Raw genomic sequence first — 56,120 nt, forward strand, 5'->3', positions numbered from 1 at the left:
AGTTGCAGCGTGAGCCGGGTGTCCGTGCCGGTCCCCGCGGCGTGGAAGAGCGCGACGGGCCAGGCCGCGTAGGCCAGCCAGTGCACGGCCTTCCACCACCGCTGCCCCATGCGCAGCCGTACCGCGCTGGTGGCCGCGACCGCGAGCAGCAGGTCGAACGCGACCGTGCCCAGTCCCAGCCAGAGCGGCCGGTACGAGGCGGCGAACGGCACCACCGTCACCCACCACCCCAGGTGGACGAAGGTGTCGAGGATCGCGGTGACGATGTGCAGGGCCAGGAAGACCAGGGTCAGCACCGACAGGTTGCGGTGCAGTGCGCCCACCTCGAAGCGGGCGAGCCGCCGCGGTGTGTGGCGGCCGCCCACGGCGACACCGAGCGCGACGGTCGTGGTGAGCAGCACCAGGGCGACGGTGCCGCCGGCCCGGGTCGCGTACCACAGCGGGCTGGGGCCGGCGGCGAGAGGGACGAGTCCGGTCATCGGGCGTCTCCCGGGTTGTCTTCGGGCCAGCCGCAGACTCGCTCGACGGCCCCGTCCACTCGGACCAGCCGTGCGGGCAGCCCTGCCCGGCGCAGTCGGTCGAGGGCGCGTTCGCCGACGACGACGGCCTCGGTGGCGGCGGTGTTGGCGGCCACGCAGCTGATGGCGGCGACACTCACGGTGCGCCAGACCGGGGCGGGGATGTCGCCGGTGGCGGGGTCGACGATGTGGTGCAGTCGCCGTCCCCCGCGGCACCAGGTCCGCACGGTGGTGCCGGAGGTGGCCAGTCCGCCCCCGGTGATGCTCACCGTGGGCCGGGCCACGGTGTCGGGCGCCGCGTGGTCGTCGGCGATGGCGATCCGCCAGCCTCCCGGCGGCGCCTGGCCCGCGGCGGAGAGATCCCCGCCGAGATTGACCAGGACAGCGCAGCCCGTCACCTCGGCGGCGCGGTGGGCGGCCCGGTCGGCGGCGAGAGCCTTGGCGGTCGCGCCGAGGTCGAGCGCGGTGCCCGGGGGCAGCCGCAGCCGCCGGGCGGCCCGCTCCCACTCCACCGCCCGCCAGCCCGCGGACGGTCCCGCAAGGCGTACGGGACCCAGGTCCTGCGGTCGCAGCGCGGCGAACGTGACGTCGTAGCCGAGTGCGGCCACCGCGGTGCCGACGGTGGGGTCGACAACGCCGTCTGTCTCCTCCGCCGCGTGCAACGCCACGTCCAGGGCCTCGGCGAACAGGGCACTCACATGGAATGCGGCTCCCGCCGCGGCGTTGGCACGCGACAGTTCCGAGTCGGGCCGGAAGCGGCTGCACGCCGCGTCGACGGCGGCGAGCTCGGCGTCGAGGACCCGCCGTGCCGCCCCCAGTGCGCCCGCGTCGCCGACCAGCAGCGAGGCAGTGGTGCCCAGCGCGGGGAAGGAGACCGACGCCGGATGCGTGGCGGCGGCGGTCATGAGGCACCCGAGGTGGTGTGCGAGGGCTGTGGAGTCGGTGCCGGGGGCTTCGTGGCGGTGGGCGCGGAGGTGGACGGCTGTGCGGTGCGCGGCGCGACGGAGGTCGTCCGTTGCTTCCGCACGGTCGGGTGCGGGGACGGGGCCGCCGACCGCGACGGAGTCCTCGGGGCCGCGGGCGCGCTCGACCGGGGTGCGGGCGTGGGAGACGTGGGCGTCGGCGCGGGAGCCGACGGCCGGGAGGTGTCCCTGGGCGTGGTCGAGGACTTCCCGGGCAGGGCGTGGGCGTATCCGGTGGCGAGCACGACGGAGCCGGCCGCGGCCGCGGCGGCCACCCAGCGGGTGGTGCTTTTGACCCGGCGCAGACCGCGGTCACGGCGCCGGGCGGCGCCGGCCGACGTGGAGTGGTCGGGGTGGGACATGGTTCCTCCTCGGCCGTCGGTGTGCCGTCGAAGTGCTCGACACTGCGCGGCCGTACCTGTGGGTATCCGTCGACCAGCCTGCGCAGGCGACTGTCTGTATCCGGTTCAGGAATCCTTCAGAACCCGCAAAGATCAGCGAATGTGCTGGTCAGGAGGGTGAAGCCGATCACCTGCGCGGGCCCTTGGAGGGATTCAGGCGTCGCTCGGCCGGGGGCCGCCGGGGTCGGACCTGCCACCGCGGTCGCGTAGCCGCCGGGACGCGGGCAGCGACAGCGTCACGCTCAGGCCCCCACCGGGCGAGTCCAGCAGGGCCGCGGTGCCGCCGTTGGCGGTGACCAGCCGGTGGACGATGGCCAGGCCCAGCCCGCTACCGCTCGCCTCGGGGTTGCCGAACCTGCGGAACGCGCTCTCCCTTGCCGCCGGGGTCATCCCGGGGCCGTTGTCCACGACCCGCAGCTGGACCGTCTCGTGGGTCCGCTTACCGGTGATCAGCACCCGGCCGCCCTCCTGGACCGCGTCGAGGGCGTTGGCGATCAGGTTGTCGAGCACCTGCTCGAGGTCGCCCTCGCCGAGGAAGGCGGTCAGCCGGGGGCGGCAGTCGACGGCGAGCCGGACCCGGCCCGCGCCGGCGACGGGCTCCCAGGCGGCGACGCGTTCGGCCACGACGCGGTCCACCCGGACCGGCACCGGTCGCGGCACCGCGTGCTCGGCACGGGCCACCGCCAGCCTGCCGTCCACCAGCCGGGACAGGCGGGCGATCTCGCCCTGCGCGTCGGCCAGTTCGGCCGCGGTGTCCCCTTCGGCGTCGACGGCGAGCAGGTCGAGCCGCAGCCGGAGCGCGGCCAGTGGCGTGCGCAGCTGGTGGGACACATCGGCGACGACGGCACGGTGACCGTGCACCAGAGCCTCGGTGCGGGCGGCCATGGTGTTGAACGTCGCCGCGAGACGGCGCACCTCCTGCGGCCCTGCCTCGGCCGGCGCCCGCTCGTCCAGCGCCCCCTCGCCCAGCCGCTGTGCCGCCCGGTCCAGCACCCGCAGCGGACGGCCGACCCAGCGGGCCAGCAGCACCGACATCAGCACGGCGGCAGCGAGGCCGCCGACGCCGATCAGCGCGAGCCAGCCCCACAGGACCAGGATCCGGTCGTGCAGCGGATCGGCCGACCGGCTCAGGACGGCGACCCCGACCGGGTCCGAGGAGTCGCCGACCGGTACCGCGGTGGTCAGCCACTGCTCGTCCTGGCGCACCCGGGTTTCCGGGTGGGCGAGCACGGAGGAGACCAGCCGCGCGGGGTCGCCCCCGGCCACGTCGGAGCACACGGTCGACAGCACCACGCGGCGCGCGCTGTCGTAGACGGTCGCGCAGTCGCCTCTGCCGTGGGCCTCAGCGACAAGGCTCCGCGCCGCCGCGTCCGGCTTGTGGTCGGACAGGTGCTCCTCGACCGCGGAGGCGATCGACCTCGTCTTCGCGGCCGCATCGTCCCGGAACAAGGTCTGCTCGCGCTGCGTCATGATCAGCCCGAGCGGCACCACCGCCAGCACCAGTACCGCGGTGATCAGGGCGAGAACGCTGAGCGCGATGCGACGGGTCACGGCGCGTCAGCCGACTTCACCGAGGCGGAAGCCGCGCCCGTAGACCGTCTCGACCAGTCCGGGCACGCCCAGTTTGCGGCGCAACGCGGCCATATGGACGTCCAGCACCTTCGTGGGCCCGTACCAGTGGGCGTCCCAGGCTCGTTCCAGGATCTCCTGGCGCGTCACGACCCGGCCCGGATCGGCGACGAGGCACTGGAGGATGTCGAACTCCTTGGGGGTGAGCGCGACGTCCTCTCCGCCGACGGTCACCTTGCGGGTTCGCGGGTCGACCACGAGCGGGCCGTAGGCCAGCAGATCGGGCTCGGCGGGGCGGACGCGACGCAGAACGGCCCTGATCCGCGCCAGCAGCTCCGCCAGCCCGAAGGGCTTGACCAGGTAGTCGTCGGCACCCTCGTCGAGGGCGGCGACCCTGTCACCCTCCTCGCCGCGGGCGGTCACCACGATGATCACCACGTCCGACCTGCGGCGCAGCCTGCGGCAGACCTCGATACCGTCCATGTCGGGCAGGCCGAGGTCGAGCAGGACCACGTCGGGTGCCGGAGCGTGGGTGAGCGCCCCACGCGCGGTGCCGACACTGGCCGCCCGGTACCCGGCTCGGTCGAGGCCGCGCACCAGCGACCCGGCGAGGCCGGGGTCGTCCTCGACGACCAGCACCGCGAGCGCGTCCGGATCCGCCCGGGAGCCGGTTTCCTGTTCCACGGCACCAAGCCTAGGACGATGCGGACCGCTTCCCGGACCGGCCGCAGGACAGCGCACGCGCGGGAGCCGCTGCCGCAGTCACTCGGCTTTGCCACATCTGAAGCTTTCCCGAACGGCTTCCAGACGCGCCGCGACGCACGCTGATGACATGGCGTCCGCGAGCCGGACGATCGCCTTGCGGCACCGCCTTCGCCCGAAGGAGGCCGACCATGCCCGACCCCACGCACGACTCCGACCCGGTGCGCCGGCGCGAACGCGGACTCCGGCGGGTGAACACCACGACCCGCCGGACGGCCACCGCCGCGACAGCCGCAGCCCTGCTGCTCGGCGCCGGCTACGCCCACGTACTGCCGAGCGTCTCCCAACTGGCGTCCGGCGTTGTCGAGCACTCCTCCGGTCGCCACCCTCAGTCCCCGGCCAACGCCCCGGCCCCCACCACGCAGCCGGCGCAGACGACGACCGGAGCGTCCTGACCCCTGCATCTCACCGTCAGTGGTGTGCAACGCGGCCGGCCCCGGACGGCGCGATGAGGTCGCAGGTTCGAATCCTGCCGGGGGCACAGTGTCTGACCAGCGCGTTTACCTCTCCGGGGTAGGCGCGCTGTTCGTCGTAGCCATGGCATTGACCATGAACAGGTTCCAGAACCATGGCGAACACCAGGAGCAAGCGGCGTCAGCGCGGCAGCATCCGCCCCAACGGGGCCGGCTTCCAGGTCCGGGTCCACGCCGGGCGCGACCCGCTCACGAAGACGGACATCTACCTCCACGAGCAGGCCGAGACGGAGGCCGAGGCCGAGAAGGTCCGCACGAGGCTCCTCCACCAGGTCGACGAGAACCGCCACCCCAAGGCGCAGGTGACCATGGCGTTCCTGCTCGAGCGGTGGCTCGGGGTCGCGGAGCTCGACGAGACGTCGTACGAGCGGACTGAGGGCATCATCCGCAACTACACGGGAGCTGGGCGAGGCTGCCAGTGAGATCGGCCCCCGTGAAATGGGCTTCTGCTCGACGGAGGCTGGCGCGAGCGCAAGACGGCAGCTTGACTCGTCGCCGTTGCCGGCAGAACCGAATTCCGCGAACGCCCTGGCGAACTCCTGCTCGCCAGCGTCGCTCTATCGCACGCAGTAAATGTTTGATCAAGGAACACTGAGGTCGTCCGAGGCGGTGTTACCGTCCGGCTGCTCTGCGGTCCCGTACCGCAGCAGCGGGGGTGGAAGGCCGCGTGTGTGGGGAGACGCATGCCGCCCTGGCAATCGCCGTGCGCGCAACCGAGTTCCCGGGCGCTGCCCCCCGGCGAGAGTGCAGGCACTCGACACTGACGTACGGGCATGGCCCGGGAGGAAGACACCTGTGAATCGAACCGCGCACCAGCGCGGCTGGCTCGCGCTTCTGCTGGCCGGCGCGATCGTGGCAGCGCTTCCGGCGGCAGCGGCCGCCGACGAGACCCCGATCGACCCGGCACTGCCGGCGCCTGCGTTGCCGGCCGGAGCGGACTGCGGCAGCGACAGCAACCCGACCTGGCGGACGGTGCCCAGTCCGCCTCCCGCGGGGATGACCGTCTCCATCGGCGTACCGCGGTCCACGGTCAACGGGGTGACGTACCAGGGGGTCGTCCACGCATGGGACGTGGACGGTTCGCAGGCGGCCGACGGGTCCGTCTCCGGGCAGCCCGTGCTCGTCCAGTCCGTGTACGTCCCGCTGCCCCTGACGGACGGGCACACTTACGGTTGGCACGCGTCGACGTACGACGGGACGGCGTACTCGAACCCGACCGAGCCCTGCTACTTCAGGGTGGACGGGAGCGCGCCCCTCGCCCCGGTCGTCACCAACCCGGACTTCCCCCCGGTGGGCAGCCCGGGAACGCCCACAAAGGTTGCCGGGCAGCCCACCACGTTCAGTTTCAGCTCTGCCAGCGATCCCCTGCCCAGCGGGTGCGCCGAAGCGGCGGCCCCGGACTGCCAGGCCAGCGGCTTGGACCACTTCGAGTACGCCCTGGACCAGGGACCGGGCATCGGTGCCGCCCGGGTTCCCGCCGACGCGGAGGGCAACGGCAGTCTGACGACCGCCCTGTCCTGGGGCGTGCACACCCTCTACGTCGTCGGGGTCGACGTGGCCGGGAACCGGTCGCAGGAGCCGACTGCGTACACGTTCACGGTGCCGTCGCAGCTCCCGCCCCCGAGCCGGCCCACCCTCGACCTCACCACACCGGAGACATCCAGCCGGGGGGCCCGACTGACCGTCTCTGGGCAGCTGTCGGCGGCTCCGTACTCATCCGGTGAGGTTGTTCACGTGCTCAAGAGCGACCTGGCCCATCCCACCGGTGTTGCGCTGCCCGACGTGCCGTTGTCCGCCGACGGCACCTTCCGCATCGCCGATGTCCCGCAGGTCGGGGGAGCCAACACATACACCGTGACCTACCCGGGTGACTCCACCCATCAGGCCGTCAACGCGTCCGCGACCGGCCAGGTCTCCCGCAGCGCCGCCGCGGTGTCCATCACCACCAACGCTCCGTCGTACGCCTACGGCGCGACCGCAAAGATCACCGCCCACCTCGGCACGACCTACAACGGCCGCACCCTCGCGATCTACGCCCAGCCCTACGGCGGCAAGAAGGCGCTGATCGAGACCGGCACGGTGGACAGCCACGGCAACCTGGCCACGACCTACGAACCAACCCGCAAGACCACCTTCACCGCGGCGTTCGCCGGTGACTACCGCTACGCCCCGGCCACGGCCGCTACGACCGCGCCGGCCTACGCCAAGGTGTCCGAGTCGCTCAGCGGCTACTACGGGAGCACCCACTACGGCGGCCTCCTCTACCGGGTCTACCACCACACCGCCAAGGCCAAGCTGAACGTCACGGTCACGCCCAACAAGGCCGGCCAGTGCGTGAAATTCCAGATCCAGCGGTACTACAGCGCTGCCTGGCACACACAGAGCACCTCCTCCTGCCGCACGCTCAGCACCACGAGCACCAGCTACGCGACGCTGAGCCTGACCAACACGGTCAACAGCAAGTTCCGTATGCGGGCCGAGTACGTCCACAGCAGCAGGGACACCGGAAACCTCAGCACATGGGGCGCATGGCAGTACTTCACCGTCAGGCAGTGACGCACCAGGCGCCGGGCCCTACCGCTGAGGGGGGTCCGGCGCCCGGGAAAGCTGCGGCGGTTACCCGAGCCATGCCAGGTCGCCCAGGAGCGCTGGCGTCCGGCGCCGTTGATGTCACTTATGGATGTCAGAGCGGCCCAACTGCGCGCGCTCGCCGGCACGATGGTCCCGTGGTTGCCCCGGAGCGAATCGCGGCAGAGATCATGGCGTGCCTGCGAGCAGTCGACGAGAGTGCCACGCTGCGGCACCACTTCCGCCACGCTGACGAAGAAGGCGGCCTCTGGTACATCGAGGCCGTACCCGACCGCGGGGAGTTGATCGTCATCAAGCAGGCCGAGCTGTCCTCGTCCGGCCGGCTCCAGTGGGACAGACCCCACGCGAGGGCGCGATCGGGAGGCTGGGCTCCGCGTTCGGAACGGAGTCGGGGAGTCAGGGGCGCCATGTGGGACGGGCCTTTTTACCGGGTGCGGCGGGACGGGTACGAGATCTGTTTCGTGCCCGATGCGGGCGAGGCACTTGAGGACGTCTGCAACGTCGACATGTGGGTGATCCTCGCGGACGGGCTCCGGTGGTCAGGGACCATCTTCACGCTCGCTGAGGTCCAAAGGCTCATGGACCGGTGGGCGACGACAGGTGAGGAGCTGGGAGGAAGCTTCTTCACCTGCGGGGACGGGCTCATCGTCCGTGACGCCGGTATACCGGCCATGGCGAGAGTAGTGGATCACCTGGTCCAAGCAGGTGAGTACAAGACTGTGTTCCGCTCCGAAGGCCGCGCGGACTCTGGCGCGGACTGATCTCCTGAATGCGAACTACGGGCGGGGCAGTCGCTGAGGTCATCCGGCCTGGTCGCTCGGCCGTCAGCGGTTTGGAACGGCTGCCTGCGGTCGGCACGGTTGCTGTACTTCTCTGCGGTACGGCACTCCCCAGTACAGAGCCTCTGAGAAGATCGCGGGATGCTGCGACTCACCGATTTCATCATCGACTGCCCGGACACGATGAAGCTGGCCGCTTTCTACTCCGAGGTGACGGGCCGTCCGATCAAGGAAGGCAGTTCCGAGGACTGGGCCGGCATCCAGTTCGGCGAGATCGAGCTGGCGTTCATCCGGGTGGACGATTACCGCGCTCCGCAGTGGCCCGACAGCGAGCACCCCAAGCAGTTCCACCTCGACTTCGAAGTGGACGAGATCGAGTTCGAGCAGCGCCGCGTCCTCGACCTCGGCGCGACGCTGAGGCAGGACTTCATCGGTCCTGACGGCTACGGCTGGCAGGTCTACATCGACCCGATCGGCCACCCCTTCTGCCTGTGCCGCAACAAAGGCGTCATCTGGACCGACCAGGGCCCGATCTGGCCCAAGCGCGACTAACTAGCCGCTCAAGTACGCCGTCGACGCCATCCTGGCGGCTGTGGCAGGGCGGGAAGCCGTGCGGGGAGCCGAGGCAACCGTCTTCACGTCCGACACCGACGACATGAACCAACTCCTCGCGGGACACTCGGTGCGAGTCGAGAAGGTCTGACGAAACGCCGCCCGCATCTCACTCCGACGACTCGCCGGCTCCCCCGGCCGACCGTGGGCCGTACGCCGATGAAATCCTCCGTTGGCTGTGGGTCGAGCCGACCGCCGGGACGAAGAAACCCATGCGCTCTCCACCAGCCGTGAGGGCAGGAGAACACCGGCCCGGGACCAGCCGTCACCGGCCTCGCCGTGTCCGGTGGTCAGCCGGCAGGTGCGAGCGGGACTTCGTCGTGCAGATCGCCGGCGTCCGTGCCCGCGAAGAGGGAGACGTGCCCGTCGTTCCAGCGGACGAGGATGTCGGCGGCGGCGGTGTTGGTGGTGAAGACGCCGGCGGCGAGTTCATGCACAGGTTCTTCACAGGTAGGATCACCGCGACGCGCCTAGAACTCCTGTGCTGACCGGAGGTGTTCACGTCCGCCGCCCTGACCAGGCGAGCCGGCCGGGAATCGTGACGGGGGCGGCGACGCGATCCGTCCTTCCGGTGCCTGGACGGCAGGAGAAGGAATCCTGCGGCCCGCCCAGGTCCGCGCGGGGGCGCGCACACATTCAACTGATCCTCACTCGCGGGTGAGGACGTATTCCTTCGGGGGGTTCTGTCATGTCCTACGGTCCTGCCGACAGACCGGTCGGCGGTCCTGCGCTGCGTTCGGTGTCGGGTCTGGCCGCGGCCGTCTCCGTGCTGCTCGGTGTCGCCGCCGCGGTGGACGTCTTCGCCCTCTGGGCCGATGCCGGCCTGTACAGCCACCTGGGCACCGCGCTGGCCGACCGCACCGATCAGCTCGCCCACGACGCTCACGTCCTCGACGTGGCCGGCAAAGCCCAGATCGGCGCCGTCCTGGTCACCGGGGTCGTCTTCATCGCCTGGTTCTACCGGGTACGTGTCAACGCCGAGTACTTCTCTCAGGACATATGCACCATGGCCCGCGGATGGGCCATCGGCTCCTGGCTGGTCCCCGTCGGCAATCTGTGGCTGCCCTACCGCGTCGCAAGCGAGATCTGGCAGGCCAGCGCCCAGACCGCCCCCGACGGCTCATGGCGCACCGTCCCGAAGACCCCGCTCACGGCCTGGTGGACCCTGACCGTCGCCTCCGCCGTCATCGCCCGGGCCGGCTCCAGCCTCAGCAACTCCTCGAACACCCTCGACGGTCTGCGCCACGCGGTCGCCGTCATCGCACTCGGTGACCTCCTCAACGCGGTGGCGGCGATTCTCGCCATCGTCTTCGTCCGCAGACTCACCCGCATGCAACAACCGCACCACACCCCCGCTCCGGCTCCCGCAGCCACGGCCTGACCATCACCGCACCACACGGCACCTCACCCGGCACGCTCCCCCGGGGCACGGACCGACCATGTTCGGACGCCGGACAGAAGGAACGCATGAACACTCACCTCCGCCTCGCCGGAGCGGTCGCCTCCACCCGTTCCATGGGCACGTTGACTCTGCTGGTGGGAATGGTCGGTTCGCTGCCTGTCGCCTTCGGCAATACGGGTGGACTCGGCACTGCGGCCGCCGTCCTGCTCGCGACGGCGCTCTTCGCGGTGCCCTTCCTCTGGTTCGCCGGCCCCCGCCGCGCCTGGTTCCAGGTCCGGCTCGACCAGGTCGCCCCCGCTCCGCAGGGTGCACCGGTGACCGCCCGCGAAGCGACCTTCGAAGCCATTTCCCGGAACATGGCCGTGCCACTGCTGATCGGCTTGGGGATCGGTCTGTTCAGCGCCTACAGGTTCGGAGTCCCGGCCGGGCTCTCACTGGTGGGCACAGGCAGCGGAATGCTCTGTCAGGCACAGTGGCTCGCACGCCAGGAACGCAAGCTCGCCACGTGGCTGGTCACCCCACTGGTGCCGTTCCAGCCCAGGGCCGACGATCCCGCACTGCCGACGTACCGGAAGATGCCCTTCTATTCGGTGTCGGACCAGTAGCAAAGGCCCCTGCCGCTCCACGAACCTCGTCACCGGCCTTTGGCCGCGGGGCGGGACCAGCTCACCCTGGCGTTCTCGGAGGCGCCGGTCAGCGCTGCGATCCTGATTGCGCCGCGGACAACCCCTCCGGTGCCGTGCCCTCGGTGACGCTCAGGTCCTGGGTTCCTATGACGGACCTGTGGGGGCGCGAAGCTGACGGCGGATTGGTCACCGCCGCCACCAACTCGCCGTTCGCACGCTGCCGTACGGTCCGAGCCTTACGGCCGGATCTCCAGCTGAACCGCGTTGCCGGCTTCCCGCAGGCCGGATGTGAGGCATTCCGTGGGCAGTTCCCCGGGCAGCCCGGTGACGGTCCGCTGTGCGGGATGCCCTTGGCCGCGTCCTTCAGTTACCCGGCCCCGCTGGATGACGACGGGGACGCCCGCGACGCGAACGGTGGTGGCGCTGTCGTAGACGATCAGCGACCTGCCGCCGTCGGCGTATCGGACGGTTTCCGTCCCGCCTCCGCCGGACACGGCGACGCAGGAGGCTTCCGGTGCGTCCGAGTCGAAGGAGGCCGTGGCGGAGACGGTACGGCCGGGGGTGAGGGTGCAGGTGTACATGACGTCCGCGTGGACATGGGTCGGCCGCGGCAGAAGGGTGAGCGGTGGGTCGTAACGGCCTTCGCTGCGGCCCGCGCAGCCGACGCTCCCACCCTCGCTCGTCGTGGCCTGCCCAGCCGGTGCCCACACCAACGACGATCCCACCAGCATCAGCGACCCCAGCGTCACCGCGATGCCACGCCTACCGAGCATTTTCCCTCCAACACGTCCTGCACCTCTAACGGCCCTTGGGCTACCCAGAGGGAACGCCCGTCGCGCCGGCGCCTCGAAGCGCACAGCCCGCGCTCTCCGCGCTCGGCGCGCGGTTGCGCGCACCTGTGCTCTCGCGGCTGCCGGTCGGTCGGCTCGGATCGCATGGAAGCTGCAGGGCAGCGGGTAGCAAGCGCCGGACGAGTCCTCGTCGAGCAAGCATGAAACGAGCCGGAGGAGATCTTCAGTGGGCCGAACCACCGCCGCAGTCGCCACAGCCGCCACCGCTGCGAGGGGGCGTATCTTCGCCATGATGGACGCGGACGGGGACGGGGTCATCTCGGCGTACGACTACCTCTCCCGGGTCGACCGAGCCGTCCAGGCCACCGGACGCACGGAGGAGGACCCGCTCGTGGTCGCCGCCCGCGGGCAAGCCCACAAGGCGTGGGGAGCGATGGACGCGAACGGCGACGGGAAGCTGACCTTCGGCGAATACGACGCATGGGTCGGTGCCGACAAGTTCGACAACGTCTGCCGGTTCGCCCTCGGCTCACTGTTCGACCTCGCAGACGCCGACGGGGACGGCACCCTGGACAAGGCCGAATTCACCGTCCTGCGCACTGCGCTGAACAATTCAACCGAAAACGCTGCCGCCGCGTTCGACGCACTGGACACCGACGGCGACGGCCGCGTCGGTCGTGACGCCTACCTGGCAGCGATCCGCGCCTACGTGATCGGCGAAACCTCGCGGATGGGCGAGGCCCTGTACTGAGCGCAGCCCCTGCTGGTCACCGCTTGGCGCCCGATGGTTCAGCGGGCCGGTGGCTGGATGTAGTCCTCCAGTCGGGCGACGGCGAATCCCTGCTTCTGTATGAGGCGGAGCATGCTGGCGAACATCTGCGTCATCGTGCGGCCCTTGAGCTGGGAGGGGCCGCGGAAGTGGGCGAGGATGATGTCGCCGTCGCGCAACTTCTTGTCCGGCGTCTGGTACTGCATGCTGCGGATCTGCATCGATTCCCGCCACCACACGATCGCCCGGGGCCCGCACTGTCCGACCGCGGTCCTGGTGTTGGTGTTGTATGCGCCGTAGGGCGGCCGGAACAGCAGTGGAGCGGTGCCGTACTGCTTGGTGAGGATCTTCTGGTCTCCGCACACCTCTTCCCGTTGACGGGCCAGCGGGACGGAGCTCATGACGGGGTGGTGCAGGGTGTGGTTCTGTATGTGATTGCCCAGCGCCTGCAGTGGTTTGAAGTACGCGTAGTCCGACCTGATGGCGTCGTTCATCAGGAACATCGTGATCGGGACCCTCAGGTCCCGCATCATCTTGATGAACTCGGGATCCTTCTCCTGGCCGTCGTCCACTGTGATGAAGACGACCTTCTGCGAGGTCGGTATGTGGGTGAATACCGGGACGGTTCCGGTGGCCGAGAGCTTCACCGGCTTGTCGGCCGGCGGCTGCGGAGCGGTCCGCAGCGGTGTCAGACCCCACCTGTGCCAGGCCGCGAGTTCGGCGGCGCGAGAAGTGCCGGCCGCGTTGCCTTTTGGTGCGCCTCCCTGCGCCGTGGGGGCGGAGTGGCCAGTTCCGCTTCCACCGCCCGCACCGCAGCCGCTGACGGCGACGGCCACCGCGATCGCCCCGGCCACCGACGTGTACAACCTGCCCCGGCTCGTCCTCTGCACCGTTCCTCGCTTCCGTCTGGAATATGACGATTGGTCTGAATGAAAATAGCTTGGTAATCAAGACCCACGATCACCCTGTTTGATGACGGATGCGGGGGCGGGGTTCCCGTCACCCATGGGACCTGGGCAAGGGGCCACGGGTCACTTCAGGACGTTGACCGCGCGCGCGATGATCAGCGCCAGGGTCAGCAGGGAGATCGTGGACTGGATGGACATCAGCAGCTTCGCCCACCGGGACAGCGGCATGGTGTCGGTGGGGCTGAAGGCGGTGGCGTTGGTGAGAGCGACATAGAGGTAGTCCATGTACTGCGGCTCCCAGTCCTCGGGCGCGATGCCCTCCTGCTGCATCTGCGGGAAGAGGAAGTCCGGGTGCTGGTGTGTGCCGAGGGCGCGGGTCACCGGACCGCCTCGGTCCCACTCCCAGTACCAGAGGCTGAAGGCGATGACGTTGGTCAGCCAGATGCCGCCGCCGGTCATCAGCAGGACCACGGCGTTGGAGCCTTCGGTGCCGTGCAGCAGGTCACGTACCAGGATGACGGCCGACCAGCCGTTGGCGAGGCTGACCGCGGCGGCCAGCAGCAGGCCCAGCGCGCGCAGCAGACGGGAGCTGTGCTCGATCCGCCGGTGCGGATGGGCCACCCACAGCGCCGCCATCATGACCAGCTCCAGTACGGGCAGGAGCCAGTGCGGGTGGATGGTGAGCCGTTCAGGCAGCGCCCACTGCACCCAGACGGCAACCAGCAGCGCCGCCATCACGGCCCAGCGCTGCTCGCCCCGGGTGCGCCGCCGCCAAGCGGGACGCTCGGACCGGGATGCCTGCTCCGCCGGGGCAAGCAGGTCCTCTATCCGGTCCAGGCGGGCACGCAGCAGCTCGGTCCAGTGCTCGGAGCCAGGGGGCTGCGGAGGCGGGGTGTCATGGGTGGTCACGGGCCTATCTTCGTCAGGTGCTTGCCCCATTGCGCAAGTCTGCAATCAATTGCAATCGTTCGTCATGCTGCGGCAGAGCCGAGCCTCGCCAGGACTTCGCCAGTACCCCCGGGAGGATCCGTTCGGCTGGTCCAGCCCTTGCCCGAGGAGGAACTGCTCCATTCGCGGCCGCCGAAATCCACCGAAGTGATGTGCAGCGTGGTGGCATGACAGACCAGCCACAGGGCCAGGGCCCAGCCCGCCCTGGTGTCAGTCGCCTTGTAAGCGACTTCGGTCGGTACGGGGGCGGGCGGGTCGGTGGCGAGGTCGGTGCCGAACTCGCGCCGCACCTCCGCCGTGACGGCCGTACGGCCGGTCCGGGCGGAGCCCGGTGTGCCCACGCTCCGCACCTCGCAGCTGAGTGAGGCCCCCTCGCGGCCGGACAGAGCGGCGGCCAGAGTGGCGGCGTCCTGCTGGTGCCGGGCGTACGCCTCCGGGTAGCCACTGTGCTGGACCTTCTGTGCGGCGACGGTCACCGGCAGCTTCGGATAGTCGGGCACCTTGACGAGCGCGCCGTAGAACATTCCTGCGGAGTGGACGGGGTCGAGTACCTGGGCGGGGGTGCCCCAGCCCTGGGAGGGCCGCTGCTGGAAGAGCCCCATCGAGTCCCGGTCGCCGTAGCCGACGTTCCGGAGCTTGGATTCCTGCATCGCGGTGGCCAGAGCCACGGTGACGGCGCGTTCGGGCAGTCTGCGGGCGTGGGCCACGGCCGCAATGGTCGCGGCGTTGGCGGCCTGGTCCAGGTCGAGCGTGACAGTTGGACCCTCGGTGCTCTGCGCGGTGCACTGCTCCACCAGCATCGAATGGACGTGGCGCGCGACGAGATAGCCGATGAGCGCGAGAACCATCCCGAGCCCCACGACCACCGGCCACACCCGGCGCCGCCGCCTGCTCACCCGCCTGCTCAGTCCCACCATCCCCTTACAGTTGCGCTGTTGCGCAACTGTATATCCTTCCAGTCGGAGCCCGTACGGAGACCACCTCGGGCCGGCCCGTTCACCGTCACCCGGGGGGAGCCGCATGCGCGGTCGACGCGAGCCAGTGGTGCCCCACGGCCGGTTCACCAGCCGTGATGTGGAACTGGTGCTGTTGCTGGGCGCCATACTGATCTGCGGGTACGGCTATGCCGAGACCACACTCGCCACCGGGGGGAGCCTGTCGGCCGCCCTGCCGGGTCGAATCGCGGTCCTGGGGATCCTGCCGCTGCTGTGCCATGTGGCCGTACGCCGCTTCGCCCGCCACGCCGACCCGTTGATCCTGCCGGTGGCCACCCTGCTCACCGGGCTGGGCGTCGTCCTCATCCACCGCCTCGACATCGCCTACAAGGCCCGTTACGGCGCCGCGGCAGCGACGTCGGGACAGCTCATGTGGTGCGCCGTCGCGGCGGTGGGCCTGTCTGCAGTGGTGATCGCGCTGAAGGACCATCGCAGGCTGCAGCGCTACCCCTACCTCACCGTCTCCGTCGGCCTGGTGCTGCTGATGGCACCCGCCTTCTATCCCGGTGACGTCTACGGCGCCAAACGCTGGATCTTCGTCGGACCGCTGTCCTTCCAGCCCGGCGAGTTCGTGAAGATCGTCATCGTGGTGTTCTTCGCCGGCTACCTCACCATGCGCCGCGACGCGCTGGCGCTGGCGGGACGCAGGTTCATGCGGCTCTACCTCCCGCGCGGACGGCAACTCGGCCCCATCGCGGCCATCTGGATCCTCAGCCTGCTCGTCCTGATCTTCGAACGCGACCTGGGCACGTCGCTGATCTTCTTCGGCATCTTCGTGATCATGTTGTACATCGCCACCGAACGCACCAGTTGGGTGGTGTTCGGCGTCGCGATGTTCGCCGTCGGCGCGTTCGTCGTCGGGTCCTTCGAACCGCACGTCCACGGCCGCGTGGTCGCCTGGCTGCATCCGATGGACATCTACCTGCCACCTGCCCAGCGCCCGGCCGGACTCGTCTCCGACCAGGCCGCCCAGGCCCTCTTCAGCTTCGGCTCCGGCGGCATCCTCGGCACCGGGCTGGGCCAGGGCCATCCGGAGCTCATCGGCTTCGCCGGACGCAGCGACTTCATCCTCACCACCGTCGGCGAGGAACTCGGCCTGGTCGGCGTCACGCTCGTCCTGCTCCTCTACGCGGTCCTCGCCGAGCGGGGGCTGCGCACCGCGATCACCGTGACCGACCCCTTCGGCAAGCTGCTCGCCGCCGGCCTGGCGACCTCGCTCGTCCTGCAGGTCTTCGTCGTCACCGGCGGCGTCACCGGCCTCATCCCCCTCACCGGCAAGGCCCTGCCCTTCCTCGCCCAGGGCGGATCCGCCATGGTCGCCAACTGGCTGCTGGTCGCCCTTCTCATCAAGGTCAGCGACACGGCCCGCCGACCCGCACCCGAGCCCGCCACAGACCTCAGTGCCGCCGAGACACAGATCGTGCGACCGTGACTGGGCAACGCAGAAGGGCCGCGAGCATGCGAGCAAGCGGGAAACGACGGCGCGACATATTCGCCTGGGCAGTTCCGCTCGGCGTGGTCGCAGCCGGCGTCACCGTAGTGATCATGATCAGCACCCGGCAGGATTCCGGTGTGGAGGTCACGGGGCGGGTTCGCCTGCCGGCCCCGTCCTCCGCCCCCGCCCCGGGCAGCACGGTCACCCCCACGGGCCGGGGCACCTCCTGGCGCGTGACGGGGTGGAGAGCCGTTCCGCGCGGAACCATGCACGGTCCAGGACCACGGCCCGAGGACCACGGCCAGGTCGCTCGTCAGGGCCGCCCCGAGGCTCCGCGAGGGGGCGTGAGCCGGACCAGCGTGCCGGACGGATGGCGGACAGTACGCTGAATCCAGCGGGATCGGGCCCGCAGCACAGTGTCCGGGAGGTGCTTGATGACGGCCGAGATGGTGGCCCCGGCGTGGATGCATGAGCAGATCACGGCGCAGGAGTACGAGTCCTGGTCCGAGGAGCAGTGCGCTGGTATCGAGATCGTGGACGGGATGGTCGTCGTGAGTCCGAGTGCGTCCAAGCGGCACAACCGGCTGGCCCGGATGCTGGCGAACTCCCTGGATGCCGCCGCGGGCCCGGAGTGGAATGCCGACACGGACTTCGACGTCCGGCTTCAGGACGTCCCGCTCACCAATCGCCGCCCGGACGTGGTCGTGTACCGCGCGGACACGATCGACATCACCCCCACCCGCCCCGAGCACGTGCTGCTGGTCGCGGAGGTGGTGTCGCCGGGCTCGGAGACCACTGACCGGATCGTGAAGGTCGACCAGTACGCGAAGGCAGGTATCGGCTTCTACTGGCGGATCGAGCAGGCCGCGACAGGGGTTCCTCTGGTGTACACCTACGTTCTCGACCCCGCGACGAAGACCTACCGGGACGGAGACGTGTTCACCGGCGTCCTCAAGGTGGCGGCCCCCTTCCCGGTGGAGATCGACCTCGGCCAGATCTGACCCACGACCGTGCCGGAGGCTCCGTCGAGCCCCCGGCACCACTTCTTCCGCGTTACTGCCGGGTCCATCTCTGGTTGATGCCGCCGTTGCAGGTCCACAGCTCGACGAGGGCACCGTTGGCGGTGGAGCCTCCGGTGACATCCAGGCACAGCCCGGACTGGACGCTGGTGATGGTGCCGTCGCTGTTCAGATTCCACTGCTGGTTGGTACCGCCGGTGCAGTCCCAGATGACGACCTTGGTACCCGGGGAGGTCCCGAAGCCGTTGGCGTCCAGGCACTTGTTCCCGTAGACCCGCAGTTCCTTGGCGGAGGTGGGGTTCCACTGCTGGTTGGTGCCGCCGTTGCAGTCCCAGATCTCGGTCTGCACGCCGTTGGTGGCGCTCGCGCCGGGCACGTCGAGGCAGCGGTTGGAGCCGGCGCCGCGCAGTACGTTGCCGCTGCCGCTTCCCCCTCCGGGGTTGGTGCCGGTGCCCCAGCCCCACTGGAGACGGTCGAGACCGGACCGGTCGGTGACGGTCAGGGACAGGTTGGTGCCGCTGCCGTTCAGGGAGGTGATGGCGCAGGAGGCGTTGTCGCAGGGCCCGGGGCCCTGTGTCTGGCCGGCTTCCTTGACGCCGGTCCACAGGATGGAACCGATGCCGAGGCTGCGTACGGTGTCGGTGATGGCGTAGAGGTAGGAGATGTTGTTGGTGCCGTCCTTGGGACCGTTGTAGTCGACGCCGGTGGTCATCGGGACGCCGAACTCGGTCAGTAGGGCGCGGTCGGCATGGCCGCACAGGTTGCCGGTGAAGTCCTTGGCCCAGTCGGCCTCGGTGGTGTGGGAGTCGCCGAACATGCTGTAGATGTGGATGGACAGCAGGGTGCCGGACAGCCGCGAGTCGGCGCCGACGGCGCACAGGTTCCCGTCGGAATACAGGCCGGGCACGATCACGTGGTCGCGGGGGAGGCTGGGGTAGTGCGCCAGCCAGTCGGCCTCGAAGTTGGTCAGGTCGGTGGCGTTGTAGCCGTACGGCTCGTTCATGATGTCGAAGTAGAAGTTGCTCTTCGCGCCGTACTTGCTGATCATCGTGTCCCACATCGTGTAGAACGATGTGGCGTCACCGACCTTCCCGCTCTGCAGCCACGGCGCGACGACGACCTTCATGCCCAGCGCGGTGGCGGCGTCCAGCGCCGCGGTGTAGCTGCCCCACCAGGCTCCCGAAGTGGTCGCCGCGTTGAAGCCCATGCGGACGGTGTCGGCCCCGAGGTTCTGGAAGCCCTTGAGGATGGCCGTGGACTTCGCGTACGTGGTGGCGTAGTCGTCCGACGTCGACAGGCCGACGGGGATGTTCGGGCCGGTGATGAAGTTGTCGTTGGGATCCGCCCAGTTCACTCCGTGGAACTGACTGGTGGCCGACACGGCTGGGGCGGCCTGCCTCTGTGTGGCGGCCTGGGCGGTGCCGCCGGTCAGCAGTCCCAGCAGCGCCAGGGCCGAGGCCGCCGAGCCGGCGATCAGGCGCCGGACGGTCCGGAGGCGGCTGCGCCCGGCGTCCGGCCGTCTCAGTAAGTGCGTCGTCGCGATGTCCACGAAGTCTCCTCACGAGGCCTTGTTCACTTGTGTTCGGTTCCACTCCATTGCAATGCGGCGCTCACCGTTGACGGGCGGCCATCACCCGCTCAATACATGGGATGAATACGGCAGGGGTAGGCCTGCACCACCACCATGGGGTGACCTTGTAGCCGACTTGCTGGACCGTGAAAGAGATTGCCCGCATCCAACAAGCCGGTCAAGGGTCACTGCGCACAATTGTCAGGCATACATGGGATGAACCGAGCACTTGTTCGTCGCGTTTGATTGTGCGGCATCTTGTGGACTTGCGGCCCTCACCTCTGGTCGGACGCACCATCGACGAAACGTCTGAATGTCTCCACGGCCAGCCGGTCGGTCGCCGCGCTCCGGCCGGACAGGCGGTGGACGAGGATCCAGCCCTGGGGTGCGGCTCCCGCGAAGACCGAGGCGCTGCCCGTCGCGCCGTTGTGCCACACGAGGCGTCCTGCTTTCTGCCAGGCCGGGGCAGGCTCCCCGAGCCTGCGGTCGACGAGCAGGCCGGTGACCAGGCGGGCGGTGGCTTCGGGCGTGGCCCACAGGCCGCCGGCGGGCAGGATCGCGCCGCTCATGGTCCAGGGCCGCACCGGTCGCCCGAAGAGCCCCCGGCGGCACAGCCGTCTGCCGGGCGGCGGGTCGGCGGCGACGTCGGTGACACCGAGGGGGTCGAGGACATGCCGGTGCAGAAGTTCCTCGTACGGCGTTCGGGTGGCCGCGACCAGTGCCGCGCCCAGCAGGGCGTATCCGAGGTTCGAGTATTCCTCCGTGGTGCCCGCGGGGGCCGTGGCCAGGATGTCCAGCTGCCGTACGACCGCGTCCAGGGCCTGGGCGTCGAAGGCCGCGTAGGGGTCGCGGCCGCCGATTCCAGGGGCCAGCCGTGGCAGGCCCGAGGTGTGCTCGGCGAGGTGGCGCAGGGTGATGCCGGTGCCCTCGGGCGCGGGCAGGAACGACTCCAGCGGGTCGTCGAGACTCAGGGCACCGCGGCCGGCCAAGGCGGTCAGGACGGTTGCGGTGAGCGTTTTGGTCACGGACCCGATCTGCACGAACAGATCCGGGCTGTGCCCATTGCGTAGGTGGGGCGGCTCGAAGCTGCTGAGTATGCACGTGGGGACTCGGATCATGTCAATCTTCCGTCGTGCGTTCGGGTCAGCGCGCATGCCACCGTACCTGCAGGCATGCGGTGCGGGCGGGTGACTTTCCGGGCGATGGAGGAGCGTGGCGCGGAGGTCCCGTGTGGATCTGTGCCGACGGCCACAGCGGTCGGGGCCGACGAGGGTTCATACTGAGCCATGACCAAGCCCGCGGCATCGAAGCGTCATCTGCCCACCAGCCCCTTCAAGGCCCCGGTCGCACCGGCCCCCAAGCACTTCGCGATGGGCGACCAAGTGACACACGACGTGTACGGCCTCGGCCGGGTGATCGGCGTCGAGGACGGGATCGCGGCGCTCGTCGATTTCGGCTCGACGCAGATGCGGATCTTGAGCCCGTACGCCAAGATGACCAAGCTGTAGCGCCGTCGTGCCCGGCCGCGGCACGCCAGGACCCATCAGGGACCTGTAACGAAAGGCAGACCTGTCATCGACTCGACGTCGCTGTTCTCCACCCCGCTGGAAGGGCAACCCCGCCGTTCCACGGCACCGTCGCCGCCTCCGACGACGACCCCCTTCCAGGCCCCGGACTTCGGAGAGGACGAGACCAACTGGCCCGAGGACGCGCAGGAGTCCGTCCCGGACATCCGTGCGGCGCGACCCGAGGCTGCCTGAGAAAAGCCAGGCCAAGGGCTTGTATGAGCATGAGGAAGGCCCTCCGTGGAGATCACGGAGGGCCTTCCTCATGTGTGCCCGGGTGGGCTGCTTGCGGGCTACTTGCCGAAACTGACGGTGTTGTTGCAGCCCAGGCTCGAACCGACGTTGGTGTTCTGCGTGTCGGGTTTGCCGTCCGGGCCGAACGAGGCGGTCTCGCCCTGTACGTCGCTGTTGTCCTCGGTCACCGTGCACGTGGTGCTCTGGTTGACACGGATCGTCTGGTTTCCCTTGTCGTGGTGCTCGCGCGAGTGGCTCTGTCCGTGTTTGCTCCCGTGGCCGTCCCCGTGGGCGTAAGCGGTGCCGGCGCCGAGGAAGCCGACGGTGCCGAGGAGGACTGCCACGACAACGGTCTTGCGAGGCTTGCGCATGTCTTCTCCGGGTGTTGAAGCGGACGCGAACGAGATCCGCCACGTCTTAAGGTGACTGGAGGTTAATGCGCAAATGCCCCATATCTGCTCGTCGGCACGCCGGATCGTCCGATCAACGAGACCGGGCGGGCGGCGGGCTCCCGACCCAAATCCCCTGCGTGGACAAGGCATCGCGAGGACGGGGCGGGTGGAGGCGCTCCGCGCGGAACCACCCGTGCGGCGGTGCCGCGAGCGTGAGGCGACCTGCGCCATTCGGCTCCCCTGCCGGATGCTTACGGCGACGGGTGTGCGCCGTGGTGGACGACCGTGATGAGGGGGTCGGGGCCAGGGGCCTCGAGTTCGTCGACCACCGCGACCGCCAGGTCCTCCGCGCTGATCCAGGACCGGCCGTCGGCGCCGATGAGGAGGGTGTCGGTGCCGCGTCGGTAGCGGCCGGTGCGTACGCCGGGTTCGAGCAGGGCCGGTGGGCTCAGGTAGACGTGATCGGCATCGGCGTGGGACCGGCAGGTTCGCAGTTGGGCGATTCCGGCGGTGGCGACGGGCTTGATCTCTGCAGGCACGTACGTCTCGTTGTCGGCCACGAGCAGGTTGCGGTCGTCGGGGCTGCGCAGGGCTCCGGCGCCGCCGATCACGAGGACACGGACGCCGAGGCGCGCGGCGATGTCCAGCACCGTACGCGTGGCGCCGACCAGGAACTCCTCGTCGACCGGCATGGTCCGCAGGGTCAGTACCACGGCGTCCACGGCGCCGAGGGAGGCGGTGCCGGCGAGCGCCTCCCGTAAGGCGTGCGAGTCGTTCGCGTCGACCGCGACCGGTGTCACGTTCGGGGTCGCCGGGTCCTCGTCGGCGGGTTCACGGGACATGGCCAGCACCCGGTGACCGCGTGCGCCGGCCTCCTCGGTCACCCGGCTGCCGACCATCCCGGTGGCTCCCAGTACGGCGATCGTCATGGCGCTCTTCATCGGGTCAGTCCTTCTTTCGTGGGGTCGAGTGGTGTGTGGTCGCCGCGCGTCACCCGGCCCGAAGGCTTCGGGGCGTTGAGCTGCGCCGCCGGCAACGCGGCCAGGGCGAGGGCGAAGCCGAAGGTCTGCAGGGGGCTCAGCGACTCGCCCCGGGCGACGCCGATGACGGCCGCGACCAGCGGGGACAGCAGCACCAGCGGTGCGGACGCGCCGACCGGCAGTTTCCCGATGCCGCGGAACCACAGCGTGGAGGCGATCAGCCCGCCCACGCTGCCGAGCCACAGATATCCGGCGGCGGCTGAGGCATCGATGCGCGGCGGTGCCCCCTCGATCGCGAGAGTGAACGGGAGCAACAGCAGCCCGCCCGCCGCCAGTTGCCAGCCCGTCAGGGTCAGTGGGCCGACTCCCGCGGGCAGGCCCCAGCGCTTGGTGAGGACGATCCCGGTGGCCATGGTGGCCGTCCCGCCCAGGCCGGCGAGGACGCCGACGACGTCCAGCCGGGCCTGCGGCCCCAGGACGACGAGTCCGACGCCGGCCAGGCCGAGCACGCCCCAGGTCAGGCGCCAGGCCGTCGGCCGGACGTGGAGCAGCGCGACGGCCAGCCCGGCGACCAGCAGCGGCTGGGTGGCGCTGAGGGTGGCGGCGACACCGCCGGGGAGCCGCTCGGCCGCGACGAACCTTCCTCGGCGTGCCGGAGAGCGAACCTCCTCTCGGGGTGGAGGCGGTCGTTCTCGACCACGACGAGCATGTGCTGGTGGTGGCTGCCGGGCACCGGCTGGCGGGCGCTGCCCGGGTCACGCTGCGGGAGATCGCCGAGGAGACGTTCGTGGACTTCGTGAGCGGGACGCCCGCCCGCGCCCAGTCCGACCAGGCGTTCGCGGCCGCCGGCCTCGTGCGCGACGTCGCGTACGAGGCCGGTGTCGTGGAGCTGGTCACCCGGCTGATCGCGCGCGGGCTCGGCATCGCGCTGCTGCCGTCGGCCTTCATCCGGCCGCGTGCTGCCGAGGATCCCGGACTGGCGCTGGTCCCGGTGGTCGACGGACCGCGTCGCACCGAGTATCTGGTGTGGAACCGGTTCAACCCCAGTCCGGCGACCCGGGCGATGCTCGGCGTCCTCGGGGTGCGCTCGACGGCGTCCTGACTCCCGGTGCAACGGCCGGCTACGGCCGGTCAGGTTCGTCGATCAGCTGCGAAAACCTCCCCAAGACCGACGAAATATCCTAAGTTTCTCAAGAAGGATGAATTCGGCGGATGCAGATCGCTGCAGGTACCCGATCGCATGCGGCCCAGTGGATCCCCGAGCGGTGAGCGGAGGCGACAGTCGGGCGTGGTGAATGCCAGAGGCGCCGTGCGGCCCTTGGAGCGGCAGCAGATGCGGATGCGGCTGCTCGGCGCCGTGGACGAGGACCGGCGCGATGTCGAGGTGCTGCTGACCGCGCTGCAGCAGGCGGTGGCCGAGGTGCACGGTCTGGGCGGCATGGTGCATCTGCCGGGCGGCGGAATGAGCGGCGTTCTCTACCTGGTCGCCGACAGTGGGCTGCCGGAGTCGCTGACCCGGCCCTGGCTGATCATCCCCGCCCGGGGCAAGGCGCCACCCAGCAGGGCCGCCCGCAGTGACACCGTCGCCTGGCAGCCGGACCTGGCCCCGCCCGACCCGATGCCCGGCCGGGACCCCGCCGCACTGTGGCCTTCCGGAGTCCCCGCGGGCATCGGGCACCTGGCCGTCCCCGTTCCGGGCGTCGGCGGGCGGCGCGGTGCGCTCTCCGTGCTCTTCGCTCCGGGCGCCGGGCCCGGTCCGGCGGAGCAAGCGTTCCTGAACGAGGTGGCGGCCTGGATGTCCGGGAGGCTCAGGTCGTCCGGGATCCTCAATCCGTCCGGCACCCTGCTGCGAGCCCTGCAGCACGGGCCGGGGCCGCGGGACGCTCCGGCGGAGGAGGCGGAAGGGGCGCCGGCCCTCACGTACACCTGGGACCTGCGCACCGGAGAGCTGACCGCCGGCGGGCCCGTCGAGGAGGTGCTGCCCGGCATCGACCCGGAGATCATGACCGGCGGTATCGAGGCGTGGGCGGCGCTGATCCACCCGGACGACCTGCCGGCGGCGGTGGCCGGCTTCGACACGGGTATCCAGGAGCGCGGCGGCTTCCAGCACGAGTACCGGATCCGGCGCCAGGACGGCACGTACGTCTGGATCGAGGCCCGGGCCCGGACGATCACGGACGAGGCGGGGGTGCCGGTGAAGGTGACCGGCACCATCCAGGACAGCAGCGAGACCCACACCGCCGCCGAGTCGGTGGGGCGGGCGCTGCGGCACATGAGCGACGGCTTCGTCTCCCTGGACACGGACTGGCGCATCGAGTTCCTGAACCAGGCCGCCGAGCGGCTCTTCGGACCTGCGGGCGAGGTGGCCGGGGCGTTGCTCCGGGACGTTCCCGCGGTGCGTGCCGTGCCGGGGCTCGAGCAACGATGCCGGGCCATCGCGGCCGAGGGCAGGCCGGCCGGTTTCGACGTGCCGTGGCCGGACGGGACGTCCTGGTACCACCTGCGTCTGGTGCCGGTCCCGGAAGGACTCACCCTCTACATCACCGACACCACCGAGCGGCATCTGCGGGAGGTCGAGCGGGCCGCCGCGGAACGGGCGGCCGCGGAACGTGCGGCCCTGGTGCAGCGGATCACACGGGAGCTGGCCGAGGCCGTCACCGCCCAGGACGTGATGGCGGCGGTGGCCGACGGTGTGATGACCCCCTTCGGCGCCACCGGACTGATCATGCTCGGCGTGGTCGACGACCGGCTGACCGTCGTCGGCTCCCGGGGATACCCGCAGCACTTCACCCGGGCGCTGGAGGGACAGTGGACGGTGCGGGACACCACCAACCCGGTGGGCGACGCCCTGCGCACCCGCACTCCCCTCCACATCGCCTCCCCGGAGGAGTTCCGCAAACGCTATCCGCAGGCCGAGGCTCTGATCCGGGAGGGCTGCGAGCAGGCGTGGGCCTTTCTGCCGCTTGCGGTGTCGGGGCGCGGGATCGGTGCGGCGGTGATCTGCTTCGACCGGCCGCGGGCGCTGGACGACGACGAACGGACGCTGCTGACCGCGCTCAGCGGACTGATCGCGCAGGCCCTGGAGCGGGCGGGGCTCTACGACGAGGCGACGACCCGGGCCCGTACGCTCCAGCGCAGTCTGCTGCCGCAGGCGCTGCCCGAGCTGCCCGAGGTGACGGTGGCCGCGCGCTACCAGCCGGCCAAGCAGGGGGCCGACGTCGGCGGCGACTGGTACGACGTGATCCCGCTCTCCGCGGCCCGGGTGGCGCTCGTGATCGGCGACGTCATGGGCCACGGCATGGCCGAGGCCGCCACCATGGGCGGGCTGCGCACAGCCGTCCGCACCCTCTCGGAGCTGGAGCTGCCGCCCGACGAGATCCTCGGCCACCTCAACGACCTCCTGGGTGAACCGGGCACCGACACCTTCGCGACCTGCCTGTACGGCGTCTACGACCCGGTGACCCGGCAGCTGTCGTACGCCAGCGCCGGACAGCCGCCCCCGGCGGTGGCCCAGCCTGACGGCACGGTCACCTTCCTGCCCATGACCCCGGACCCGCCGCTCGGTGTGGCCACTCCGCCGTTCGAGACGCTGGAGGCCGAGCTGCCCGCCGAGAGTCTGCTCGCCCTCTACAGCGACGGGCTGGTGGAGAGCAAGGACAGGGATGTCACCACCGGCATGAACCGCCTCGCCGAGCTGCTCTTCGAGTCCGTGAACGCCAGGACGGCCGCACCGGCGGACGGGTCCGACCTGGACGGCCTGTGCGCCGCCATCACCTCCGCCCTGCTGCCCGCCCACCGCGCGCTGACCGACGACGCCGCCCTGCTGCTGGCCCGGACCCACCCGCTGGGCGCGGAGAACGTCGCCGAATGGCCGTTGCCGGAGGACGCGGTGGCGGCGGGCCAGGCCCGCGAGCTGGCCCGCGCCCAGCTCACCGACTGGGACCTGGCCGACGAGGACCTGGTGATGACCACCGAGCTACTGGTCAGCGAGCTGGTCGGGAACGTGATCCGGCACGCCTGCGGCCCCATCCGGCTGCGCATGCTCCGCAGCCGCGCCCTGATCTGCGAGGTCTCCGACGCCAGCCTGACCACGCCGCACATCCGGCACACCTCCGCCACCGACGAGGACGGCCGCGGCCTGCAGCTCATCTCCGCCCTGTGCCGGCGCTGGGGCACCCGCCACACCCGCACCGGCAAGTCCATCTGGACCGAACAGGCCCTGCCCGCCGGTGCAGTTGACGTCTGACCTGGCGAACGGGTCAGGTCAGACCAGCGGGTCGAGGAACGTCAGTACGGAGGCGTCCTCCTCGATCAGCGGGACGAGGGCGGCGTTGAAGGGAGCGCCGTACGGCTGCTTCAGATGCGCCTGGAAGGCGTCCTCGTCGCGGTACACCTCGAAGATCCAGAAGGCGCGCGGGCTGGAGGCCTTGGTGTAGGCGTCGAAGGCGAGGTTGCCTTCCTCCGCGCGGACCTTCTCGGCGTACTCCCGCAGCAGACGGGCGACTTCGTCCTCCGTGCCCTCGCGGGCGGTGAACTCGGCGAACAGGGTCTTGGTCACAGCGATCCCTCTCCTTGCGTTGTCGGGGAATGTCCGGCCGGGTGATCAGGGTTGCGCCAGCTCGCTCTGCCAGGGCGGGTTGGGCCCGGCGACCGCGCAGGTCAGGGCCGCGACCCGGGTGCCGAACACACAGGCTTCGGCGACGGCGGCGAGGTCCAGCTCCTTGAGCCGGCCGCCGAGGAGTCCGCGGGCGCCGAGGTGGTGCAGCAGACCGGCCGTGAAGGAGTCCCCCGCCCCGACCGTGTCGACCACCTGCGTGGCGACCGCGGGAACCTGGATCCGTTCGCCGTCGAGAGAGGCCAGGGCCCCTTCGGCACCGCGGGTGATCACGACGAGCCGCGCTCCGGCGGTGTGCCAGATGTCGCAGGCCTTCTCGGGAGGCGTGTCCGGCAGGAGAAGTGCCAGGTCGTCCTCGCTCAGCCGCAGTACGTCGGCGAGGGCGCACCAGTGCGCCAGCCGGGCGCGGTAGACGTCGGGGTCGACCAGCAGCGGCCGTACGTTGGGGTCGATGCTGATGGTGGTGCGGGGCGCGGCGGCCGCCAGGAAGTCCTCCACCACCGCGGCGCCGGGCTGCTGGACCAGGGCCAGGGAACCGGTGTGCACACAGGCGGTTCCGGACAGGTCCACGCGCGCCAGCTCCTCGGCCGTCCACTGCCAGTCGGCCGTGTTCTGCGCATGGAAGGAGAACGCTGCCTGCCCCCGCTCGTCCAGTTCCGCGACCGCGAGGGTGCTGGGTTCGGCGGCCGCGACGGCGTACGACAGGTCCACGCCGGAGGCCTCGAGACGGGTCCGGAACAGGCGCCCGAACACATCGCCGGACAGCCGGGCCAGGAAGCGCGCCGGGGTGCCGAGCCTGGCCAGGGAGACCGCCGTATTCGCAGGTCCGCCGCCCGGCAGCACACGCAGTGCGAGTTCGTTCGCAGTGTCTGCCGGTTCGGTGAAGGCGTCCGCGACGCACTCTCCGAGGACGGTGATCCGACGCGGGCTCATGGGCGCCCTTCTTTCGGGACGTTGCCGATTTGTGACGAGTACAAGGCATTGACGTTGCCGCGAACGGGAGTCCATCATCCTCGCCAGGCGGTGTCAACGATGACATAAGTCAACGATGACACCGCGGGCAGTCCGCTTGGATCCGACCGCCGCTCGCCGTCCCGCATCCCGCAGGAGTCGTTCATGTCTCGCACCACTCGCCTGTCCCCCTCCCTCCTCAGGGCCGCCGCGGTCACGGGCGTCGCGGCCCTCGCTCTCACCGCCTGCGGATCCGGCTCCGGATCGAGCTCCACCAGCGCCGGCTCGGGCAGCGTCAAGGTCGGTCTGATCACCAAGACCGACACCAACCCGTTCTTCGTGAAGATGAAGGAGGGCGCGGAGAAGGCCGCCAAGGCCGACGGCGCCCAACTGATGACCGCCGCAGGCAAGTTCGACGGTGACAACGCCGGACAGGTCACCGCCATCGAGAACATGGTCGCCGCCGGCGTGAAGGGCATCCTGATCACCCCGAGCGACTCCAAGGCGATCGTGCCCGCGGTCCAGAAGGCCCGCGCCAAGGGTGTCCTGGTCATCGCCCTGGACACCCCAACCGATCCGCAGAGCGCGGTCGACGCCCTCTTCGCCACCAACAACCTCGACGCCGGCAAGCTCATCGGCCAGTACGCGAAGGCCGCCATGAAGGGCAAGCCGGCGAAGATAGCCACCCTCGACCTCGCGCCGGGCGTCTCCGTCGGCGTCCTGCGTCACAACGGTTTCCTGCAGGGCTTCGGCGCCACGGACAAGGACGTCGCCTGCGCCCAGGACACCGGCGGCGACCAGGCCAAGGGCCAGACCGCCATGGAGAACTGCCTCCAGAAGAACCCGGACATCAACCTCGTCTACACCATCAACGAGCCGGCCGCGCTGGGCGCGTACACGGCGCTGAAGGCCAAGGGCCGCGAGAAGGACGTCCTGATCGTCTCCGTCGACGGCGGCTGCACCGGCACCCAGGCGGTCAAGGACGGCAAGATCGCCGCGACCTCGCAGCAGTACCCGCTGAAGATGGCCGCGGAGGGCGTCAAGGCCGTCGTCTCCTACGCCAAGACCGGCAAGAAGGCGTCCGGTTACACCGACACCGGCGTCAACCTGATCACCGACAAGGCACAGGCGGGCGTCACGTCCAAGGACACGGCGTTCGGCCTGCAGAACTGCTGGGGCTGAGCCGCCCCGTAGGCCCGCGACAACTTCCCTTCCCCCTCAGCGGGGCGGCCGGCTCCTCCTCCCCGCCCGGGACGGCCGCCCCCTCGTCCTCCAGTCCTCCTGCCAGGAACGTGCCGGGCGGACCAGGACTTCTGTCTTCCGACAAGGACTTCGCATGACTGCCACGACCACGCCCCCGGGCACGTCCTCGCCGTATGCCGATCTCAAGGCGCCGACCACGCTGCGCAGGCTGCTCACGGCACCGACCACCGGCCCTCTGGTCGCCCTCCTCCTGGCCTGTGCCTACTTCTCGCTCTCGACCGACCAGTTCCTCACCGGCGGCAACTTCTCGCTGATCGTGCAGCAGGTCATGGTCGTGGGCACCCTCGCCATCGGCCAGACCCTGATCATCCTCACCGCGGGCATCGACCTGTCGTGCGGTGCCGTGATGGCGTTCGGCAGCATCATGATCGCCAAGATGGCCGCGGGCGGCACCCTGCCCCCGCTCGTCGCCATCGCCCTGGGCATCGCCGTGTGCGCCGGATTCGGTCTGCTCAACGGGTTGTTGGTGCAGAAGATCCCGCTGCCGCCGTTCATCGTGACGCTCGGCATGCTCAACGTGGCGTTCGCGCTGACCCACATCTACTCCAACGAACAGACCATCACCAGCCTGCCCGGCCCGCTGACGGCCCTCGGACAGACCTTCCCGCTCGGCCACACCGACATCACCTACGGCTCACTGGTCACCATCGCCCTGTTCCTGCTGCTCGCCTACGCGCTGAGCAACACCAGCTGGGGCCGGCACGTCTACGCCCTCGGCAACAGCCAGGAAGCGGCGCGGCTGAACGGCATCCGCACCTCCCGCCTGACCATCGGCATCTACACCGTTGCGGGTCTGCTCTACGGCATCGCCGCCCTGCTGCTCATCTCCCGCACCGGAGTCGGCGACCCGCAGGCCGGGCAGACCGACAACCTCGACAGCATCACCGCCGTGGTGCTGGGCGGCACCAGCCTCTTCGGCGGACGCGGTTCGGTCCTCGGCACCTTCATCGGCGTGCTCATCGTCGGTGTGTTCCGCAACGGCCTGCAGCTGATGGGCGTCGCCTCCATCTACCAGACCCTGATCACCGGCGTGCTGGTGATCCTCGCGGTGACCGTCGACCAGATCTCCCGGAAGAAGGCCCGATGACCGCCACCTCCTCCCCCACGCCCGTGCTGCAGGCCCGCGGTCTGGTCAAGCGCTACGGCCATGTCACCGCCATCGACGGCGCCGACTTCGACCTGCTGCCCGGCGAGGTCCTCGCCGTCATCGGAGACAACGGCGCCGGCAAGACCAGCCTGATCAAGGCGCTCACCGGCGCGCTGGTGCCCGATGCGGGCGAGATACGCCTCAACGGCAAGCCCATCACCTTCTCCAGTCCGCAGAGCGCCCGCGCCCACGGCATCGAGACCGTCTACCAGGACCTCGCGGTGGCCGCCTCCATGGACATCGCCTCGAACATGTTCCTCGGGCGCGAGCTGCGCCGTCCCGGTGTCCTCGGCAGTGTCTTCCGCATGCTCGACAAGAAGCGCATGCGCGAGGAGGCCTCCGAGCACATGGCCGACCTGAAGATCGGCCTGCGCTCGCTCACGCAGTCGGTGGAGACCCTCTCCGGCGGACAGCGGCAGGCCGTCGCGGTCGCCCGGTCCGTCGCCTGGGCCGGCAGCGTCGTCGTCATGGACGAACCGACGGCCGCTCTCGGTGTCAAGGAGTCTGGGCAGGTCCTGGACCTGATCCGGCGCGTCCGCGACAAGGGACTGCCGGTGGTTCTGATCAGCCACAACATGCCGCATGTCTTCGAGATCGCCGACCGGATCCACGTCCACCGGCTGGGCAGGCGGGCTGCGGTGATCAAGCCGTCCGACTACTCCATGGCGGAGGTCGTCGCCATCATGACCGGCGCGCTCACCGTCGATGCGGCCGGAGGTACCGTCGTAGCGGATTCCGAGGCCGCGAAGGCGGCCGGAGTCCAGGCCAACTGACCACACGACCCAGCTCCCGCATGTTCCGGCCGAGGCCGCGGCCGGAACCCGAGGGCTGACAGGAGACGTTCCTCCATGGCTGCGAGCCGCCGCCCCACCCTGGCCGACGTCGCCCGGGAAGTTGGTGTCAGTGCAAAGACGGTCTCCCGTGTCCTGAACGAGGACGGGCCGGCCTCGGCCCGGACCAGGGAGCAGGTCCTCGCCGCCGTCGCCAAGCTCGGCTTCCAGCCGAACCTGATGGCCCGCAACATCCGCGTCGGCGGCCCGGACACCACCATCGGCCTGGTCATCCCCGACCTCGCCAACCCCTTCTTCGGCGCGGTGGCCCGTGCCATAGAGGACACCGTCAGCGAACGCGGGCTGACGCTTCTCATGGGCTCCTCCGCGGACGATCCGGACCGCGAACGCGCGCTGACGGACAAGTTCCTGGCCCGGCGCGTCAGCATCCTGATGATCGTGCCGTCCGTCGGCGCCGACCACTCCCATCTCAAGAGCCACCGCGCGGCGGGGCTGCCCGTGGTCTTCCTGGACCGGCCGGGGGTGGGACTGTCCACGGACAGCATCGTCAGCTCGAACCGTGCGGGCACCCACGACGGCGTCGCCCACCTGATCGCCCACGGCCACCGGCGCATCGGCTTCATCGGCGACCTGCCCGTGAAGCTGTACACCCGCCGGGAACGCCTGGCCGGCTACCGCACGGCCCTGCAGGAGGCCGGCCTCCCTTACGACCGCTCACTGGTCGTCAACGCCCACGACCAGCAGCGCGCCGCGACCGCGACCTCCGGGCTGCTCGCCCTGGCCGATCCGCCCACCGCCCTGTTCGCCGGCAACAACATGGTCGCGCTCGGCATGGTCGCCGAACTCGCCCGCAGCAAGCGGAAGGACGTCGCCGTGGTCGCCTTCGACGACGTACCGCTCGCCGAGGCGCTCGAACCGGCCCTGACCGTCGTGGCCCAGGACCCCGAGGAGATCGGCCGGGCGGCTGCGGGGACCGCGCTGGCACGGCTTGACGGTGACCGGTCGCGGGCGCGGACGATCACCGTGCCGACGCGGTTGATCGTCCGGGGCTCCGGCGAGCGCACTTCACCTGCGGTGCGGGTGGTTTGACCTGGGTCGCCATTGTCCGTCGGTCGTCTGCGTCGCCCTCGTGGCTGTTCGCGCAGTTCCCCGCGCCCCTGAAGGGGCGCTCAGAAACCGTGCCCTTCACAGCACCCTTCGCGGCGCATCAGCCTCCCCAGCCCAAGCCAGTCCTCCTCCGCCGCCGTAGCGTCCCCGGCGGTCGGCTCGAAAGCGGCGACCAACTCCTCGGTCGTGTACGGCACTCCGCCCCTGAGTACCGAGACCGTACGGACAAGGGTGGCGAAGTCCGTGAACGGGTCGCCGTCGACCACCGTCAGGTCGGCCAGCTTGCCCTTCTCGACCGTGCCCAGGTCGCCGTCGACACCGAAGAGACGGGCGGGCAGGACCGTGGCGGTGCTCAGGGCCTGGGCCGGGGTGAGGCCGCCCCGGTGCAGGGCGCGCAGGCCGAGGTGGAGGGAGAGGCCGACCGGGACGAGCGGCTGGTCCGTGCCGAGGGCGACCTGGCCGCCGGCGGCCAGGATGCGCCGGTAGATGTCGGTCTCCGTGCGGAGGGTGGCGAGTTGGGCCGCGGTGGGCGGGACGCCCGCCGACTGGCGGACGGCAGCCGTGTCCCACGGGGGCATCACCACCGTGACCCGCGGGTCGTCCGCGAGGGCCGGGTCCTCGCCGAGGAGAGGGGCGGAGGTGAAGGGGGTGGCGATCATGGAGAAGCGCACTCCACTCGCGGTGTAGATCTCCTCCACGTCCTGGTACGCGCGACCTCGTGCCGTGATGGCGTGCCCGAACTCCGCGCGCTGCGTGGCCTGCAGATGGGTCGTCAGGTCCTGGCCGAGTTGTACACCCGGCGAGAGCAGGTGGCCTCCGGTGCGTACACCGAGGCGTTCGCGGGCGAAACGGGCCGCCTCCTCCATGACCCAACCGGGTGCGCGGACATACGTCTTGACGAAGTCCCAGTCCAGGTCCGCGCCCCGTTCCAGGGAGCGGGCGAGGCCCTCCCGGGTCCGGTGGGCACGGCCCATGCTGTATGCGACGCGTGCCCCGTCGAGGAGTTCCCCGGTGGTCAGCAGCCGCGGCCCGGCGAGCTGTCCGGTGGCCACCGCCTCGCGGATGCGGGCCTGCTCGTAGGCGAAGCCGCCGAGGGAGACGGCCGTGGTGATGCCGTAGGTGAGCTGGCCGGCGGTCTGGCGGCCGCCGTAGGTGCTCTGCCAGGGGTGGGTGTGGGTGTCCCACAGGCCGGGGATCACGGTGTGCGCGGAGGCGTCGACGCGGCGGAGGGCGGCCGTGCGTCCGGACGACCGGTGGGGTTCCACCGCGGTGATGCGTCCGGCTCGTACGACGATGTCGGCGTCGTCGAGGGTCGTCTCGCCCGTGCCGTCCCACAGGCGTCCGGCGTGCACCACCACGTCCGCGGGGGTGGGTCTGGGGGCGTCGAGGGGGACGCGGACGGTGCGGGCGGGACCGCCCTCGGCGGCGACGAGCCGTAGCCGACCGCCGGACAGGTACAGCAAGGTCGTCGAATCGCCGGACCAGGAGGGGTGGTCGGCGGGTTCGGTGGTGAGGGTGCGCAGCTCGCCGGCCGGGGTGCCGTCGGGGTCGACGGGAAGCAGGCAGAGCGCCGACTCGACGATCACGGCCAGCCGGCGGCCGTCGGGCGACCAGACGGGCCCGGAGTCGTACCGGTCGGAGATCGAGGTGTGGGGCGCCACCGTGTGCAGCCGGTCGGTGCCCGTCGTGGTGTCGACGATCCGGACGAGGTTGTAGCCCTCCCGGAAGCGGGAGTTGAGGCGGTTGCGGTCGCAGAGGGCGAGGTGGCGGCCGTCGGGCGACCAGCTGGGGCGGCCGGGTAGTCCGCCGCCGCCGAGGGGGGTGGCGAGGACGCGTTCCTGGCCGGACGCCAGGTCGCGCACGATCAGCCGGCCGGTCAGGTCGAGGCAGGCGAGCCGCTGCCCGTCCGGGGAGAGCGCCGGGTGGACCCGGCCGCCGGCCGCGAGCGCGGTCTCCTCGCCGGTGGCGAGATCGTGACGGTACACACCGAGGAGGCCGTCGCGGTCGTCGGCGTAGAGGAGCGACCGGCCGTCGGGAGCCCAGACGGGCGCGAGCAGATACCGGGTGCGGGACGCGGTGTGCAGCCGCCGGGGCGGAAGTCCGCCCGAACTGCCCGCAAGCCACAGCGAGTTGAGGGCTGCGAACGCGATCTGCCGCCCGTCGGGCGACAGCGCGGGCATATGGATGCCACGCACCGGACGGGCCCGGCCCGGCTCTCCGAGGTCGTACTCCTTGGTCCCGTACCGCGGCCGCCGCACGGGCAGTACCCCCTCGAAGGGGATGGTCCGCGGCTGCTCCGGCTTCTCCGGTCGTACGAGGGTGAAGGCGCCGTCGAGCGTCAGCAGCAGCTCTCCCGCCGCCGTCCAGCGCGGGGGCACCGGAGCGATGTCCCCCGTCACCGGGACCACCTGGCCGTCCACGACCAGCGTGCAGGAGCCGTTCGGGGCGGCCGTGGTGCGCAGATGGGCCAGCCGGCCGTCGGTGGCCAGGGCCGGGGTCATGACCTGCACGGCCTCGGTCTCGGTGTGGCGCACGGTGACCGGTCCGGTGCCGTCGGCGGGGACGGCGGCGATCGTACGGGCCTCCAGGCCGGTGCCCAGGGGTGTGGCGACGGGCTTGGCGCGGACGAAGAGGATGCTGCTGCCGTCCGGTGACCAGGTGGGGTCGAAGTCCTCCCACGGGCCGTCCTGGAGGGGGCCGTCCTGGCCGGTCAGGCCGGTGACGCGGGTGATACGGCCGGTGCGCAGCTCAAGCACGTGGATGCGGTACGGACTTCCGCTCGCGGCGCCTTCGGGGTCGCCGCCGCGCTCGGAGGCGAAGGCGAGCCGGGTGCCGTCCGGCGACCAGGCCGGGCCACGGTCGTCCCAGGGGCCGTCGGTGCGCCGCCGCAGATCGGAGCCGTCGGGGCGCATGGTCCAGAGGTGGAAGCCGCCGCCCCGGTAGGCGCAGAAGGCGACGAGGGTGCCGTCCGGGGAGTGGGTGGGCCGGCCCGGTTCGAGGTCGGCCGGGGTCAGCGGGTCGGCCTTGCCGCCCGCGCGGGGCAGCGACCACAGGGTGCCCTGCACCTCGGCGATCAGGCGGTCACCGGCCGGGGCGAGGGTGGCGGAGCCGTTGGTGGCCCGGGTGAAGGACAGGGAGGGAGTGCCGGTGCGGGGGCGCGCTGTCTGCGCGGTCACACCCAGGAGTGGCAACGCACCTGTGGTGGCGAGGAGTTGACGACGGGTCGGACGAAAGAGGGAGGAGGAAGAGAACGAGGAGGTCGCGGAGGTCCGGTCACAGTCCATGGCAGCAACACTGGTGCACCGGCAGCCCCGGGCTCAACGCAGTCCCCGGCCATCACTCGTGTGAGCGTGAGGACTGTCCGGCGGGCGGAGCCGGCCTCGCGGTCAGGGTCATGCTTGTCCCAGTCCACAAAGTGCGACAGATTCCGGGAATCTGTCACAGCAGCCCTGAGGCGGATCCGGCCCGGCGTCAGCCGAACCAACTCACCTGCACGACCACAATCCGCTCACCACGGAGATCGGTCAGGTAGGTGAGCATGAGGAGCCCGCGGCTCTCGGTCCGTACGCCAGGCCCAGGTCCGGTGTAGGCGGCTCCCGCCAGGAAGACCATCGACTCGCGTACGGCGATCTCGTTGGCCAGCCGTTCGGTCTCGGCACGTGCCGCATCCGGGAGCCCGTCCAGCAGGTCGTCCTGGAACAGCTCCCAGCGCCATTCAGCCGCCGGCGACCTCGCGATGTGCAGCTCGTACGATCTCTGCGGCCTCGCGGATGGCGCGTTCGCGTACGTCCGGGTCGGGGCTGCTGATGGCCTGCTCGGCGGCGCGCAGGCGACGGGCCGTTTCGGGGTGACGCTCGATCTCCACCACCACGCCCCACTGCCGATAGAACATGCGGATCGGTACGACGCTGTCCTCGTCCCCGGCGCGGACGAACGCCTTCTGCAGGTCCTCGGAGAACTCGGGCAGGCGGGAGGGAGCCACCGTCGCCACGGCCTGGCGCAGAGCCGGCAGGGTCAGCTCGGGCCTGGGAATGAGCGGGCCGTTTCCGTCCGCGTGCGGCGTGGTCATAGGCCGCCCCTTCCACTCGTCCAGCGCCCTTCCGGCACGGGCCCACGCTAGCGCCATCCCCCTCACACCCGCGTGCGCGCGGGCGGATCGCCGGTGCAGAGGGTGAGGCCGAGGCTCCATTCCGCCCAGACCGTCTTGCCCACACCCACCCGTGGCGCGACACCCCAGTCGTCCGCCAGCGCTCCGACCAGCAACAGCCCTCGCCCGAACTGATCCTCGTCGGCCGCCGCACGCCGACACGGCAGCCGCTCCCCGCGAGGGTCGCTGACCTCGACGCGGAGCGTGGCGGCCGTAGTGGTGATCCGCAGCCGGATGAGCCGGTCGCGCAGGCTGCCGTGCAGCAGGGCGTTGGTCATCAGCTCGCTGGCGACGAGGGCGACGTCTCCGGCGAGGTGCGGATACCCCCACTCGGTGACGAGGCGTGCGGTGCGGCGGCGGGCGAGGGCGACGCTTCGGGGGACGGGGGTGTAGTCGAGCTGGTCCTCGTGGCGGAGGGGTTCGGGGGTGGGGTTGGCGTCGGGCATGGACGCGCGCCTCCTTGTGGGGGGTGGGAGCCGCCGAGTGAGCGGTTGAGTACTGACCGTAGCGAGACGGATGGCGTGAGTGCAACAAACTTGGAGACACTTGTCTCCAAGTTTGTTGAGAGGGCGATGGAGGCGCGAGACTGATCCCGTGAACCGATCCGCACTAACTGGTAACCGGGCGTCAACTGTCTTGGGACGCCGACTCGGTGGGGAACTTCTGCGCCTCCGGGATGCGGCGGGGAAGACCCAGCAGCAAGCCGCTGACGTCCTCAACGCGACCAACTCGAAGATTGTGAAGATGGAGCGGGGCTGGGTGCCGATGCGGGACATCGACATCCGCGCCCTGTGCGAGCTCTACGGCTTGGACGACCCCGAAGCCCTGGCACGGCTGCTGAACCTGGCCCGGCTCGACCGGGAGCGTCGTAAGGCGAAGGGCTGGTGGCAGCATGCTCCGCAGGCCGGGGCGATCGCCGAGTACATCGCCATGGAGGACGTCGCCAGTCAGGTACGGACATGGCAACAGGCGTTCATTCCGGGCCTGTTGCAGACCCCTGAATACACCAGGGCCGTTGTGGTCAGCGAAGGGCTGTGGACGGACCCCGACGAGATCGAAGGGGTCGTAGATGTACGGATGAAGCGCCAGGCCCGCCTGTCGGGAGCCGAGCCGCTCCAGATGTATGCGGTGGTCTGGGAGGCCGCGCTCCGGCAACAGATCGGCGGACCCGAGGTCATGCGCGCACAGTTGCAGCACCTGCTCGACGTGGCCCAACTCCCCAACGTGCGGATTCAGGTGTTGCCCTTCCGTGCGGGCGGCCACGCCTGCATGGCAGGAGCCTTCAACATCATCTCCTTCGCCGAAGCCCAAGCCGTGGACGTAGTCCACGTTGACAGCATCGCGGCTACGGTATGGGTCGAAAGCGAGTCCGAAAGCACCATGTACGGCTCTTTCTTCGACCGCACCGCGAGGCTGAGCCTGGCCCCCAAGGACTCGCTCAGCCTGATCGAGAGCATCAGAGAGGTCATGCATTGACCACTGGATTCGACTTCCTGAAGTCCAGCTACAGCAGCGGCAGCGGCGAATGCGTCGAAGTCGCCCGTAATATCCCCGCCACTGTCGCCATACGCGACTCCAAGGACCCGGACGGCCCGATACTCCGCCTGCCCCCCAAGGCATGGACGGACTTCACAGCATCGTTGGGCGCCGCCAGCTGATCCGGACAACCCTCCCTGTGTGACGTCTGTGACACTTGATCTTTGAGGTCTTCTGTCGTGCAGGTCGCCTTGAAAGGGTGCGAGGTGTACAACTCGGCCGTAAATCACGGCCGTTGGACCCCTCACCCCCCACGAGGCGTTAAATGACGAGAGCCTCTTCCTCGCGCGCGAGACGCGCGACCATACTCACCGCGGCGGCCGGCCTCACGCTGGCCGTCGCTTTTGTGCCCGCTGCCGCGCACGCGACCCCGGGCAACCCGGCGGCCGACGGTCCGTCGCCCACACCGTCCGCCACGCCGTCCATTCCCTCGCAGCAGACGCTGGTGCGCCGCGATGCCCGGCTCGCGAAGGCCGAACAGCGCCCCGGCGTACGGGCGTTGCGCAGGCAGCTCGGCGCTCAGGGCGTACTCGAACTGGACCCGGCCACCGGTACGGCGCGGCAGGTGGCCAAGCTCGACGGGTATCTGACGCCCCGCAGCGACAGCGGCAAGGGACGCCCGGAGGACATCGTCCGGCAGTATCTGCGGGACCATCCCGATGTCTTCGGGCTCTCCGCCGGGCAGGTCCGTGATCTGACCCTGCGGAAGCAGTACACCGACGTCGCCGGGACCCGTCATCTGTCGTTCGTCCAGTCGGTCGACGGCGTGCCGGTGTTCGGCGACGGCGTCAAGGCGAACGTCTCCCGCGACGGGCGGCTGATCAGCGTGCTCGGCTCTCCGGTGCCGAAGTTGCCGGATCAGCTGGCTCCCGGTCGTGTCACCTTGACTCAGGCCAAGCACACCGCCGTTCGCGACATCGCCGGTGCCAGGGCCGGGGCCGACGGCCTCGGCAAGGCGGACACCGCCAAGCAGGTCGTCTACACGGCGCCGGGAGGCACCGCCCGGCGCGCGTGGCAGACGGTCACCGTGCCGGACGGCCACGGCATGTGGCTGCACGTCGTCGACGCGGCGACCGGTCGGGTTCTGTACCGGCAGAACCTCTCCGACGACCTGTCGGCGGCGACCGGGGCGGCGCCTTCCTCCGGTCAACCCCTGTCCTCCTCCGCGGCCACGCCCCTGCGCACCGGCAAGGTCCTCGTCTGGGACCGGTACTCCGGCGCCCCCAAGGGCGGCGAGCAGCACACCCGCCACCTCACCGCGCACGGCTGGCTGCCCGTCGGCGCCAAGACCCTCGACGGCCGTATCGCGCACGTCTTCAGCGATGTCGACGACAACAACAAGGTGGACGCGGGCGAGGAGATCACCCCGGCGGCCGACGGGACGTTCTCCTTCCCGTTCAAGCCCGTCACCGGTCCCGGCTGCGACGTCCCGCTGCCCTGCTCCTGGGACCAGAAGACGCCGTACTCCTGGAAGACCAACCGCGAGCAGAACGCCGCGCAGGTCTACTACTACCTCGGCACCTACCACGACCACCTGGAGGCCGGCCCGATCGGCTTCACCCGGGCCGCGGGCAACTTCGACGGCCGGGACGGCGACGCCGTGGACGCGCAGACCGACGACGGCGCCGCCGTCGACCACGGGCTGCCCGACGAGAACCACCTGAACAACGCCAACATGGGGACGCCGCCGGACGGGCAGGCGCCCACGATGCAGATGTACCTGACCGGGTCCGGGCCCGGCTACACGGTGCTGCAGGGCAACTGGGGCGACGACGCCGCCACCGTCTACCACGAGTACACGCACGGTCTGTCCAACCGGCTCGTCGTCGACGCGGCGGGGGTCTCGGCCCTCACCGGCCAGCAGGGCGGCGCGATGGGCGAGGCGTGGAGCGACTGGTACGCGCTCGACTTCCTCAACACCGAGGGGCTGCTGAAGGACGACCGGCACGTCGACGGTGAGGTGGCCCTCGACCCGCCGCACTGGACCGACGAACTGCCCTCCCGCTCCCAGCCGTTGGACTGCCCGGTCGGCTCCACCTCCGCCAGGTGCCCCGGCACGGCGGCCGCGGGCAAGGGCGGGTACACCTACGGCGACTACGGGAAGATCTCGCGCCGCGGCCCCGAGGTGCACGCCGACGGCGAGATCTGGAGCGAGACGCTCTGGGACCTGCGCAACCGGCTCGGCAGCAGGCTCACCGAGTCGCTGCTGACCCGCGCGATGGAGCTGTCGCCCGCGAACCCCACCTTCCTCGACCAGCGCAACGCCATCCTGCAGGCCGACACCGTGGTCAACCGCGGCCGGGCCCACGACCGCATCTGGAAGGTGTTCGCGCACCGCGGCATGGGCTACTTCGCCGCCGCGCTGAGCGCCGACGACACCAAGCCCGACGAGGACTTCTCGCTGCCGCCCGGCCCGCACACCCCGGTGAGCACCCTCACCGGCAAGGTCGCCGACGACGCGTCCGGCGCCCCCGTCGGCGGGGTCGCCGTCAGCATCAGCGGCCATGCCTCCGGGTTCCCCGGCGCCGACTTCTCCGCCGTGACCAGGGCGGACGGCACGTACACGATCCACAACGTCCCCAAGGGCACGTACCGGAAGGTGTACGCGAGCGGCAGCGGCTACGAGCCGCAGATCCGCACGGTCTCCGTCGGCTCCCGGAGCGGCGCCGACTGGTCGCTGCGCCGCGACTGGGCCGCCGCTTCCGGCGGCGCCACGGTCACGGAGTTCACCGGGCCCGACAACACCGACTTCGGCTGCGGACCGAACGGCCTGATCGACATGTCGGGCACCGTCTGGGGCTCGGACGCCAAGGACGGCAGCAACGGCACCGGGGTGGACCCGGTGCACAACACGGTCAAGCTGCCCTCGGCCGTCGACGTCACCGAACTGCGCATCGACCCGGCGTCGGGCTGCGGGGACGACAAGACGGCGTCCCTCGGCGACTACCGGGTCGAGACCTCGACGGACGGCACCACCTGGGTCACCGCCGCCGAGGGCCACTTCAAGCCCGCCGACACCGGCCGGGAGAACGCCGTGCCCCTCAAGGCCGGCACCGGGCAGAACATCCGCTACGTCCGTCTGACCATGCTCGGCAACCAGGCCGCCGACAACGGCGCCAAGTGCGCCACGGACCCGAGCCCCTCGGGCTGCAGCTACATGGACGTGACGGAGCTCCTGGTCCACGGCTCCGCCCACCGGAGCTGACCGGACCGGCACACACCCGAGGGCGGCATACCGGCGACGGGACGCCGCCCTCGGGCGTTTCCGCCACGTGCCAGGTGCCGCCCAGCTGCGGTGCCGCCTCCAGGAGGGTCACGTCGTCGAACCCGTGCCGCAGGAGTTCGGCGGCAACGGCGATCCCGCCGAAGCCCGCGCCCACGACCACGACCCTCGGTGCGGGGCCCGGGGCAGGACCGTGTGCAGGATCGTTTTCTTGACGATCTCCTGACGCGTGCGGGCGCATCCGGCCAACTCCGTCCGGTGTCTACTTCCTTGTCTCAATCCTTACGGGGAATCCTTTCGAGGAATGGAGTGCGATGGAAGGCACTGTGGTCGCGGTCGTGCTGGTGGCCCTGGCCGCCCTGCTCGTGCTGCGCAGCGGTATGCGGGTGGTCAACCAGGTCGAGCGCGGGGTCGTGTTCCGGATGGGCAAGGCGCTGCCGTCGTACCGGCAGCCGGGCGTGACGTTCCTGATTCCGTTCGTCGACCGGATGCGGAAGGTGAACACGCAGGTGGTCACCATGCCGGTGCCGACCCAGGAGGGCATCACCAAGGACAACGTCTCGGTGAAGGTCGACGCGGTCGTCTACTTCCGGGTGACCGATCCGCTGCGGGCCGCCATCGAGGTCCAGGACTACCACTTCGCCGTCGGCCAGGTCGCCCAGTCGTCGCTGCGCTCCATCATCGGCAAGAGCGACCTCGACGACCTGCTGTCGGACCGTGAGCGGCTGCACGAGGGGCTCGCCCTGATGATCGACAGCCCGGCCGCCGGCTGGGGCGTCCACATCGACCGTGTGGAGATCAAGGACGTACAACTGCCGGAGTCGCTGAAGCGGTCCATGTCCCGGCAGGCCGAGGCGGAGCGTGAGCGGCGCGCCCGGGTCATCACCGCGGACGGCGAGTTCCAGGCCGCCCAGCAGCTCGCCAACGCCTCCCGCATCATGTCGGACACCCCCGAGGCGATGCAGCTACGGCTCCTCCAGACGGTCGTGGAGGTCGCGGCCGAGAAGAACTCGACGCTGGTGATGCCGTTCCCGGTGGAGCTGCTGCGGTACTTCGACAAGGCGGCGCAGCACTTCGGCCAGGGGGCACCGGCTCCTACGACGGCAGCGGCTCCGGCTCCGGTGCCCGACCCCCGGACCGCGGCCGTCGAGCAGCAGTAGCCAGCGCCAGCGTCACGGCGGTCGACGCGGCCGCCATGACCGTCATCGCCGCGGCGGGCGAGGTGAGTTGGGCCATCGAGCCCGCCACGACGGCGCCCACGCCCTGCATCGTGAGCATCCCGGCGGAGTGCAGCCCGAGGGCGTGGCCCGCGAGTTCGTCGGGGGTGAGGGACATCAGGCGTTCCTGCAGCACCAGGCTCGCCGCGAACCCGACGGAGGCCGCGGCCGACGCGACGGCTGCCGGCACCGCTCCCGGCCGCAGGAAGAAGAACAGATACGGCGCCGCCAGCAGCAGCCGCAGCGGGATGTCCAGACGGGAGCGCAGGTCCGGCGGCACCAGACGGCCCACGGTCAGATCACCGGCGAACATGCCGACCGCCCCGCACGCGAACAGCGCACCGGCGTGCCGCGGGTCGTAGGAGACGAACAGAGAATCGCAGCCGACCACGAGTCCGTTGGGCACCCACAGGCCCAGATAGGTCAGCCGGCGGGGACGCGAGGACCACAGCAGGGCGTTGGTGCGCCAGGTCGCCGACGCTGACGGGCGGCCCGAGGAGCGTGGCGGCCGGGCGGTCAGGCCGAGGCGGGTGACGAGGGCGGAGACGCCGTGGAGCCCGGCCGCAAGCAGCAGACAGGTGCGCGGGGACAGGACGGCCAGCAGGACGCCGCCGGTCGCGAAGCCACTGATCTGGATGAGCCCCCAGAGCATGTTGAACACCGAACGCCCCAGTACATAGCCGTCCTTGGGGAGGATCTCGTTCAGCAGGCCGCCGCTCACCCCGCCGCCCAGCGAGGCGATCAGCCCCTGAAGGAACACGAGGCCGAGGACCGCCCCGACCGGTAGTCCGGGCAGCGCCATCAGCGCCGTACCGGCCGCGAAGGCGAGCCCCATCCCGGAGAGCGTCGAGCGAGGGGGCAGCCGGTCGGAGCCCGAGAGCAGGAAGGTCGCTCCCAGCACCTGCGCGAGCTGCGGACCGAACATGCTCAGCGCCGACAGCAGCGGCGAGTCGGTGGCCCGGTAGACCAGCGTGGCGAGCGCGAGTCCGCTGATCGTCTGGGCCGCGCCGCGGGCGGCGAAGGAGAGGAGGAACGGGGTGTACTCCGGGGTACGGAAGAGCTGTCGGTAGCTGCGCATGCACGGAGTCTCGGAGCAGCCGGGACAGTGTGGTTATCGTTTCGCGCGTCGGCGAAACTCCGGGGGTGCTCATGGGTTGGTGGCAGCTCGACGCCGACACCCTCGCCCGCAGCCGCTTCGTGCTCTGCCCGTTCGCCGAGACCTTCTCCTCGCTGACGCTGCTGCACGCCGGCACCGGCGCCCACCCGGGCGAGGAGGCCTGGCTCCGCGCCCATCTGCCCGGCTACCGGGCGTTCCTCGCGGCCGACCCGGTCACCGCGCAGCTCGTGCGCGCCGGGCTAGGCAGGTCCTGGATCGCCGACTTCCTCGCGCCCCTCCCGCGCGACGGGGAGCCCCTGGAGGAGACGCTGGCCAAGATCCGGGCGACCGACCCCGCCGAGGCCCGCGCCAACCTCCGCGTCTCCCTGCGCGGCCCGCTCCCCGCCGCTCTGGAACGGGACGACCTGCCCGAGCGGGCGGCCACACTTCTCGCCCACGTCTGGTCCGAGACCGTACGGCCTTACTGGGACCGCCGTCGCCGCGTCCTGGAGGCGGACGTGGCAGCCAGGACCGCGCAGGTGAGCCGGCACGGCTGGGCGGCCGTACTGGACTCCCTGAAGCCGGGGCAGACCCGCTGGCTCGGCGACAACCGCCTCCAGGTGAACGGACACGAGCTCCCGCCCCGCGACATCTCCGGCGCCGAACTCGTCCTGGTGCCGGTCACGCCCGGGCACGGCTGGGTGTACTGGGAGATCCCGAAGCGGTACGCCATCGTCTACGGCTGCACGGGCGCCCTCGCCGACCCCGGCGCCCGGAACGTGCCCGCGAGCCTCGGCGCGCTGCTCGGTCCCGCGCGGGCCGGAGTCCTCGTACTCCTCGCCTCCCCCATGAGCACGAGCCAGCTCGTCGCCGTGACCGGGCAGACCCTCGGCTCGGTCGGCCGGCATCTGAAGGTGCTGCTGGACGCGGGACTGGTGGAACGGCGACGCGCGGGCCGCTCGGTCCTCTACTCCCGCACACCGGCCGGGAACGTCTTACTGGAGGCCCGGAACCGGTCCGACACGTACCGGAGCTAGCATCCGCTTATGACGACTACAGAGAACAACGGCATCTCCCCCCTCGACGTCGAGATCGGTGCGCTGCAGGGCGGCTCCGCGGACCTGCCCCAGTACGCCGGCCAGGCCGTGCTGGTGGTGAACGTGGCCTCCAAGTGCGGGCTGACCCCGCAGTACACCGGGCTCGAGCGCCTTCACGAGCGCTACGCCGAGCAGGGCTTCACCGTCCTCGGCGTGCCCTGCAACCAGTTCCTCGGGCAGGAGCCGGGCAGCGCCGAGGAGATCGCCGAGTTCTGCTCGGCGACGTACGGCGTGACCTTCCCGCTGACCGAGAAGGTCGAGGTGAACGGCGAGAACCGGCACCCCCTCTACGACCGTCTGACCGGCTTCGCCGATGCCGAGGGCCACAGCGGCGACATCCGCTGGAACTTCGAGAAGTTCCTGATCGGCCGGGACGGCAAGGTCGTCGCCCGCTTCTCCCCGCAGACCGAGCCGGAGGCGGCGGAGCTCGTGGCGGCGGTGGAGAGCGCCCTCGCATAGTCGGGCGTTGACCTTGCCCCTGGGACAAGGGCGAGCATCCTCCGTCACCGGGCGGAAAGGACCCGTCCGGTGACGGAGGATGCTCGCGTGGACGACGAACTGCTCACCATCGGCGCGTTCGCCGCGCGGGCGCGGCTCTCGGCGAAGGCCCTGCGGCTCTACGACCGCCTCGGCCTGCTCGCACCGGCACACGTCGACGAGGCCAGCGGCTCCCGCTACTACCGCGCCGACCAGGTGGAACGCGCCCGGCTGGTCGCGCTGCTACGGCAGCTCGACATGCCGCTCGCCCGGATCGCCGAGGTGGTCGAGGCCGACGGACCCAAGGCGGCCGGGCTGCTCGGCACGTACTGGACGGACGTCGAGACGCGTCTCGCCGGGCAGCGGACGCTCGCCGAGTACCTCCGTGGACGACTGTCGGGGAGGAGCTCCGAGATGTACGGGAAGTTCGTGGTCGAGACGGTGGACGTGCCGGCGCAGACGGTGATCACCGAGACCCGGCACACACTGGCGGACGAGCTGCCGGCCTGGATCGGCGCGTCCCTTGGGCGCCTGGAGGCGGCGGCCGAGGAGTGCGGGGGTGTGACGGCGGCGCCGTACGTCGTCTACCACGCCGAGGTGTCCATGGAGAGCGACGGCCCGGCTCAGGCCTGCGTGCCGGTCGCCGACGAGGCGGCGGCGCGGAAGTGGGCGGAGGCGAAGGGGCGCGCCTGGGAGACAAAGGTCCGGGTGGAACCGGCCCAGCGCCTCGCATACACCCGGATCACCAAGGCCCAGGTGGCCCATCCGCAGATCCTGGCGGCGTTCGAGGCGGTGGAGGAGTGGATGGCCCGCGAGGGCCTGGAGATGGCAGGCCCCTGCCGCGAGATCTACTTCGCGGACTGGGATGCGGCGGGGCCGGAGGACGCGGTGTGCGACGTGGCATTTCCCGTGCGGTGAGCAGTCCCGGCCCGTCCGGCGTGTGAGGACGGGGCCCCTCAAGGGCGGAAGCGGGCGGTCTGGGGGCGGCAGCCCCCGGCTACGCCCGCCTCACCCACCGGTCACTTCAACTCGTCCGGGCACGGAGTACCACGGGGCAACTGATACGGCGCCCCCAGCCGATACGTCCCCGCCTTCGGCGCCAACAGCAACGTCCACTTGTCCCCCTTGTCGTCCTCCGTCGTCTGCATCAGACATCCGTTGACGTTGGAGTACGACTTGGGCGTGCCGTCCGCGCGGTGCTTGGAGGCGTACGTCTCCTGCGGGGGCTTGACGCCCTTGCCCTTGGTGTCGACCAGGCCGAGCCACGGGGAGTAGGGGACGCGGATCAGGACGCGGCCGGGCTTCTTGACCTCGATGGTCAGCTCGCCCTGGGCCGCGCGGTCGACGGTGGCGGGCGGGTCGGCGAGCGGGGTGGGGTCGGTGACGCGGAACAGCTGCCAGTTGGCGTCGCCCCAGATCTGCTTCAGATACGGCATGCCCCGCTGCACGAGCTCCCGCTCGCGTTCCCCGCCGTCGCCGTCCGGTTCGCCCTTCGGCAGCACGACGAAGTGGACGGCCCAGCGCTGCAGCCATTCGTGGTAGTTCGCCGAGTTGAGGGTGTCGTCGTAGAAGAGGGGGTTGCGCTCCATGTCGGCCTGGCGGTTCCAGCCGCGGGCCAGGTTGACGTACGGGGCGAGGGCTGAGGCCTCGCGGTGGGAGCGGGCCGGGACGACCTCGACGCGGCCCTTCTCGGCGCCGACGCCCTGGAGCTCGTTGACCAGGGGGGCGAGTTCGCGCGCCCAGGACGCTGCGGGCGAGGTGTGGATGATGTCGTCCACCGACTTGAAGCCGATCCAGACGACGAAGCCGACGAACGCGAGCACGGTGGCGTACCACTTGCGCGAGCGCGGGACCGTGAAGGGGAGCGCCGCGACCAGCGTCACGCCGCCGAACAGCATGGCCAGCCGGGTGATGTTGGAGCCGATCTGCGAGCTGACCACCCAGACCGCGACGACCGAGAGGCCGTACACCGCGGAGGTCAGGCGGACCGTCGTCCACTCCTTCGGGACGAGCACGAAGGCGAGGACCGCGCACAGGAACGGCAGGACCACCGACCAGATCGTCATCGGCTGGGTGCCGGAGAAGGGGAACAGCCAGGCCGACACGGCCACCACCGCGGCCGGGGTGAGTCCGAGGGCCCAGGCGCCGGGACGGCGTTTCTGCAGGAACAGTGCGACGGCGACCAGCCCGACGAACAGGCCCGCGACCGGTGACGACATCGTCGCCAGCGCGGCCAGCGGGGCCGTGCACAGGGCCTTCGCCCACCGTTTGTAGCGCCACTTGTACGGCCAGCAGAAGACGGTGGCGACCGCGCCCAGCGCGAACATCGTGCCCAGGCCGAAGGTCACCCGGCCCGAGACCGCGTTGCACAGGAACGCGAAGAGTCCCGCCAGCGACGCCCACAGCGGGTTCTTCACACTCCGGCTGCGGATGAGGATCATCGTCAGCAGACCGGCCGAGACCGTCCCGGCGATCATCATCGTCGTACGGACGCCGAGCACCGACATCAGATACGGCGAGACCACGCTGTACGACACCGGGTGCATACCGCCGTACCAGGCGAGGTTGTACGCCGAGTCCGGGTGCCGGCCGACGAACTCGGCCCATGCGTCCTGCGCCGCCAGATCGCCGCCACTGTTCGCGAAGGTGAAGAACCAGACGATGTGGAGTACGCCGGCCAGGGCGGTGAGGGAGAGCACCGGGTGGCGCAGCATCCGCTCACGCAGGGCGAGGAAGGCGGCCTGCGCGCGTGATGTCCCGTCGCTGTTCGCCCGCTCGCTCGGCTGCGCGCGGTAGGTGTCAGTTCCGTGCATGCCGCGCATGTCCTCCGTGCGCGGTGCGGGCACGCGTATTCGCGGGCCGTTTCCCGGGCCCGGATCGGCGTCGTCGGCGCGTGTCGGCTCCGCAGTGGCCACCTGAAGGCACTCCCCGTGGTGTCCCGTCTTCTGTTCTGGGACGCGTCCCGTTGTCCGCTGGTTCGCGGCGGCGTCCCCGGGGATTTCCCGGTCGCGTCCCGTGAGCGGCGGCCTGCCCCGTTTCGTGACGCTAGCACGCACCCCGCCGGAGGGCTCCCTGGTGGGCCCGCCGACGGGGTGCGAGGGCATCCGCGGCCGCTGTCAGCCGAGGCGCTTGAGCTTCGCCGTGAAGCCGGGTTCGGTGAGGTCCTTCTGCAGCTCGACCGGGACCTTGACCGCGCCGCTCGTGCCGTCGCCCACGGTGAGCGTGCCCACCTTGGTGCCGGCCTTCGCGGTGTGCGGGAGGACGTAGGAGTCGAAGGACAGCTTCACCTTCAGGCCCGCCCAGCCGACGGCGGCGACGTCCTTGGTGAGCACGATCGGGGTGTGCCCGCCGAGCTGGTCGTCCACGTACCCGACGACATCGCCCTTCTTCAGTATCTTCGTCGAGGTCAGCGCATCCCGGGCAGCGAGCATCGCCGTCTTGCTGGCGTGGACGACGGTGTCGATGATCGGCGCCGTCTGCTGGTCGAGGATCGCGCCGACCACGGTGACCGTCTCGCCGCCGACATCCTTGGTGGCGGCGAAGAGGAGATTGCCGCCGGCCTTGGTGGTCGTGCCCGTCTTGATGCCGATGGCGCCGTTGTAGGGGACCAGATCGTTGTAGTTCTTCCACTTGTGGCCGGACGGGTCGGTCCAGTAGGGCAGCTTCGTGATGTCCATCAGGGCCGGGATCTTCACCAGCTCGTTTCCGAGCTTCACCTGGTCCTCGGCGGTGGAGACGGTGGACTCCTTGAGACCGGAGGCGTCGGTGTAGGTCGTGTTCTTCATGCCGAGTTCCTTGGCGGTGTCGTTCATCTTCTTGATGAACGCCGCCTCGGAGCCCATGTCCCAACGGGCCAGCAGACGGGCGATGTTGTTGGCCGACGGGATCATGATGGCCGACAGCGCCTGCTTCTCGGTGAGGACGTCGCCCTTCTTGACGGTGTTGAGGGTGGACTCGTGCTGCTTGTCGTAGCCGCCCTCCTTCTCCGCCAGCGCGTCGACCGTGATCTTCTTGCCCTCCTCGCCCTGCTTGAGCGGATGGTCCTTGAGGACGATGTACGCGGTCATGGCCTTGGCGACGGAGCCGATGGCGACGGGCGTCTGCTTGCCGAAGCTCCCCATCGTGCCGATGCCGTTGACGTCCATCCAGCCCTGGCCCTCGTTCGGCCAGGGGAGGCCGGCCTTGGTGCCGCCGAAGGTGTACGAGTCGTCGGCGGTGAGCGCGAGGGTGGGGGTGGGCAGGGGGCGTACGGCCTGCACGATCGCAAAGATGATCACGAGGAGCAGGACCAGGGGGGTCCAGATCTTGACTCTGCGGATGATCGTGCGGACCGGGGTCTGCGGCGGTGGCGGGGTGTTGGTCAGCTCGGCCAGCAGGTCCAGCGGCGGCTTCGGAGGCAGCGGCTGCTGGGCGGTGCGCTCCGGGCCGACCTGGGGGACGGGCGCGGTCGCGTCCGCGGGCCTGCGGGGCGTGCGGGGTTCGTCCAGGGGCTTGAGCGCTACGAACTTGCTGGTGCGCTCGGCTTCGGACGGCTCCGGGGTCTTGGCGCCGCCCAGTTTGAGCATGGTGGTGGGCTGGTCGACCTGGGGCTTGGGGCGCTTGAAGATGGCGGTCGGCTGGTCGACGGGCTTGTCCTCGACCTCGGCTTCACCTTCGGTGCCCCCACCCGCACCACCCGTACCACTTTCGTCGTCGGATGCGGATGGCCCCTTCGGAGCATCCTCGCCATCGGCGGCTGCGGGTTCGCGGGCGGCAACGGCATCACCACCGGCATCGACCGCCCCGCCCGTCTCGGCTGCACCACCCGTCTCAGCTTCGCCGCCGGTCTCGGCTTCGCCGCGCGCCTCGGATGCGTCGCCCGTAGTGCCTTCGCCCCGCGTCTCGGACGCAACGCCCGTCTCGGACCCGTCGCCCGCTTCAGACGCGCCGCCGGTCTCGGAGCCGCCGTCGGCTTCGGACGCGCCACCGGTCTCGGGCTCGCCCCGCCTCTCGGACGCAACGCCTGTCTTGGACCCGTTACCAGCGCCGGAGTCGTCGCCGGTTTCGGGATCGTCGCCCGTTCCAGCGGCGACGCCCGTTTCGGGACGGGCGTCCGCGGCGGAGTCGGTGTCCGCCTCGGGCTCGGGCTCGGCGTCCTCCGGTCCCTCTTCCGCCGCGTCGGCGTCGGCAGCAGCCTCGTCCTGGGCGTCGCCGACGGCGTCGGGGCCCGTCTCCGTCTCTGCGGCACCGTCCTCGTCGGCCTCAGCGGCGCTCTCTGCGTTCTCGGGCTCCCCGGAGTCCCCGGAGTCCCCGGAGTCCCCGGAGCGGACCCACGCCGCCACAGCGGCCCGGAGCCGGGCGTCACCGCCCGCGTCGCCCTCGGTCGCAGCGGCGCCGTCGGCCGTGACCGCGCCGTCAACCGAGTCTTCACCCTCAGACACAGAGTCGTCACCGACAGTCGCCGCGTCCTCGACCTCGGCGCCCTTCGCCTCCGCAGCCCCAGGCTCCTCGGCCACGGGCTCCCCGGTCGGAGGCACGGTCTGCTCGGCCTCAGGCTTCTCAGCCTCAGGCCCCTCGGATTCGGCCTCCTCGACCGCCGTCTTCAGATCCCGTACCGAGAACACCCGCGTCGCCGTGTCCACGCCGCCGCGCGCCTCGGACGTGTCGGCGGGGTCGGGCTCCCGGGACACCGGGAGACGGGGATCGCGGGCGGGCTCGGGAACCGGGCCCGTGTTCCCCGACGTCGGTTCTGCCGACGACTCGCGCTGCTTCGACCTGTCGGGGGACTCGCCCGCCACCGATGCCTCCTCCATGCCGCACGCGCTCCGTGCGACCTACCGAACCGTGAACCGCCGCCCGAAACACCGCTCAAACGCGCTGTCCGAACCATGTACCAGTGTCCTGTGTGCGGGCTTAACCCCTGCGGTAGACGAGAACGACATACCTACTGGTTCCCTCACAAACAGGTCACGCACCCTCGACAGACCAATGTGAGAGGGGTCACCCTGTCTTTCATCCACGCGGGGAGGCATGGATGGGCAGGAGCCGCAGAACACTTCCGGAGGAGCTTCTGCTGCTGGCGTTGGACCCGGCCACGGGTACCACTGCACAGCCGCAGTCGCTCGACCTCGGTCTGGCCGGAGCACAGCTAGTGGAGCTGGCGCTGGCCGGACGGATAGCCCCAGACGGGGATCGTATCGCCGTGGTAGCCCCACGGCCGACTGGAGATCCAACATTGGACTGTGCGTTGGAGCTGCTGCGCAGGCGTGGCGCTCCGGTACGTGCAGTGAACTGGATTGGCGGGCCCCGACTGGGACTTCGCCAGACCTATCTCTCGCATCTGGAGCGGTGCGGCATGGTGCATGCCGTGGCGGGCCAGATGTGCGGAGTGCTGCCGACGACTCGCTACCAGGCGACGGACACCGAGATCAGCAGGGAGATCCGGTCCCGGCTGGACTCCGCGATCCGCACCGGCGTACCGCCGGACCCGCGGACCGCCGCACTCGCCGCACTGGCACACGCGGTCGGCCTCGGCAAGCACCTGTATCCGGGGAACGAGGGGCGGTCCTCTCGGTCCCGGTTGCGGGATCTGATCAGGCACGACCCCATGGGCGGTCTCGTCGCGCACGCCGTGATGGACGTCCAGAACGGCGTGGGCGCACAACCACGCCGCAACCCGGCCCCGGCCGGCCGCCAGGCCGCCGCCGGACCGGTCAGGTCCGCACCGGAACCCGCTCGTGGCGTTCCGATGCAGCCGCGCCGCGGTTCCATGGCGCGCGTCGTGGCCCACTGAGCCGCAGTCCCACGACGAGCCGCACGAACCGCAGCACCGCAGCACCACGCACCGCCGAGCGCCGCACCGAGCCTGCAGAGGCAGTCCCCGAGACCCGGTACGGGAGCCGCTGGTCCGCGCGGGGCGGCGGAGCCGTACGCCATCCGTCCATACGGGTGCCGTAACGGTTCCGCTGCCCCGCGCGGCCGTTTTTCCATGAACTCATGAACTGTCGTGCGTGCAGCGCATATACGCCGTTTCCCAGCGGTACCAAGTCCCTTGGTGGCAGTCTGCTCAACAGCAGATACGCAAAGTGGCAAAGTACAGCTAGTGCAGGCACGCAGCCGGAGGTGCACGTCTCGTGGCGTCCAATGTCAATCCCACCGTCAGGCGACGCCGGCTGGGCCAGGAGCTGCGCCGGCTCCGCGAGCTCAAGGGCATGACGGCCGAAGAGGTGGCCGAACGGCTGCTGGTGTCGCAGTCGAAGATCAGCCGCCTGGAGAACGGCCGGCGCAGCATCAGCCAGCGCGACGTCCGCGACCTGTGCGGGGTGTACGAGGTGGAGGACCACCGGATCGTCGACTCGCTGATGCAGATGGCCAAGGACAGCCGCCAGCAAGGGTGGTGGCACTCCTTCGGCGACATTCCGTACAGCGTCTACATCGGGCTGGAGACGGATGCGGCGAGCCTGCGGGTGTACGACCCCCAGGTCGTCCCGGGGCTGCTGCAGACCCGGCAGTACGCGGAGGCGCTGATCGCGGGGGCGCTGCCGGAGACGGCCGCCACCGACGTCGAGAAGCGCGTACAGGTGCGCCTGCGTCGGCAGGAACGAATCACCGCCCCGGACAGCCCGCTCCGGCTGTGGACGGTGATGGACGAGGCGGCCCTGAGGCGCGTGGTGGGCAATCGTTCTCTCATGCGCGACCAGCTGGAGTACCTCGTCGAGCAGTCCCAACTGCCGCACGTCACCGTGCAGGTGATCCCCTTCGACATGGGAGCCCACCCGGGACTCAACGGCCAGTACGCGATCCTCGAGTTCCCCGACGCGGCGGACTCCAGCGTCGTCTACATCGAGGGCGTCACCAGCGACCTGTACCTGGAGAAGGCCAACGACGTGCAGAAATACAGCGTGATGTACGAGCACCTGCGCGCCCAGGCCCTGAATCCGGACCAGTCACGGCAGTTCATCGCGGACATCGCGAAGGAGTACGCGCGCTGAAGCGCCGTAAGGTACACCGTCCCCAGGGCGGACTGGAAGACCCATCTGGAATATGCCACTCGGTCGAGTGAATGGTCACTTCGTACGTCGAGGTTGGCGAGTAGCGTCGATCACGCCACCACACACCAAGGGTTGGCGCAAACCGCGCTCTGGGTTCGGAGTCGGATCCGTCGTGCGGTGACAGCAACTCAACAACTGGCATTCCGGAGCAAAAATGGCAATTCGTCAGGGCGTCACGGACACGTGGACCAAGTCCTCGTACTCCACGGGCAACGGCGCGTGCGTCGAGATCAAGTCCCCGGTCCGCGCGGCCATGGCCGTCCGGGACTCCAAGGTCCCCGAGGGTCCGGTACTGGCCTTCCCGGCAGACGCGTGGAACACCTTCGTCGGCTCGATCAAGGCGTAGGGGTGAGGATCTGCTGATCCTCGACCGCGTTCGCGTTCCACAATTTCACAAGCAGCACTTGAAGAGCCCTCTCGTCCAGCTCGCCGTCCTTGCCGAGGGGGCTCGGCTGCGCCCGCCAGCCGAGTCGGCCCACGTGCCTACCTGAGCCTGTCCACGTACTTGTCCGTGCCCGGCACCGTCGGGACGAACGGCGCCACCAGCTCCACCCTGCCCAGACCCGCCTCCCGCACCGGCGCCTCCAGGTCCGCGAAGTACGCCTCCCAGCAGTCCCGGGGATCCGCCTCCAGGAACCACAGCAGGGTCAGCCTGGTATCCACGCCCTCGACCTGCTTGACGTACGTCATGCGGTCGCCGGGCAGCGGCGTCGGACGGAAGACGGTCACCATCGCGGCCGGTGAGCCCGCCACCCGCTTGGGCAGGTGGCGGGAGCGCAGCCACTCCAGCAACTCGGCCCGCTGCTCCGCCGATTCGGCGTCGACGACCTCGACGACGAGGCCCGCGTACGGGTGGTCGAGGGCGTGGAAGTCGCGGGGCCCGGCGGCCCCGTCCCGGTAGACCGTCACCTCGTGGTCCTGGAACGCCGTGAAGACGTGCGTACGGTCCTGGTAGACCCGGGCGTCCCGGTTGAGGCGCTTGTTGATCGCGACGGTCCACCGCATGTGGTCGTCGTAGCGGCCGTCCGTGATCCAGTACGTGGAGATGTAGCAGCCGGCGGTGACCGGCTGGGCGATCGCCGACTTCTCCGGGTAGCGCAGAAGTTGGAGGTCGCGGGTCGCCACCCAGCGGCGCCCGGCGTACATCCAGGGCATGGCCATCGCGCCGGCGTAGTAGTGGTCGTCCTCGTACCAGCGGTTGTACGCGTACTCGTGGCCGGGGTGCGGCTCGACCAGGGTGATCAGCGCATGGCCGGGGCGGACTCCGTACGGTCCCACGGCGGCCAGTTCGGCGTACACATCGCTACGGGTTTCCTCACTCATGCCGCTCCCCTTCCGTCCTCCGCCGGTCGCCCATACTCTGACGCCCCGTCAGGTAATCCGCCATACCCGGGAGGCTCCGATGTCACTGCTCACGGGCAAGACCGTCGTCGTGTCGGGGGTCGGCGCCGGGCTCGGTCATCAGGTCGCGGCGGCGGTCGTGCGCGACGGCGGCAGTGCCGTGCTCGGGGCGCGCACGGAGGCCAACCTCGCCAAGAGCGCCGCGGAGATCGATCCGGACGGGACGCACACGGCGTACCGGGCCACCGACATCAGGGACGAGGGGCAGTGCGAGGCGCTGGCGGCGCTCGCGCGGGAGCGGTTCGGGCGGATCGACGCGGTCGTCCATGTGGCCGCGATGGACGGCTACTTCGGCGGACTGGCGGATGCGGACTTCGTGAGCTGGCAGCAGGTGATCGACGTGAACCTGCTCGGCTCACTGCGGATGACGCGGGCGTGCCTGCCGGCGCTGAAGGCATGCGGGGGCTCGGTGGTGTTCATCGGGACGCAGTCGGCGGTGGCGGCCCCCACCCAGGTGAAGCAGGCGGCGTACGCGGCCTCGAAGGGGGCGCTGACGAGCGCGATGTACTCCCTGGCCCGGGAGCTGGGACCGCATCGTATACGTGTCAACACGGTGCTGCCGGGCTGGATGTGGGGGCCGCCGGTGCAGGCGTACGTCCAGTTCACGTCACAGACGGAGGGGGTGCCCGAGGCCGACGTACTGGAGCGGCTGACCGGCCGGATGGCGCTGCCGGAGCTGGCGACGGACGGGGATGTGGCGGACGCGGCGGTGTTCCTGGCCTCGGACCGGGCGCGGGCCATCACGGGGCAGTCGCTGCTGGTCAACGCGGGGGAGCTGATGCGCTGACCCCGGGCAGGGCGGGTTCACGAGTCGGTTCATGTCTATGAACACAGGTCAACACAACGAACATTTTTGCCTTCCTTTGACCTGACGCTTGCTTGTCGTGCCCATGTGGGCGCGCCCAGGATGAGCGGGCCGTTCACAAGGCGGACCCTGCGGAGGGGACACATGAACAGTCTCGACTGGGCCGTGCTCATGGGCTACTTCGGTGTGATGGTGGCGATCGGCGTCTGGTCGCACAAGCGCGTGGACGACGTCAGCGACTTCTTCACGGCCGGCGGGAAGATGCCGTGGTGGCTGTCCGGCATCTCGCACCACATGTCGGGCTACAGCGCGGTGATGTTCACGGGCTACGCGGGCATCGCCTACACCTACGGCGTGACCTCCTTCGTCACCTGGTCCTTCCCGATCGCACTGGGCATCGCCATCGGCTCGAAACTGTTCGCGCCGCGCATCAACCGGCTGCGCTCCAGGCTCCATGTGGCCTCCCCGCTGGAGTACCTGAAGAACCGTTACGACCTGAAGACCCAGCAGGCACTGGCCTGGTCGGGCATGCTGCTGAAGATCGTGGACGTGGGCGCCAAGTGGGCGGCGATCGCGACGCTGCTGTCCGTCTTCACCGGCATCACCCTCAACCAGGGCATCCTCATCACCGGCGCGATCACCGCCGTCTACTGCACCATCGGCGGTCTGTGGGCGGACGCGCTGACCGAACTCGGCCAGTTCGTCATCCAGTTGCTCGCGGGCGTCTCGATGTTCGTCGCCGTCGTACTGAAACTGAACGACAAGGGCATCGGCTTCTTCGGCGCCTGGGACGAGCCGGCGCTGCACGGCCACGGAAAGCCGCTGGTGGGCCCCTACGGCACGGTGTTCCTGCTGGCCTTCCTCTTCATCAAGCTCTTCGAGTACAACGGCGGCATGCTCAACCAGGCCCAGCGCTAC

Annotated in this window: 52 protein-coding genes and 3 pseudogenes (2 of these 55 running past the window's edge); 29 read left to right on the forward strand and 26 right to left on the reverse strand. The window is 70.3% G+C overall.

From position 1 onward, the window contains the following. From AB0N07_RS13835 to AB0N07_RS13855, 5 genes are all read right to left on the reverse strand, one after another. Positions 1 to 479: the 5' portion of a ferric reductase-like transmembrane domain-containing protein gene (locus AB0N07_RS13835; RefSeq protein WP_365834514.1), read on the reverse strand. 262 nt of this gene lie to the left of the window's left edge; the window shows 479 of its 741 coding nt (coding positions 1-479); it begins with the start codon at positions 477 to 479; its stop codon lies off the left edge, out of view. Then, the gene (locus AB0N07_RS13840; protein ID WP_365834516.1) at positions 476 to 1,423 is read right to left on the reverse strand and encodes an FAD:protein FMN transferase; all 948 of its coding nucleotides are present in this window, start codon (positions 1,421 to 1,423) and stop codon (positions 476 to 478) included. The genes AB0N07_RS13835 and AB0N07_RS13840 overlap by 4 nt, the downstream gene beginning before the upstream one ends. Continuing rightward, on the reverse strand, positions 1,420 to 1,842 hold the full coding sequence (locus tag AB0N07_RS13845) for a hypothetical protein (protein ID WP_365834518.1): 423 nt from the start codon (positions 1,840 to 1,842) through the stop codon (positions 1,420 to 1,422). Before AB0N07_RS13845 ends, AB0N07_RS13840 begins: the two co-directional genes overlap by 4 nt. A gap of 192 nt (positions 1,843 to 2,034) precedes the next feature. After that, on the reverse strand, positions 2,035 to 3,432 hold the full coding sequence (locus AB0N07_RS13850) for a HAMP domain-containing sensor histidine kinase (protein WP_365834520.1): 1,398 nt from the start codon (positions 3,430 to 3,432) through the stop codon (positions 2,035 to 2,037). Positions 3,433 to 3,438: 6 nt separating this feature from the next. Beyond that, positions 3,439 to 4,134: a response regulator transcription factor gene (locus AB0N07_RS13855; protein WP_365834522.1), complete on the reverse strand. Its 696-nt coding sequence runs from the start codon at positions 4,132 to 4,134 to the stop codon at positions 3,439 to 3,441. Between the two features lie 209 nt (positions 4,135 to 4,343). On the opposite strand from AB0N07_RS13855, the gene AB0N07_RS13860 reads away from it, so the two are divergent. From AB0N07_RS13860 to AB0N07_RS13880, 5 genes are all read left to right on the forward strand, one after another. Beyond that, complete coding sequence (locus AB0N07_RS13860; protein WP_365834524.1) at positions 4,344 to 4,607, forward strand: hypothetical protein; 264 nt, start codon at positions 4,344 to 4,346, stop codon at positions 4,605 to 4,607. A gap of 173 nt (positions 4,608 to 4,780) precedes the next feature. Beyond that, positions 4,781 to 5,107, forward strand: coding sequence for a hypothetical protein (locus AB0N07_RS13865; RefSeq protein WP_365834526.1), 327 nt, complete (start codon positions 4,781 to 4,783; stop codon positions 5,105 to 5,107). Between the two features lie 373 nt (positions 5,108 to 5,480). Beyond that, positions 5,481 to 7,241 (forward strand): hypothetical protein, encoded by a 1,761-nt coding sequence (locus tag AB0N07_RS13870; protein WP_365834528.1) that lies wholly within the window; start codon positions 5,481 to 5,483, stop codon positions 7,239 to 7,241. Between the two features lie 170 nt (positions 7,242 to 7,411). Beyond that, positions 7,412 to 8,035, forward strand: a complete 624-nt coding sequence (locus AB0N07_RS13875; protein ID WP_365834530.1) for a hypothetical protein — start codon at positions 7,412 to 7,414, stop codon at positions 8,033 to 8,035. A 159-nt stretch (positions 8,036 to 8,194) separates the two neighbouring features. Continuing rightward, entirely contained in the window at positions 8,195 to 8,605 is a 411-nt protein-coding gene (locus tag AB0N07_RS13880; protein WP_365834532.1) for a VOC family protein, read from the forward strand. A 350-nt stretch (positions 8,606 to 8,955) separates the two neighbouring features. On the opposite strand, the gene AB0N07_RS13885 is transcribed toward AB0N07_RS13880, so the two are convergent. Beyond that, complete coding sequence (locus tag AB0N07_RS13885; RefSeq protein ID WP_365834534.1) at positions 8,956 to 9,102, reverse strand: hypothetical protein; 147 nt, start codon at positions 9,100 to 9,102, stop codon at positions 8,956 to 8,958. 251 nt (positions 9,103 to 9,353) lie between these two features. Here AB0N07_RS13885 and AB0N07_RS13890 point away from each other — a divergent pair, with 251 nt between their 5' ends. Next, on the forward strand, positions 9,354 to 10,046 hold the full coding sequence (locus AB0N07_RS13890; protein ID WP_365834536.1) for a DUF4328 domain-containing protein: 693 nt from the start codon (positions 9,354 to 9,356) through the stop codon (positions 10,044 to 10,046). Between the two features lie 86 nt (positions 10,047 to 10,132). After that, positions 10,133 to 10,672 carry a hypothetical protein gene (locus tag AB0N07_RS13895; protein ID WP_365834538.1) on the forward strand — a complete coding sequence of 180 codons (540 nt, stop codon included), beginning with the start codon at positions 10,133 to 10,135 and terminating at the stop codon, positions 10,670 to 10,672. Between the two features lie 257 nt (positions 10,673 to 10,929). Here the strand turns inward: AB0N07_RS13895 and AB0N07_RS13900 are convergent, their stop codons facing one another. Then, positions 10,930 to 11,466: a hypothetical protein gene (locus AB0N07_RS13900; protein WP_365834540.1), complete on the reverse strand. Its 537-nt coding sequence runs from the start codon at positions 11,464 to 11,466 to the stop codon at positions 10,930 to 10,932. 244 nt (positions 11,467 to 11,710) lie between these two features. Here AB0N07_RS13900 and AB0N07_RS13905 point away from each other — a divergent pair, with 244 nt between their 5' ends. Continuing rightward, positions 11,711 to 12,235 (forward strand): EF-hand domain-containing protein, encoded by a 525-nt coding sequence (locus tag AB0N07_RS13905; RefSeq protein WP_365834542.1) that lies wholly within the window; start codon positions 11,711 to 11,713, stop codon positions 12,233 to 12,235. 38 nt (positions 12,236 to 12,273) lie between these two features. On the opposite strand, the gene AB0N07_RS13910 is transcribed toward AB0N07_RS13905, so the two are convergent. From AB0N07_RS13910 to AB0N07_RS13920, 3 genes are all read right to left on the reverse strand, one after another. Further along, positions 12,274 to 13,143 (reverse strand): polysaccharide deacetylase family protein, encoded by an 870-nt coding sequence (locus AB0N07_RS13910; protein WP_365834544.1) that lies wholly within the window; start codon positions 13,141 to 13,143, stop codon positions 12,274 to 12,276. Positions 13,144 to 13,284: 141 nt separating this feature from the next. After that, on the reverse strand, positions 13,285 to 14,070 hold the full coding sequence (locus AB0N07_RS13915) for a hypothetical protein (RefSeq protein ID WP_365834546.1): 786 nt from the start codon (positions 14,068 to 14,070) through the stop codon (positions 13,285 to 13,287). Between the two features lie 62 nt (positions 14,071 to 14,132). Beyond that, positions 14,133 to 15,026 (reverse strand): hypothetical protein, encoded by an 894-nt coding sequence (locus AB0N07_RS13920; protein WP_365834548.1) that lies wholly within the window; start codon positions 15,024 to 15,026, stop codon positions 14,133 to 14,135. Between the two features lie 103 nt (positions 15,027 to 15,129). Between AB0N07_RS13920 and AB0N07_RS13925 the strand changes: the two genes are divergently transcribed. After that, on the forward strand, positions 15,130 to 16,536 hold the full coding sequence (locus AB0N07_RS13925; protein ID WP_365834550.1) for an FtsW/RodA/SpoVE family cell cycle protein: 1,407 nt from the start codon (positions 15,130 to 15,132) through the stop codon (positions 16,534 to 16,536). Between the two features lie 437 nt (positions 16,537 to 16,973). Next, positions 16,974 to 17,540 carry a Uma2 family endonuclease gene (locus AB0N07_RS13930; protein WP_365834552.1) on the forward strand — a complete coding sequence of 189 codons (567 nt, stop codon included), beginning with the start codon at positions 16,974 to 16,976 and terminating at the stop codon, positions 17,538 to 17,540. A 52-nt stretch (positions 17,541 to 17,592) separates the two neighbouring features. Here the strand turns inward: AB0N07_RS13930 and AB0N07_RS13935 are convergent, their stop codons facing one another. Both AB0N07_RS13935 and AB0N07_RS13940 read right to left on the reverse strand, forming a co-directional pair. Continuing rightward, positions 17,593 to 19,107, reverse strand: coding sequence for a ricin-type beta-trefoil lectin domain protein (locus AB0N07_RS13935; protein WP_365834554.1), 1,515 nt, complete (start codon positions 19,105 to 19,107; stop codon positions 17,593 to 17,595). Positions 19,108 to 19,403: 296 nt separating this feature from the next. After that, complete coding sequence (locus AB0N07_RS13940; RefSeq protein WP_365834556.1) at positions 19,404 to 20,246, reverse strand: serine hydrolase domain-containing protein; 843 nt, start codon at positions 20,244 to 20,246, stop codon at positions 19,404 to 19,406. 168 nt (positions 20,247 to 20,414) lie between these two features. On the opposite strand from AB0N07_RS13940, the gene AB0N07_RS13945 reads away from it, so the two are divergent. Then, complete coding sequence (locus tag AB0N07_RS13945) at positions 20,415 to 20,636, forward strand: hypothetical protein (RefSeq protein ID WP_365834558.1); 222 nt, start codon at positions 20,415 to 20,417, stop codon at positions 20,634 to 20,636. A gap of 350 nt (positions 20,637 to 20,986) precedes the next feature. Here AB0N07_RS13945 and AB0N07_RS13950 read toward each other — a convergent pair whose 3' ends face one another. The 3 genes and pseudogenes from AB0N07_RS13950 to AB0N07_RS13960 all read right to left on the reverse strand — a co-directional run. Next, positions 20,987 to 21,298, reverse strand: a complete 312-nt coding sequence (locus AB0N07_RS13950) for a hypothetical protein (protein ID WP_365834560.1) — start codon at positions 21,296 to 21,298, stop codon at positions 20,987 to 20,989. A 272-nt stretch (positions 21,299 to 21,570) separates the two neighbouring features. Further along, positions 21,571 to 22,260 carry an NAD(P)H-binding protein gene (locus AB0N07_RS13955; RefSeq protein ID WP_365834562.1) on the reverse strand — a complete coding sequence of 230 codons (690 nt, stop codon included), beginning with the start codon at positions 22,258 to 22,260 and terminating at the stop codon, positions 21,571 to 21,573. Next, a pseudogene (locus AB0N07_RS13960) lies at positions 22,257 to 22,937 on the reverse strand (EamA family transporter); the annotation flags it as partial. The gene AB0N07_RS13955 and the pseudogene AB0N07_RS13960, both read right to left, overlap by 4 nt. A 2-nt stretch (positions 22,938 to 22,939) precedes the next feature. Here AB0N07_RS13960 and AB0N07_RS13965 point away from each other — a divergent pair. Further along, a pseudogene (locus tag AB0N07_RS13965) lies at positions 22,940 to 23,401 on the forward strand (LysR substrate-binding domain-containing protein); the annotation flags it as partial. Between the two features lie 189 nt (positions 23,402 to 23,590). Beyond that, the gene (locus AB0N07_RS13970; protein ID WP_365834564.1) at positions 23,591 to 26,545 is read left to right on the forward strand and encodes a SpoIIE family protein phosphatase; all 2,955 of its coding nucleotides are present in this window, start codon (positions 23,591 to 23,593) and stop codon (positions 26,543 to 26,545) included. A gap of 18 nt (positions 26,546 to 26,563) precedes the next feature. On the opposite strand, the gene AB0N07_RS13975 is transcribed toward AB0N07_RS13970, so the two are convergent. Then, positions 26,564 to 26,857, reverse strand: a complete 294-nt coding sequence (locus AB0N07_RS13975; protein ID WP_365834566.1) for a putative quinol monooxygenase — start codon at positions 26,855 to 26,857, stop codon at positions 26,564 to 26,566. A 45-nt stretch (positions 26,858 to 26,902) separates the two neighbouring features. Beyond that, on the reverse strand, positions 26,903 to 27,847 hold the full coding sequence (locus AB0N07_RS13980; RefSeq protein ID WP_365834568.1) for a carbohydrate kinase: 945 nt from the start codon (positions 27,845 to 27,847) through the stop codon (positions 26,903 to 26,905). Positions 27,848 to 28,030: 183 nt separating this feature from the next. On the opposite strand from AB0N07_RS13980, the gene AB0N07_RS13985 reads away from it, so the two are divergent. The 4 genes from AB0N07_RS13985 to AB0N07_RS14000 all read left to right on the forward strand — a co-directional run bounded on the left by AB0N07_RS13985 (position 28,031) and on the right by AB0N07_RS14000 (position 32,155). Further along, a complete protein-coding gene (locus AB0N07_RS13985; protein WP_365834570.1) occupies positions 28,031 to 29,047 on the forward strand; it encodes a sugar ABC transporter substrate-binding protein in 1,017 nt (338 codons plus the stop codon). Positions 29,048 to 29,201: 154 nt separating this feature from the next. Next, positions 29,202 to 30,215, forward strand: a complete 1,014-nt coding sequence (locus AB0N07_RS13990) for an ABC transporter permease (protein WP_365834572.1) — start codon at positions 29,202 to 29,204, stop codon at positions 30,213 to 30,215. Further along, positions 30,212 to 31,048: an ATP-binding cassette domain-containing protein gene (locus tag AB0N07_RS13995; protein WP_365834574.1), complete on the forward strand. Its 837-nt coding sequence runs from the start codon at positions 30,212 to 30,214 to the stop codon at positions 31,046 to 31,048. Before AB0N07_RS13990 ends, AB0N07_RS13995 begins: the two co-directional genes overlap by 4 nt. Before the next feature lie 75 nt (positions 31,049 to 31,123). Next, the gene (locus AB0N07_RS14000; RefSeq protein WP_365834576.1) at positions 31,124 to 32,155 is read left to right on the forward strand and encodes a LacI family DNA-binding transcriptional regulator; all 1,032 of its coding nucleotides are present in this window, start codon (positions 31,124 to 31,126) and stop codon (positions 32,153 to 32,155) included. Positions 32,156 to 32,235: 80 nt separating this feature from the next. On the opposite strand, the gene AB0N07_RS14005 is transcribed toward AB0N07_RS14000, so the two are convergent. The 3 genes from AB0N07_RS14005 to AB0N07_RS14015 form a co-directional block, all read right to left on the reverse strand. Further along, complete coding sequence (locus AB0N07_RS14005) at positions 32,236 to 35,457, reverse strand: amidohydrolase family protein (RefSeq protein ID WP_365834578.1); 3,222 nt, start codon at positions 35,455 to 35,457, stop codon at positions 32,236 to 32,238. A gap of 431 nt (positions 35,458 to 35,888) precedes the next feature. Beyond that, positions 35,889 to 36,242, reverse strand: a complete 354-nt coding sequence (locus AB0N07_RS14010; RefSeq protein WP_365834580.1) for a hypothetical protein — start codon at positions 36,240 to 36,242, stop codon at positions 35,889 to 35,891. Between the two features lie 62 nt (positions 36,243 to 36,304). After that, positions 36,305 to 36,766, reverse strand: a complete 462-nt coding sequence (locus AB0N07_RS14015) for an ATP-binding protein (RefSeq protein WP_365834582.1) — start codon at positions 36,764 to 36,766, stop codon at positions 36,305 to 36,307. Between the two features lie 148 nt (positions 36,767 to 36,914). On the opposite strand from AB0N07_RS14015, the gene AB0N07_RS14020 reads away from it, so the two are divergent. The 3 genes from AB0N07_RS14020 to AB0N07_RS14030 all read left to right on the forward strand — a co-directional run bounded on the left by AB0N07_RS14020 (position 36,915) and on the right by AB0N07_RS14030 (position 41,061). Beyond that, positions 36,915 to 37,796 (forward strand): helix-turn-helix transcriptional regulator, encoded by an 882-nt coding sequence (locus AB0N07_RS14020; RefSeq protein WP_365834584.1) that lies wholly within the window; start codon positions 36,915 to 36,917, stop codon positions 37,794 to 37,796. Beyond that, positions 37,793 to 37,978, forward strand: coding sequence for a DUF397 domain-containing protein (locus tag AB0N07_RS14025; RefSeq protein WP_365834586.1), 186 nt, complete (start codon positions 37,793 to 37,795; stop codon positions 37,976 to 37,978). Before AB0N07_RS14020 ends, AB0N07_RS14025 begins: the two co-directional genes overlap by 4 nt. 143 nt (positions 37,979 to 38,121) lie before the next feature. After that, positions 38,122 to 41,061, forward strand: coding sequence for a M36 family metallopeptidase (locus AB0N07_RS14030; protein WP_365834588.1), 2,940 nt, complete (start codon positions 38,122 to 38,124; stop codon positions 41,059 to 41,061). Between the two features lie 64 nt (positions 41,062 to 41,125). On the opposite strand, the pseudogene AB0N07_RS14035 reads toward AB0N07_RS14030, so the two are convergent. Then, positions 41,126 to 41,320 (reverse strand): annotated as a pseudogene (locus tag AB0N07_RS14035) (FAD-dependent oxidoreductase); the annotation flags it as partial. 73 nt (positions 41,321 to 41,393) lie between these two features. Between AB0N07_RS14035 and AB0N07_RS14040 the strand changes: the two are divergent. Then, positions 41,394 to 42,239: a slipin family protein gene (locus AB0N07_RS14040; RefSeq protein WP_365834590.1), complete on the forward strand. Its 846-nt coding sequence runs from the start codon at positions 41,394 to 41,396 to the stop codon at positions 42,237 to 42,239. Here the strand turns inward: AB0N07_RS14040 and AB0N07_RS14045 are convergent. Continuing rightward, positions 42,175 to 43,374 carry an MFS transporter gene (locus tag AB0N07_RS14045; protein ID WP_365834592.1) on the reverse strand — a complete coding sequence of 400 codons (1,200 nt, stop codon included), beginning with the start codon at positions 43,372 to 43,374 and terminating at the stop codon, positions 42,175 to 42,177. The two genes, AB0N07_RS14040 and AB0N07_RS14045, sit on opposite strands and share 65 nt — an antisense overlap. 71 nt (positions 43,375 to 43,445) lie before the next feature. On the opposite strand from AB0N07_RS14045, the gene AB0N07_RS14050 reads away from it, so the two are divergent. From AB0N07_RS14050 to AB0N07_RS14060, 3 genes are all read left to right on the forward strand, one after another. Then, the gene (locus tag AB0N07_RS14050) at positions 43,446 to 44,429 is read left to right on the forward strand and encodes a winged helix-turn-helix domain-containing protein (RefSeq protein WP_365834645.1); all 984 of its coding nucleotides are present in this window, start codon (positions 43,446 to 43,448) and stop codon (positions 44,427 to 44,429) included. 9 nt (positions 44,430 to 44,438) lie between these two features. Beyond that, positions 44,439 to 44,948, forward strand: coding sequence for a glutathione peroxidase (locus AB0N07_RS14055; RefSeq protein WP_365834594.1), 510 nt, complete (start codon positions 44,439 to 44,441; stop codon positions 44,946 to 44,948). Positions 44,949 to 45,017: 69 nt separating this feature from the next. Continuing rightward, on the forward strand, positions 45,018 to 45,884 hold the full coding sequence (locus AB0N07_RS14060) for a MerR family transcriptional regulator (protein WP_365834596.1): 867 nt from the start codon (positions 45,018 to 45,020) through the stop codon (positions 45,882 to 45,884). A gap of 101 nt (positions 45,885 to 45,985) precedes the next feature. Here the strand turns inward: AB0N07_RS14060 and AB0N07_RS14065 are convergent, their stop codons facing one another. Both AB0N07_RS14065 and AB0N07_RS14070 read right to left on the reverse strand, forming a co-directional pair. Further along, positions 45,986 to 47,881, reverse strand: a complete 1,896-nt coding sequence (locus AB0N07_RS14065; protein WP_365834598.1) for an MFS transporter — start codon at positions 47,879 to 47,881, stop codon at positions 45,986 to 45,988. 201 nt (positions 47,882 to 48,082) lie between these two features. After that, positions 48,083 to 50,758, reverse strand: coding sequence for a D-alanyl-D-alanine carboxypeptidase (locus AB0N07_RS14070; protein WP_365834600.1), 2,676 nt, complete (start codon positions 50,756 to 50,758; stop codon positions 48,083 to 48,085). A gap of 221 nt (positions 50,759 to 50,979) precedes the next feature. On the opposite strand from AB0N07_RS14070, the gene AB0N07_RS14075 reads away from it, so the two are divergent. The 3 genes from AB0N07_RS14075 (at position 50,980) to AB0N07_RS14085 (ending at position 53,342) form a co-directional block, all read left to right on the forward strand. Further along, the gene (locus tag AB0N07_RS14075) at positions 50,980 to 51,738 is read left to right on the forward strand and encodes a GPP34 family phosphoprotein (protein ID WP_115907564.1); all 759 of its coding nucleotides are present in this window, start codon (positions 50,980 to 50,982) and stop codon (positions 51,736 to 51,738) included. A 340-nt stretch (positions 51,739 to 52,078) separates the two neighbouring features. Further along, positions 52,079 to 52,936 (forward strand): helix-turn-helix transcriptional regulator, encoded by an 858-nt coding sequence (locus AB0N07_RS14080; RefSeq protein WP_365834602.1) that lies wholly within the window; start codon positions 52,079 to 52,081, stop codon positions 52,934 to 52,936. 214 nt (positions 52,937 to 53,150) lie between these two features. Beyond that, positions 53,151 to 53,342, forward strand: coding sequence for a DUF397 domain-containing protein (locus AB0N07_RS14085; RefSeq protein WP_365834603.1), 192 nt, complete (start codon positions 53,151 to 53,153; stop codon positions 53,340 to 53,342). On the opposite strand, the gene AB0N07_RS14090 is transcribed toward AB0N07_RS14085, so the two are convergent. Together AB0N07_RS14090 and AB0N07_RS14095 are read right to left on the reverse strand one after the other, a co-directional pair. Beyond that, positions 53,332 to 53,475, reverse strand: a complete 144-nt coding sequence (locus tag AB0N07_RS14090; protein WP_365834605.1) for a hypothetical protein — start codon at positions 53,473 to 53,475, stop codon at positions 53,332 to 53,334. The two genes, AB0N07_RS14085 and AB0N07_RS14090, sit on opposite strands and share 11 nt — an antisense overlap. A 4-nt stretch (positions 53,476 to 53,479) precedes the next feature. Beyond that, positions 53,480 to 54,319: a hypothetical protein gene (locus tag AB0N07_RS14095; RefSeq protein WP_365834607.1), complete on the reverse strand. Its 840-nt coding sequence runs from the start codon at positions 54,317 to 54,319 to the stop codon at positions 53,480 to 53,482. 79 nt (positions 54,320 to 54,398) lie between these two features. Here AB0N07_RS14095 and AB0N07_RS14100 point away from each other — a divergent pair, with 79 nt between their 5' ends. After that, positions 54,399 to 55,184, forward strand: coding sequence for an SDR family oxidoreductase (locus tag AB0N07_RS14100; RefSeq protein ID WP_365834609.1), 786 nt, complete (start codon positions 54,399 to 54,401; stop codon positions 55,182 to 55,184). 162 nt (positions 55,185 to 55,346) lie between these two features. Next, positions 55,347 to 56,120, forward strand: the beginning of a protein-coding gene (locus AB0N07_RS14105; protein WP_365834611.1) for a sodium:solute symporter family protein. It continues 801 nt past the right edge of the window; the window shows 774 of its 1,575 coding nt (coding positions 1-774); it begins with the start codon at positions 55,347 to 55,349; its stop codon lies off the right edge, out of view.

Origin of the sequence: Streptomyces sp. NPDC051172, assembly GCF_040682555.1 — a bacterium.
Classification (GTDB): Bacteria; Actinomycetota; Actinomycetes; order Streptomycetales; family Streptomycetaceae; genus Streptomyces.

Coding starts and splice junctions, on each gene's coding strand:
- AB0N07_RS13990 (WP_365834572.1), top strand. CDS start 29,202: ATGACTGCCACGACCACGCCCCCGGGCACGTCCTCGCCGTATGCCGAT.
- AB0N07_RS14045 (WP_365834592.1), bottom strand. CDS start 43,374: ATGCGCAGCTACCGACAGCTCTTCCGTACCCCGGAGTACACCCCGTTC.
- AB0N07_RS13900 (WP_365834540.1), bottom strand. CDS start 11,466: ATGCTCGGTAGGCGTGGCATCGCGGTGACGCTGGGGTCGCTGATGCTG.
- AB0N07_RS14015 (WP_365834582.1), bottom strand. CDS start 36,766: ATGCCCGACGCCAACCCCACCCCCGAACCCCTCCGCCACGAGGACCAG.
- AB0N07_RS13890 (WP_365834536.1), top strand. CDS start 9,354: ATGTCCTACGGTCCTGCCGACAGACCGGTCGGCGGTCCTGCGCTGCGT.
- AB0N07_RS14055 (WP_365834594.1), top strand. CDS start 44,439: ATGACGACTACAGAGAACAACGGCATCTCCCCCCTCGACGTCGAGATC.
- AB0N07_RS13865 (WP_365834526.1), top strand. CDS start 4,781: ATGGCGAACACCAGGAGCAAGCGGCGTCAGCGCGGCAGCATCCGCCCC.
- AB0N07_RS14030 (WP_365834588.1), top strand. CDS start 38,122: ATGACGAGAGCCTCTTCCTCGCGCGCGAGACGCGCGACCATACTCACC.
- AB0N07_RS13845 (WP_365834518.1), bottom strand. CDS start 1,842: ATGTCCCACCCCGACCACTCCACGTCGGCCGGCGCCGCCCGGCGCCGT.
- AB0N07_RS13945 (WP_365834558.1), top strand. CDS start 20,415: ATGACCAAGCCCGCGGCATCGAAGCGTCATCTGCCCACCAGCCCCTTC.
- AB0N07_RS14070 (WP_365834600.1), bottom strand. CDS start 50,758: ATGGAGGAGGCATCGGTGGCGGGCGAGTCCCCCGACAGGTCGAAGCAG.
- AB0N07_RS13920 (WP_365834548.1), bottom strand. CDS start 15,026: ATGGTGGGACTGAGCAGGCGGGTGAGCAGGCGGCGGCGCCGGGTGTGG.
- AB0N07_RS14100 (WP_365834609.1), top strand. CDS start 54,399: ATGTCACTGCTCACGGGCAAGACCGTCGTCGTGTCGGGGGTCGGCGCC.
- AB0N07_RS14050 (WP_365834645.1), top strand. CDS start 43,446: ATGGGTTGGTGGCAGCTCGACGCCGACACCCTCGCCCGCAGCCGCTTC.
- AB0N07_RS13860 (WP_365834524.1), top strand. CDS start 4,344: ATGCCCGACCCCACGCACGACTCCGACCCGGTGCGCCGGCGCGAACGC.
- AB0N07_RS14075 (WP_115907564.1), top strand. CDS start 50,980: ATGGGCAGGAGCCGCAGAACACTTCCGGAGGAGCTTCTGCTGCTGGCG.
- AB0N07_RS13985 (WP_365834570.1), top strand. CDS start 28,031: ATGTCTCGCACCACTCGCCTGTCCCCCTCCCTCCTCAGGGCCGCCGCG.
- AB0N07_RS14010 (WP_365834580.1), bottom strand. CDS start 36,242: ATGACCACGCCGCACGCGGACGGAAACGGCCCGCTCATTCCCAGGCCC.
- AB0N07_RS14095 (WP_365834607.1), bottom strand. CDS start 54,319: ATGAGTGAGGAAACCCGTAGCGATGTGTACGCCGAACTGGCCGCCGTG.
- AB0N07_RS13995 (WP_365834574.1), top strand. CDS start 30,212: ATGACCGCCACCTCCTCCCCCACGCCCGTGCTGCAGGCCCGCGGTCTG.
- AB0N07_RS13955 (WP_365834562.1), bottom strand. CDS start 22,260: ATGAAGAGCGCCATGACGATCGCCGTACTGGGAGCCACCGGGATGGTC.
- AB0N07_RS14005 (WP_365834578.1), bottom strand. CDS start 35,457: ATGGACTGTGACCGGACCTCCGCGACCTCCTCGTTCTCTTCCTCCTCC.
- AB0N07_RS13980 (WP_365834568.1), bottom strand. CDS start 27,847: ATGAGCCCGCGTCGGATCACCGTCCTCGGAGAGTGCGTCGCGGACGCC.
- AB0N07_RS14040 (WP_365834590.1), top strand. CDS start 41,394: ATGGAAGGCACTGTGGTCGCGGTCGTGCTGGTGGCCCTGGCCGCCCTG.
- AB0N07_RS14000 (WP_365834576.1), top strand. CDS start 31,124: ATGGCTGCGAGCCGCCGCCCCACCCTGGCCGACGTCGCCCGGGAAGTT.
- AB0N07_RS13925 (WP_365834550.1), top strand. CDS start 15,130: ATGCGCGGTCGACGCGAGCCAGTGGTGCCCCACGGCCGGTTCACCAGC.
- AB0N07_RS13940 (WP_365834556.1), bottom strand. CDS start 20,246: ATGATCCGAGTCCCCACGTGCATACTCAGCAGCTTCGAGCCGCCCCAC.
- AB0N07_RS13895 (WP_365834538.1), top strand. CDS start 10,133: ATGAACACTCACCTCCGCCTCGCCGGAGCGGTCGCCTCCACCCGTTCC.
- AB0N07_RS13840 (WP_365834516.1), bottom strand. CDS start 1,423: ATGACCGCCGCCGCCACGCATCCGGCGTCGGTCTCCTTCCCCGCGCTG.
- AB0N07_RS13880 (WP_365834532.1), top strand. CDS start 8,195: ATGCTGCGACTCACCGATTTCATCATCGACTGCCCGGACACGATGAAG.
- AB0N07_RS13930 (WP_365834552.1), top strand. CDS start 16,974: ATGACGGCCGAGATGGTGGCCCCGGCGTGGATGCATGAGCAGATCACG.
- AB0N07_RS14085 (WP_365834603.1), top strand. CDS start 53,151: ATGGCAATTCGTCAGGGCGTCACGGACACGTGGACCAAGTCCTCGTAC.
- AB0N07_RS13950 (WP_365834560.1), bottom strand. CDS start 21,298: ATGCGCAAGCCTCGCAAGACCGTTGTCGTGGCAGTCCTCCTCGGCACC.